Source organism: Opitutaceae bacterium TAV5, assembly GCA_000242935.3.
In the GTDB taxonomy this organism is placed as follows: domain Bacteria; phylum Verrucomicrobiota; class Verrucomicrobiia; order Opitutales; family Opitutaceae; genus Geminisphaera.
In genome coordinates this window covers 7,048,620-7,106,290 of sequence record CP007053.1, presented here as the reverse complement: position 1 = coordinate 7,106,290, position 57,671 = coordinate 7,048,620, and the positions used below count along the sequence as shown (strand labels likewise).

Below are 57,671 nucleotides of genomic sequence, written 5' to 3'. Positions count from 1 at the left end.
TCTTTCTCCGGATCGTACTCATTCTCGTACTCCTTCTCTTTCTCGTACTCGTGCTGCGGCGCGCCGTGCGAGTGGCCGGAGCAGGAGAACGATCAGGAGAAAGAGAAGGAGAACGAACCCGGACCGGAGAAAGAGAACGGGAAAGAGTACGAGAACGATTCCGGCTGCTGGCGAAGCCAGCCTTGGAGTGCGGCAGTCCTCTGCCGCTTTGGAGCGAGCGGAAAGCGGCAGAGGACTGCCGCACTCCAGGGCGGCTTCGCCGCAGAAAGGCGGAATGCAGGGGGGCCCGGTCCGTATTCACTCCACTCCGGGCACCACGCCTTCGGCGGCCATTTCGTGCAGCACGGTGGTGAGGTAGGGGATGAGTTGCTTCTTGCGGCTGACGATGCCGGGCATGTCGAAAATCTCTCCGTGTTCCACCGCCGGATAACTGATGCGGCGGATGAAATCGGCGTCGCCTTTCACGATCAGCAGGGAATTCTGCGTGTTGATGTCGGTGATGAGCAGGCCCGCGAAAGCGAGTTTTTCGGACGTGCACATTTCCTCCAGCGCCTCGGCGAGTTTTTTCGAGTTCTTCCAGAAGTTGCCGAAACCGAGCTCCTCGACCTGCGAGACGGCGAAGCGGACGCCGTCCTCGTCGTAAACCTTGAAATCGGAGCGGATGACCTTGTCGGGCGGGCTGGCGAGAATGACCGAGCCGGAACTGAAAATCTCGTCGGCCAGCGCGCGCGAATCCACGCCCGCGATTTGCGAGAGCCAGGCGAGGACGACCGAATCCTTTTCCGTGGAGGTGGGGCTGTTGAGGTGGAGCGTGTCGGCGATGATGCCGCTCATGAGGATGCCCGCGATTTGCGGCGTGGGCCGGAGCTCGTCGCGCCGGAAGAGGTCGCCCACGATGGTGCAGGTGGAGCCGACGGGCTCGTTGAGGAAGAGGATGGGCTGCTGCGTGGAGAGGGAGCCGAGCCGGTGGTGGTCGATGATCTCGGTGATGGTGACCTGGTCGGCGCCGGTGACGGCCTGCGTGAGTTCGTTGTGATCGACGAGCACGAGGCGCGTGCGCGCGGGTTTGAGCATGTCGGTCTTGGTGAGGATGCCGCGGAGTTTGCCGTCGTCGCAGAGGACGACGTGCGCGGCGGCGGAGGAGGCGGCGAGTTTTTTTCGCACGTCGGCCAGGCGCGTGTCGGCGCTGAGCGAGGAAAACTGCCGGTCGATGAGGTCGTGGATGCGCGTGGCGGTGCGGATGATCCAGGCGGTGGTGGCCGAGTCGTAGGCGCTGACGATCAGCGACACGCCTTTTTGCTGGGCGGCATGGATGATTTCTTCCTCGACGGGGAGATCGCCGGTGAGGACGAGGAGGCGCACGCCGACCTGGATGGAGCGTTGCTGGATATCCCAGCGGTCGCCGACGATGATGATGGCCTGCTCGGCGGGGATGCCGTCGTCCTGGGCGACTTTCCAGAAGGAGCGCACGTCCATGGCGCCGATGCGCACGTAGAGCTCCTCGATGACGTCGGGGCGCGCGGTGTGGAGGACGCGGGCCTTGAGGGCGTGGACGATGCAGTCGATGCTGGTGTGGACCTTCCGGAGTTCGCGCACGGCGCGGATGCGGGGCACGAAGAAGCCGCCGAGCTGGAAAATGGAGAGGGTGCCGAGGACGCGCCGGTCATCGGCGACGACGGGGAGGATGCGCACGTCGTGCTCGTCGATCAGTTCGAGGGCTTCGGCGCAGGTGGCGGATTCGTTGATGGTGACGACATCGGACACCATGATGTCGCGGACGCGCGGGGTGACGTCGCTGACGAGGAGGGGCAGCGGGTGCTGGAAGCGGTGAAGGATGGTGTCGATGCGGGCGTTGGAGTTGCCGGCGCGGGCGGCAATGTGGCCGCCGATGCCGCGGGCTTCCTTGTAGGCGGCGTAGCCGATGGCGGAGCAGACGGAGTCGGCGTCGGGGTTTTTGTGTCCGATAACGTAGGTGGGAGTGGTGGACGAGGTCGGTGCGGCGGACATGCTGGAGGGGCCGTTGGTCAGGTGTGTGGTGTTGGTGTGGCAGTGTGGATGCGCGGAATGTGACAAGGTCGCGACCGGGCGCAAGCAGAGCAAGCGGGAGATCGTTATGAACGCGGCTCAGCCGGCGAGGGTGGCGGCGGTTGCCGGCTGGCGGCGCGGGTTTTCGGCGGCGAGGTGTTCGATGTCGGCGAGGACGGCTTCGACGGGGCGAAGGGCGCCGGGGGGCATGAAGCTGTTGATGCGGGTGATGACTTGCTGGATGAGGCCGTCGGGGCAGGAGGCGCCGCCGGTGACGAGCACGCGCAGGGGGTGTCCGGGCGAGGGATGCGGCGGAGCGCCGGCGGGAAGGAGGGGGCGGATTTCGGTGCCTCCGGCGGGGTTGGCCCCCTGGTGCGTCGCAAAGACGGTGTGCTCCACTTCGGCGAGGGAGCGGATGTCGCGTTCGCTCTGGATGAAGAAGGCGCGGGGGCCGAGTTGCTGTTCGCAGAGGCGGTAGAGTTGCCAGGTGTTGGAGGAGTTTTTGCCGCCGATGACGATGGCGGCGTCGAGCGGCTTTTGTAAGGCGCGGCCGAGGGCGTCCTGGTTGACCTGGGTGGCGTAGCAGAGGGTGTCGGTGCGGCCGCCGCGGCCGACGCGCGGGAGGGCGCCGGGGATGTCGGGCCCGAAGGTGGCGGCGTAGAGGTCGCGCAGCCAGGCGATGATCTCGCGGGTTTCGTTGACGAGGAGCGTGGTCTGGTTGACGACGGCAACGCGGTCGAGGTGGCGGGCGACATCGAAGTCCTCGGTGTGTTTGCCGGCGAACTTTTCGTAGAAGGTGGCGCGGAAGGCGGGGTCGCGGCTGGCGATGATCTCGCCGAGGAGGCGCGTCTCGGCGAGATCGCGCACGATGACGGCGGGAGCGTGGCGGCGGGTGTTGGCGAAGGTGGCCTTGGTCTCCTCGTGCTCGTGTTTGCCGTGGATGATGATCGTGTATCCGTCGCGCCCGTACGAGCGGGCGGCTTTCCAGACTTTTTCGACGAGCATGCAGGTGGCGTCGGATTCGCCGAGGGCGATGCCCTTGCGGATGAGGCGGCGCTTGTCGTCGTCGGTCGCACCGAAGGCGGGGATGATGACGATGTCGTCGGGCGTGAGCGTATCCCACAGCAGCGGGGCGGCGGGGGCGGCGGAGTCGGAGGCGGAAGGGCGAGAGAGAGGGGGGGAGGGGGGGGGGCTGCGGAGGCTTTGCGGCCGTCGGTGGTGAAGGGGGTGCCCTTGTCGGTTTGCAGGTAGCGGAGGCCGCGGCGGAGGAGGTCTTCGTTGACGAACGGATTGTGGATCAGTTCGGAGAGCATGAACACGCGCCGGCCGGGGTTGGCGGCGAGGGTTTCGTAGGCGCGTTCGATGGCATTTTTCACGCCGAGGCAGAAGCCGAAGTGGCTGGGCACCAGGTAGCTCACGGCGCCGAAATCGAGCGGCACGGGGTCGGCGGCGGTGCGTTCGAGGCGGCGGGCGAGCGCCTTGAGGGCGGAGCAAAGTTGCGACTGGTAGAGGGCGGACGAGATGCCGTCCTGCGCGTAGATGGCGGTGTTGCGCTCTTTTTCGGGGCGGAACTTGTAGATGAAATCGCTCTCGCCGAGGTGAAGGTAGGGGATGGCGATCAGGTGCGGTTCGAGCGCCGGGAGGAGAGCGGCGAGAAGGGGCGAGAGCGCCGCGGGCCCGGCCTCCAGTTGCTCGATGGAGCGGAAGAGGAGCGGGGAGGGCAGCGGGGAGGGCAGAGGGGAGGGGGCGAGGGAAGGGGAGAGTGGGGGAGCGATTTGCGCGAAGGAGACGCGGAGTGTGCGGCGGTTATCGGCGGGATCGGGCAGGGTGAAGAATTCGGCGGGTTGCGTGCGCAGCGGGAGGTCGGCCGCGGGCGCGGGCGAGAGGCGCCGGGCCGGGTCGGCGGGATCGGGCCGGACGGCGAGGCGGTTGTTGGTATCGAAACAGAGCGTGATGGAGTCGGACATCGGATGTCGGAGGAAAGAAGCCCACGAAACACACAAAAAGACACGAAAAGAAAATCGTCCCGCGGCAGGGTGACGCGGTCTTTTGCGTGTCCCGGGTGTGTTTCGCGGACTGTTTCCGGAAAAATTCAGGCCTTGCCGCCGAAGCTGGTGTAGTCGTCGAGATCGAGCCGGTCGAAGGTGGTGCGAATGTCATCGCGGCCCGGGGCGAGGGTGCGGATGGCGTCGGCAAATTGCCCGTGTCGATCGGCGTCGCCGGGGGCGAGGTTTTCGAGCCAGGCGGACCAGGCGAGGATTTCGTGCGGCGCGCGGGCGGGACGGGTATTGGCGGTGACCCAGGCGAGCATTTCGGTGTCGTTGCGACCGGTTTTGACGGCTTCGAGAAACGCGTCGGGATCGATGCCGGTGAAGGCGAAGAGGCGTTTGTCGAGCGGGCACGGGTAGATGTACTCGCCCTGTTTGCCGGCGGCGAAGGCACGCGACTTGTCGAGCAGGCGCGGCAGGTGAACGAAGCCGCCGAGGCGGAGGCGCGGGCTGCGGGGCGGGTGAACGGTGAGATCGGGGGCGGACCAGGAGATCATTCGTCACCTCCGGCCTCTTCGTCGGTGGTGCCGCCGTCGCTGCTCCCGGTGTCGAAGGCGTAGCGGGAATCAAAAAAACCTTCGTCCTCGAGAATGGCCATGACGCCATCGGTGACTTTTTTGCGGTCGCCGGCGGCGAGCTGGTTGTAGTCGACCGTGATGAGTTCGGCGATGCCGGCGCGTGCCTGATCGCGACTGGTGGAGCCTTCCAGAAAATCGTCCGCCTGGCTGGCGATTTCGTCGATGATGGTAGTGAGGTTCATGATGACGCGGATATTCACCGGAAAAGACGCAAGCGGCAAGCCGGGGATGGCATTGCAGATGGTAATGGGAAGAACAGGGGAACGCTGGCGCGGGCGAGGGGAGGGCGAGTGTGATCAGGCCAGGCCGGGCTGGCGGCGGGTGTTGCCGGGGGATTCCGGGGAATTTTTGCTTGCTATGGTTCCGGCGGGCTACGTAGTCACATCCCCTCATTTCCCGCCAGAGTAGCTCAGTGGTAGAGCAGGGGACTCATAAGCCCTTGGTCGGCAGTTCAATCCTGCCCTCTGGCACCACTTGATACAGAGAGAGTTAGGAGATTTTTCTGATGTCAAAAAACACTGAAATTGAAAATCCCCTGTCAATCCCCTGCCAATTTTTTAGGTCGACTCAATGCACTTCTCTAATGGAAGAGGGTATTGTTTCGAGGCAAAGGTGGCAGTGACGAATTCGCGTGGTGTGCAGTGAAACGTCGAGAATGCCGATGTGGTTGAAGCCGTGGCGCGTGACATCATCGGCAGGACAGTGCGGCGGTACCCATGTTGACGAGGATTCGAAAAAGGCGGCGATTGCGCTGCTGCCGGATGTGACGGCGGAAGGCGGAGTAGGGCGATGGCTGGATGGAAAAACAGGGCGGTATATGGCGCTCGTGTGCCTCACTTCCGGGTTGACTGCACAGAATTTTGAATATCTGCCTATAGTTTGAATAAAAATATGCAAATAAGATGATGTTTGGGAAATAGTTATGATTAAATAGCCATATTAGTGGACATATTGCTTGACAAACAGCCCAATTTCTCCGCTTTTGCCCGTCCAATTTTCAGAATTTTTGTTCTTTGAGTCTAAATTTAGATCGTTTAAGATGATTTTCGAATCCTTCATTCATCAGGCATTTTTCCAACGATTGATCCTGTCGAAGAGGGAGGCCGTATCAATTTTCCGCAGCCTTTCGGCTTGCGGAATTTTAACAGCGTTTGTGATCCTGCGGTTATACCAAGGAATTGGTATAATTGTGACACCAAGATCACGGGCGCTGATGCAAGCGAATCGTCATTCATTGATGACGTTAACCTCACAGGAGAATGCATAAACCGATCAGTTGATCAAAAATAATAAAATCATAAAAGACAGATTTATTTGATACATCACATTATGGGTGATAATGAAGCTGAACTAAAAAAAGCCGAATGATCTCCCATAGTTCCAGATGGCAGTTTGGAAAAGTAGTCATAACCGAGAAGAATGTGAAAACTTGACAATACTGGAGTTCTTCTTGCACACTGACTTACAGCGAATAATGAATTAATTGAGTGACACTACAATACCCCACATGTTTTTTCGCTGAAAAATGAATTTTCAAATTGTCTAAATTTTAACCATTTTATAATCATATTCCTTAATGGGAGTCCTTTGGCGGGGAATTCATATATCAGAACATAATAAAAAATAATAATTATTGACCGAACTGAAATTCTTTTGCTTTGCCGTACTAACGGTTAAGTCGGATGTAGTTTATACGTTCGGCCAAAGATTAATAATCTATTGGTGTGCCCAAAAATGGGCAGCGCAGGTTCTGCTGTATCCAAATTGGCAACACTAGCCTGCATACATACAATAGTGTTCTATAGCTCTGCCCGGATTCGGGCATCCAAGGGCCTGTCATGCCCAAATGGGACTATCGGCAGGCTACTGGATAATTAAAGGCACTAAGTGCCAGTTTTACCATGAACATTTCTATTCAAGACAATATCAATCCAAACAATCTAGCCGGGCTGCATCCGTATCCGATCGGATTCTGGGATAAGCCGCTAGAAATTGCGCAGAATCGATTCAAGCACAAAAGCCTGAGTGATTTTGCAGCCAACATTGCAGTCGGTTGCGCCCACAAATGCCGATTCTGTTACGTTCCGGAGGTCTCGGCCTCAAAGATGGCCAAGAAGCTGGAACCGCTCGGGGTTTCCGATCCTGACAGCGAATGGGGTAGCTATGTCTTCCTGCGTCCGTATGATGCGGCGACCTTCCTGAGGTCACTCAGGCGGGCCGACCGGTTGCCTGCCGAAAAGCTGACACCGGACGGACATCGAGCCGTGATGTTTTCGAGCACGACTGATCCGTATCAGGTCATTTATCACCCGGACGCAGAAACGCGAATCGCCCTCAATACATCAAGGTCCGGCTTGATGGTCCAAGCCTTGGAGGCGATCCGGGACCAGTCCTCGCTGAATGTGCGCATCCTGACCCGGAGCCCTCTTGTGAAAAAGGATTTTGACCTGCTAAAGAGTTTCGGGAACCGGCTGCTGCTGGGGATGAGCCTGCCAACCCTGCGGGCCGACCTCAGCGCACTTTACGAACCTGGAGCACCGGCTCCCGCACGCAGGCTGGAAACCCTGAAGGCCGCTGCGGAGGCAGGTATCCCCGTGTTCGTCGCAATCGCTCCGGTTTTCCCGGAGTCGGATTGTGACGACCTGCTGCAAACCATGTCTGCGGTGAAGGAACTGAATCCGTTCACCGTCTTCCACGAACCGATCAACATCCGGGGCGAAAACGTGAGCCGCATAGCAGCCTACGCCCGTTCCAAGAACATCCTGTTCAAGGAAGAGTGCTTTGCGCCGGACGAGTGGCCCAAGTATGCCCTCCGTGCCTTTGCCGAGGCGGAACACGCCGCCAAGGCCACAGGGCTCTACGACCGCCTGCACCTGTGGGTGGACGGGGCTCTCGGCACGAAGGAATTCCGGAGGCAGCAGGCCAACCCTGAGAACTACTCCCGGTGGGTCGATTACTGGTGGTCCAGAATTTCCGAATGGCCCGGGCATGAAGTCCGGATGCTCAATTCGGTATCCGCGCCGCCAAATCCGTTCGAAAGACCGGAGGACATCCAGGAGGAAGCCGCCTGAACCCGAACCTGTCCGCGCAGCCTGCCTGAGATGCATGATCCGCAGGTGACGGCCATACCTCATGGCCTTCGCCTGTCGGCCTGCTGCCCCCTGCTGCGCGGACGGGATTCCTTTGCCCACACATAAAACGACTATAGGCTTCGCTCTGTATTCATAATTTGGATGCATTTCGTTCCTTCGGGGCGGAGCCTTGTCAAATCTCATATACAATGAGCATTTTAGACCAAAATACAGCAGTCACCACGACACAAACGGCCAGCGAAGTTGCCAACGTTGCAACTTCATCCGCACCAGACCCAGACACCGAAACGCAGGTGTTTCAGTTCGACGAGGCACCAAACCACGAATGTCCCGAATTTGTTTATCAGGTTTTGGGTGATGTCCGAAAAGACGCCTCTTCCGGGGCATGGTTCTGTACCTGTCCCGGACAGGCCAACCATACCGGGAAGAATGGTCCCAAAGATTGCCGCTTGTATCTCGAACCGACGCCACACATCCACTGCTTCCACCAGAATTGCAGTGCAGAGGTAAAGACCGCTAATGCCCGGTTGACAGGTTTTGCCCGGAGCAGCGATACCCATGCGGACAAGAAAGCTCGCTCTGCGCTGGAGAAAATAATGAGACTGCGCAGCGAGGAGCTGGCGCGAATCAGTCGCCGGGCACGTTACGTCCGGGATTACTTGCTGAGGGAATTTCAGTGGCCGTACAATGCGATCAAAGGGGCGTCACCGGTTGCAATTCCTCCCGATGATCACGCCGCTCAGTGCCGGATGCTGATCGAGTGCTTTGAATCCGGCGACACGATTTGGGTCGGAGAACTCACCGCCTCCGGCCAGCTACGTCACGGCGCGTACTTCAGGACACGGGAGGAATGGATAGCGAACTGCACTCCTCCTCCGGCCCCCTTTATTTGCCCCGCCACGTTTCGCAGTGGTTCGCATTCCCGTAGTAATGCCTCATTGGATACACGGCGCTTCCTTGTGGTGGAGTCGGACACGCTTGACCGCGACAGGGTAGGAGGAATTTTCCGATTCCTTCGTGACAACGTGGGCCTGCCTCTGATTGCAGTCGTCAACACAGGAGGTAAAAGCCTACATGGGTGGTTCCGGTATCCGGACGAGAAAACCTTGCAGGAGCTGAAGGCGATTTTGCCTCAACTGGGCTGTGACCCGAAAATGTTCACCGCCAGTCAGCCTGCCAGATTGCCGGGCTTTCCTCGCGGACGCGGTTACCAGGAGCTAGTCTATTGCGATCCTGCTGCTGCCACAACCGGAGATATCCGGTCACTGGAGATCGCACTTCCGCTTCCCGAACTCTACTACACCGGGTCAAGAGGGCTGTTCTACACCCAGACGGAAACAGGGTGGACTGAAGTGTCCCAAGCGCTGGCCGAAAACATTCTGGTCGATGCCGGAGTCAGCAAAAATCCTCTTAACGGAGAACCCTTGCCTGAAACCAAACGTGCGATCATCCAGCTTGTTAAAGACAAAGCCTTGGATTATGCCGCACCTGTTGCCGGGTATCCGGTCGGGCTGCATGCCGTGCTGGGTCGCAAGATTCTCGTTACACGGGAATCTAGGCCGGTTGAAGCCAAAGCCGGTGATTTCCCGCTCATTCGAGACATTTTTCAGCAGTTGTTTGGCGAATGCCAACAAGCCTATGTCTATGGATGGCTGAAAATCAGGTATGAATCCCTGCTGAACCGGCGTTGGCATTATGGTCAGGTACTGGCTCTATGTGGGCCGAGGAATTCGGGGAAGTCGCTTTTTCAGGCACTGCTGACAGAGTTTTTTGGTGGGACATCTGCCAATCCGTATCCGTTCATGACCGGAGTAACCGCGTTCAATAGCGACTGGTTTGCTGCGACTCACCTCATGGTAGAAGATGCAGCAGAATCGACAAATTACGCGATACGCAGGCGTCTTGCCAGCTACATCAAGCAGATAGCTGTGAACAAGAAACAGAATTGTTCCCAGAAGTACCGTGATTCGGTCACGCTCATGCCAATCTGGGCGGCGACAATATCCCTGAATGACGAACCGACCTGTCTTCAGGTGCTACCGCCTATCGACGAGGATGTCCGGGACAAGATCATGCTCTTGAAGGTGAGTCATTGCAACATGCCGATGCCAACCGAAACTGCCGATCAGAAAGCCGCATTCTGGAATGCCTTGGTAGCGGAACTTCCCTCGCTGGCCGACTACCTGCTGAAATACCAGATTCCGGACGAGATCAGGTGTGAGCGGTTCAACGTTACCCACTACCATCACCCGGACCTGTTACAAGGGTTGGGCGAAATCGCACCAGCAACAACATTGATTGAAATTATTGATGCAGTCCTGTTCGCCGAGCATTCGAACGGGTTTAGTGCTCTGGACGGACCGGCGCGCCCGCTGTCAACATGGGAAGGAACAGCTCCCGAGTTACAGGCAAGACTTACTGAAAACACGAGTTATGGCAGTGTCGCCAGACAGTTGCTTCCACATCCGAACGCATGCGGGCAGCTACTAGGCCAGCTTGAAAGAGAGGAATGCCGCCGGGTGAAACGAAAGCGCACAGCACAGAAGCGCTTGTGGATAATTGAACCGCCCGCTGAGTTGTGACCAGTGGAGTACTCTAATGCCAAATTAGTCAGGTTTTTAGTCTAAAGCAAGCAGTGTCACTCTCGGTGATATATCTCATATCATCGGGAGTGATGATTCATGAAATTACATAATTTTTTAGAGTAAATACGTTACATAGGCATTACTGATGCCTTGATTGATCAGTGACACGGTGACACCTCTTTTTCCGTAATTTTCCGTTATATTTATATTATAAAAATACCCCGATTGAAAATCTAGAAAAAAAACGATGACACAGTGTCACTACTCGCCCTGCCTACATCTTTTCTGTCCGGCATCAACTGCCAAACAAGAAGCCTGAGCGTTGTTATCTTTCTGGCAAAATACGGCAGATATACTATATTGATGCAATGATTGTCCCGCTCACATCCCCCTATCCTGTTTGGTCTTATATCATTACTTGTCTGAAATGGGAGACAGTGATCCCGGAAATTTTCTCAATCCATTATTATGTTGACGTTTGCAAAAGCAATGCTTGATTGGGCATGGAGGGAAGCACCCCCTATGTGCATTTCTTCACCATTAGAGTGAACCCGTGTCATATCCAGATACAAATAAAATTATGTAATGAATGCAATGCTATGGTCATCCCGAGCGCCAGCCAGAACGAGCGCTGGCGGAAATACAGGTAGGTCCAGGCAAGATAAAATCCGCCGACCAGTCCTGCGCAAAGTCCGTGCGCCAGTCCGCCCCCCGCATAGTGCATGATGGCGAAAACCGCCATGCTCAGGATGTGCTGGGCTCCGACAGGGAGTTTCAGAAGACGTCCCAATTCAATCAGGAGCAACTGGTATTCGAATGTTTCTGTCACCGGCACTTGAATGCAGGAACGCCAGAGATAATCCGTCAGCAAAATCGCGCCAGGGGAAGATCTCGGCGGGTTCAGTATCTTGTACACGATAAAATGAACTCCTCGGAGAACAATCTGGTTTTCAAAAGCAAGGCAGAGCAGGAACAGCCACCACGATTTCCCCGAATAGAAATAATTGCGGATTTCTGCCAGAAGCCGGAGCCAGTGAATCGAGCGGCGGTTTCGATATACCGTCAGGCATGAAAGCGGGAGCGCATATGATGCACGGGGCCGCATTGAATTAAACGATTATGGCACAGGTTGGCTGGGCAGATACATTGGAAGCATATCGGAACATTTCCGGCAGGAGGTATCGCAAATGTTTTCTGCTGAGGACTCGTGCTATTATCACAGAAGCGACAAGCAGGAGCCAGAGAAGCAGTCTGGTAATGACGGATTTGTTCCAGGGTGAGAGGGTGGCTGCGGATTTCATCATATGTTGGTTGTGGAGTAGGAAAATCTTCGGGCAGGTAGCCGATTATCGGTTGACCGGAGGGCCGGAGGGAAATCGGTCTGTTTTGGCGAGCAGGGTTAATATCATGGTCAACAGAACCGAAGCGGCAAAAGCATACAGGCCTGCGTGAACCTTGACCTCAACCAGATCGCCGAGTTTCAGGGTTACGACCAGCAGGCCAACCACAAATATGTCGAGCATGGACCATTTGCCGACAGCGGAGAGCCAACCAAGGTGTTTCTTTTTTTTCAAATCAGTTTTGGAATCAAAGCCTATTTTGTAGAGGAAAAACAGTTTCAGAGCCGGAAATACCATCGAAAAGAAAAAGATAATAAGGAACAGGAATAATTGCCTATTCGTCAAGAGTGCCCATGTGCCAGACAGGAGTGAAACTGTATTCATTTCATCCACCCACTTGATCCCAAAAATCACGACTTCCTTTTTTATCGTGATCAACGGAAGAACAATGCCGAGCAGAAAGGTAATGCAGGCTGCCCCATACAGCAACGCTACGATGATAAACAAATCAGAATCCTGGACCGCAGTAACAGTTTTTTCATGTGAGTCGGTCTGTGACGTGGATATATCCTTCGTCGTTGGAATGGTACTGGGTAATGCTGAAATTATGGATTTGCACTTTGGGCAAGCATCTTCAGATACAGTACAGCCGCAACGAAGGCAGATCGATCCAAGTCTATAATCAGGTGGTTTCATCTATTTTTTGTGATATATGAAAACAGAAAAAACAATACGGGAGCCGAAATGCAAATGAGTGCAATGATGGAGACGACCTTCCCCGCAGTATCTAATTTCTTTGTGGTTTGGTAACCTTCTTGAAAGGCAAGGCAACGAATCAGAATTAGGATATTGGCAATCGGAACGAACATAAGCAAACAAAGCCATGGAGTCATGCCTATGTTTTTTAGACGGGACCAAACACTCCCCAAAAACAGCACCATAGATATAGTGAAAACCCCCCATGATTCTCCCGTGGAACCCTGAGGAACAATGGATATTAATTGCAATGCGATGCAGATTCCAAAAAACGGGAGCCGACGAATACCGGTTGGCCTTTGCGACTTATCACCCAAAAAGGCAGTTAGCGCGTTTTTCGGTCCGACATAGTTGTCTTCAATCTGCTTGCCCACCGTGACTGTTTCAGGAGGTGGTGCAATTTTTGTATGTAATGCCGAGCCTTGTACTAAAAGTGGTTGCAGAATGCTTTCCAAGCTTACCCATTCGGGCATCCCTTCCTGCCAAGCCCAATCAGTGGCTAGCAAGATTCCCTTGCCATAGTAAGATTTCAACTCATCCAGAGTATATTTCCCGACGTTCCTGCCGTTTCTTGAAATGTTATATTTCATGGCTCTGGTACTTCCCTGCCGTAAGGGTTACTCTCTGCCGGTTTACTTCCTGCCTTGGACGGAAGGGATGTGTTGTAATTTACCCCTATTGTGATTACAAGATTTCCTTCGGTATCAGTCTTCTGGCCTTTAATAGTGACACGTGGAACTTCTTTGCCGGAATTGCTATTTTTCACGAAAAAGTAGCCGATGCCCAAACCGCAAATGAATCCGATAATGGTGAGTATCAAGAGTGTCTTGAGTGAAAATTGCATTTTTATTGATGAATAGGGATTGTTGCCCGAAAGAATCTTGTCCGGGTTGTGCGGCAGCGTGGTAGAATGAGGTGGTATTGGTGTTGGCGGGTACGTTTTTTCGGTTTTTGACGCCTTTTTGATGTCTTTAATCCACGCCCGATATTGCGTTCCCTGTTTCTCGACGACCAGGAGGGAATTGTTTTCCGGACCGGACGTCATCACTAATGAATATTTGCTGATTTGTTGCCGTGAGTCGTCTCCTGTCAGCGAAAGCTGATCGGGAAGCGCACCTGATTTTTGCGGATGCAAGGGCCATTTGGGAATTGCAGATGGCATCGGCACTGGCGAGGGAACGGCAGTTTTGGCATATTGTTGAAAAACGGGAGATTCCAGCGCTTCCAGAATATCTGTCGCTTGCCATTCGCCCGCTTCGGTTTCCGCGACAAAAAGCACCCAACGGTGAGGGCGACCCCGACGATCACGCCCGCCATTAAGCACACGGAAAACACAGGTTCGTGCTCCCATCGTCCTGAGTCCGCCGATATAATCGGAATCAGACCAGTTGTTACAGGTGATGATTCCGAATCGTGCGGTCAATTCGGTAGCAATTCCCTTGATATAGGAGAGGGGTGGCGCGCCGTTTTGAGCGGTCCAGTAAGCATAGGCAGAAGAAGGGTCAAAAAAATCGTATGTAAACCAGTTCATGGGTGTTATGCGGAACAAAATGGTTATTGTCGAGGTAACGGGATGGATCGTGGCAGCGGTGGCGGGATTTTTTGATTCTTTTTGATATGCTTGTTCCAGCAATCGAATACGATGGCCGCACCGACAGCCGCGATAACAAGAGATATTAACGTCGCAATGGTTTGGTTAGTTGCCTGAAGCCGGAATTTTTCGTCCGAGGTTAACGGTTGTGACTCCGTTTCTGCATAATCCATGATACAATAAGCATTGATGCGTGCATCCTTCTCTCCCCAACTGAAATTGTATGTTTTTTCCCAAGTGACATAATACCCGGCTGACAAGGTGCCTCCATATTCTCTTCTGAACTGTTTCCCTCGAAAAGACACATCGATGTATGGTTTTTCAAAATGATATTGGCTCGTATTGAAAAATACGATGTCATCGGCAACACCAACATCGCCTTGCTTGATCTCACATTTCCAATATTCTTGCGGGATAGGTCGATATCCTCGTTTATTTACAGAAACATTTTTGTGTGTCGGGGTATTGGCATCAACGATTCCTGTTCCGATGAACAAGGAAGTCAGAAAAAGTCCTAGCAGAGCGAAGCCAGTCCACCAGTTTCGTTTTTTTTTAGCCGCGTTCAGCTTTTCTGCCTGAGCGGACTGTTCTTTGGCGTTTTTTTCTCTTTCTGCATTGATTTCGTCATTCCGGATATCCTGCAATGACATGGTCAGCCATATCATCAGTTCGGCCAGTCCTTCGGATTCAAACTGTGCCTTGGGACGGGAGCGGGCATTGCCTTGATTATCGACAAACGGGACCGTTTCCGCAATGGAGGCCACATAGAATGCCTTGAGGCGATCACCCGCATTGCGAATGATCCCATAAACAGTCGGAAGGCACGCCCGGATGGCTTCCAGCGGATCGCTTCGCGGAACCCCGATGCTGTCAAAATAAGGCAATAACTGGTCGTGCAGGGAGAGAAGAATCGCCGCACGGGTATTGCGCTCCAGGACGTTTCGGAGTGCCATGGCGATGGGGATCTCGACATCGGCCCGTTCGATGGCGGTTGCAGCGCGGATTGCCTCTCCCGGATTTATGAGAAACAGAAGGATGTCGGATTCGCGGATGGTGCGTAGCAGTTCGGTCTGTTTTTCGTTCAGGTCTTCAGGAGGTGAATCGAAGATAGCGCGGATGTCCTGGCCGGGAGCATCCTGTACTTTCATCGTATGTTCAACTCCATCGGGAGTGTGCAACTCCCATTCTAGCGAGGGGAGGGTGCCGGCGGGGGTGGATGGAGGCCAGTCTTGCTGGTCGGCGAGGATACTCCAGTTTTGGGCGACATAGCGCGCTGTTTCCCTGTTTTTGTACGCCATCCACGGGAAGCCCGGAGTCATTTCCTGATGACGCGTGGCGAAGACCGATATAAAAACGGTTTTGCCCGCGCCTTCGGTTCCTATGATGCAGATTTGAGCCATGATGTATCAGTTGTTCCCGGATTTCGACAGTGCCCGCATCCACGAAAGCATCGCAGGTTCATCAGCGTATTTGCGGAGCAAGCGGGCGTTTGCCAGCGGGCAGAACACGCGCCCGGGGATTCCGGTTCCCTGAAGATTGCGGCAGAGGATTTCACCGAGGAGGGCAAGGTTGCGGTTTACGCCGTCGAGACGGCCATCCGCGTGTTTGAGCAAACCGATCCGCCTGCATACGTCGGCGGCACCGGATTCCTCCCACCCTTCGATGTCCTGCCTTTCGCGGGCGAGCCGGGCCTGCTTTCCCTTGACAAAATGAATCTGCACCGCCGACCGGAGTTGTGGCGCAAAACGCTGTTCCCAGCGCTTCCTGTCCTCAGGCTCCCAGTCTTCGGCGTTGGTCACCACCAGATCATCACAGCGATCCACGAGGTATTGATGATAGAAGGCGAGTTCCTGACGGCCAATGCCCTGATCGGCCATCACCACCCAGAATATTTGCGCCACGTCATTTTTGAGAAAACCGGCAATGACTTCGTTGTCGTGCTGGCCGACCTCGCCAGCCACTCCGAAGCCCGGCGTATCGGCGAGAATCAGCCCCCCGGAAAGGATGTCGGCGGGCAGGGTGACTTCGAGACGGTTCCACTCGCGCTCCGTGCCGCCATCGTGCGCCACCATTTTGGAGAGTTGTTCATGGAGAGAGGCGGGCTGCGGAAATGTCCAGTGTTGCGGCATCAGGCGTCCCTGTGCCTCGGCCATGAGACGGAAATCCGGTCCATAGTTGAATTCGACAATGTTGGCGGTGCACGGGGCATTGCTGACCGGCGCGATTTTCATGCCGAGGAGGGCATTGAGCAGGGTGGATTTTCCTACATTGCCCAACCCGACCACGGCGACCTTGTAGGCTCCGGGCGGGCGCAGGCACCGTTGACGCATCAACATCAGTTCCCGCCTGAGGCCGGACAGCAGGACGCGGATTTTCCCCTGCGCATCGGGGTGAAGGTTTTCCGACTGTGCAACGAGGAGCAGCAGATCATCGATGATCTCTTTTGTCGTGACCGGGCTCATCGGATGAGGAGAGACGATTCTGCAAGGAGGCTGTCGAACTGCCTGTAACGTTCTTCGCTCGCTTTCGCGGCCTGGGCGTCTCCCGGCTGGAGAGCAGCTTTTTCCAAGGCCAGATCAATGGCGACCAAGCGATGGTCCAGATTGATGCGGAATTCCTCGATGATCTTGCCCGCCATCCGGCGAATGGCAGGCAGGCGTTCGTTTTTAAGTCCGGAGAAGGCGTCGGCGACGTGCTCTTCGATCTGTTCCTGCAAATTGCGCCTGCGCTTGCTGCGTGCCATGCTCCACGCAACCGGAACCGCCAGGGCACCGACACCGGCCAAAGCCCACCCCACCGGGCCAGCGGCAAGCAAGAGGGGGGATGCGGTGGAAACTGTGGCTGTGGGCCAGAGTGCAGAAATTACTCCACCTGCGACAGGGGCAAGCCCCGTCAGTCCAAAGTAGGACAACGCGCCACCTGCAAGAGTCGTGGCAGCCCCCAGCCCGGCTAAAGGAACCGTGGTTACTGCTGCCGCAATTGCTGCGGAAGCGGCAGTTGCCACCCCTACACCTCCTGCAATCATGGCCCCACCGGCAACGGCACCTTTGAGCAGGGTGTTGTCCGCGCTTGCCTCGATGTGTGCCGAACCTTCGGCATCGATGCTTACGCGAGGATAGGTGGCATCGAATTCCCGAGTAATGTCCCGGAGCGTATTTTCCATCGCAGAAAATATCGGGGATAGCGTGGATTCCACACATCTGGCGAAGATGCCGGGCAGGCGCTTTTCCAGCGCCTTTACCTGACCCAGCCCGGTTTTTTTGATTTCCTCCGTCAACTGGTGACGAATCTCCTTTTCCGCCTGAGGCAACTGTTCTGCCGTCTCGTCAACGGCGTTGTCCCATTTGATCTTGAATTCACGTTCCCGAAGCTGACGGGTGCTTTCGATGCTTTTCTTTTCCGTGGTCAATCGTGCGCGTTCCGCAGCCAATTCCCCGAAGGACTTTCCGACAGCGGCAGCAAGAGTAGCCAGAGACTGCAAAACAGGGGACGCCGCCTGCATGACTGCGGACACAAGCCGCCTGGTCATGACGACACCTCGCTCTTTCTGGAGGAAGGTTTCGATGTCAGCCCATAACGCGGAAACACCGCTTGCCTCCCATTCACCCAGGAACGCTTGCCGGGCGCTGATCTTGTGGATGACGGGGACAGATGCGCCTAACAGTCCGAGTTGTTTGCGATTGTGCGCTTCGCATTCAAGCAGTTCGCCCGGTTCGGTCTTGTCCATCTGGTTGATGGCAACAAACAGCTTGTCGATATCGGCCTTCCGGGCGTCGCGTAACAGGTCGAGTTCCTGTTCGTTAATGGGCATGCGGGCCGTTGTCAGGAGAAGCACGGCATCACTCTGTGGCAAAAACTGGTGCAGTATCTGGTCGTGATGTTCATGGACGGAGCCAAGGCCGGGCAGGTCAACCAGCGTGAGACCGCGCAGGCGCTCCGGAAACGGTCCGGTGATCCTGATCAACTGCACCTCCTTGATGTTGCCGGGGTTTCCTTCTTCCGTGGCGTATGCGCGAATATCCTCCGGTTTCAGGGATACACTCGTGCCGTTGCGGAGGATCGCTTCGACCAGAAGTGTCTGCCCCCAACTGAATGTGGTGGTGACGCTGGTAGCAGGGAGCTTGTCAACGGGAGCCAGCAGATCATCGGCGCGACCCAAAAGAGCGTTGATGAGGGTGGACTTTCCGCGTTTGGCGAGGCCCATGACGGAGAGCACGAAGCGATCATCCCTGTATCTGGAAACGGCTTCCTGGATCATGGAGACCGCTTTTGTATCGCCTTCGTCCTGACAGACGGAAAGGCAGCGTTCAGCCCACTGTACCAAGCGGGTTCGTGTTTTTTCGACGGTTTCTTGCATGGTTGGGTCGGGGGGGGAGACTTCGGGCGGGATCGCGAGGGGAAGAAGCGCGGGAAAAATCAAAGGAGGGAGACGTATGGCGCGAAAATGGGGCGGGGTTATTCCTGCCTGAGGAAAGAAAGGACGACGCAGGACGGACAAGGCCGGGCAGGGTGATGAGGGGCACTCCGGGCAACGACATGCCAGAGAACCGCAACTGCCGGGCGCGGCTCCGCAACCGGAGAGAACATGTGTGGCTGAAGGGTAATTACACCCCGCAGCCGCATCGCCTAGCGAAATCCTTTCCCTTGGCAAACTTGACAGGTGAACGGCGTGTTGGGCTGGAATCCCGTGCCCTTGCAAAAGGTACACTTGATCTTGACCGCAGCGTAGGTCGCCGAGGAGAGCACCACGAGAGCGGCGGCAGCAATAATGATGATTTTCTTTTTCATGGTTTGGATCGTTCGGATTGTTTTGTATTTTGATTATAGATACAAAAAAGGGCGTGTTTTTTCGAGTCCCCGATGTTGGAAGCAGGGGTTACCAGTTCTCTCTTATGTTCCATAAAACGAGGGCGACTATCTGGCGAGCAATGTAGAGGCGGGTATACTGCGTCTGGTTGGATCCCTGGAACTCCGAATCGAGAACCACGACGGAATCGGACTGCTCTGCGGTTTTCCAGCCAACTCGCGTATTGTGGCCGGCGCGTGTGGCATAATTGAGCATGTCGTGAAGCGTAAATCGACTGTAGGTGTACGTGGTATTGTTGAAGCCTCTGCGTCCGTTGCGGGAAAGCTGGACGGCGACAATCCTCCGGGCGGTGTCGGTGAGTATCAGCATGGTCTGGTACCCGTCGATTTCCAGCGTTGCCCGATAGACATAGAAGGAGTGTTGCGGGAAACCGGGAAGGTTGAACGGCCTGCTCCCGAATGTGGCAACCCCCAGTTTCTTTTTGGCCGACTCTATGTCTTCAAGAAATTCGATGTCGCGGTAGATCGGGAACGGTCGTGTAACCCGGATATCATCCGATGGAGCCGCGAGACCGTTGAAAATACGGCGCAAGTCCTCGATAATGTTTTCCTCCTCACCCTTGCGGCGCGCAGACTTCCAGCCGCTCATCAGCCTGATTTCCTCATCGAATTTTTCTTCAGCAACCGGGTCGGTATTTTGGGCGGCAGCAGTATCTGCGACAGGATCAGGATTCGTCGGCGATACCGGTTCCGTTTCTGCCAGGAGTGCGGAATCGGCCGTATCGGGAGTGGCGGTGACGCTGCTGTTCTGTGCCCTGAAACGCGCCATGTACTCTTCCACTGTTTCGGGCGGGGTTGCCTTGTGATATCGGGGAGCCCTTGGTGCAGCGGAAGCGGCGGTATCCGGAAGGGAGCCTTGGCGATCAAAGAGCAGGGACGAGTATTTTCTCTCTGCGGCAGCAAGCTCGTCACCTAGGCGTGCCTGCCCATCCCGAGCCTTGTCGAGTTCGTTGCGTACCCTGAAAAGCTCCGAACTGAGCAGGGATATTTCACTGCGCAGTCCCTGCGATTCGGCACGCAGACGGGCAACCTCGGCCACTTCCTGAGCCAAGCGTATTTCGGCCTGGCGTCGTGCCTCGTCAGCCTGTTCGGCCTGTTTTTGTCCGCAACCTGACAGCAACACTGCCAAGGATGTCACAAGGAAGACGGGGATTTTCATCGGGGAACGGCTCTGATGATCCGGAGGGAAAGCGGATTGATTGTCAGGGGGAAGAGCGGGGCGTTTTTGCACGGACCCTGTCGGAGGGACGGGACGGAACGGGGCAGGAATGTCTTGCGAGCCAACGGGGCAGCTTTTCCTCCAGCGCAGTCCGGATGAAATCGGCAACTTTTCCCCCGGTTTGCGTTGCTGCTGCCCGCAAGCGGGTCTCGGTCTGGTTGTCCAGGCGAATGCAGATCGAGGAAGTTGAACGGGAGGACTTCATATGGGTCGCAAAGTAGCCTGTTGTAGCGCAAATGAACAAGCCGAAAGTTGCTTGCCGGAGTAAAACAATGCGCTACGAATGGAGGGATGGCATTGAACAACGGCATCAACGTAAGGCTGTCCCCTGAGCTTCGTGAGAAGCTGGAGGCTCTGGCTGTGCGTCATGGGGTGAAGGCGTCGGTGCTGATTCGCCAGGCGATCATCGAAAAACTCGACGAGGTGGAACGTGAAAAAGCCATCGTGATCCCGGCCAGAGAGTCAAAACGCGCTTCCGGTACAAAAAAGCAGCCCTGAAGGTGCCCTGGCAGACCCCTCCCCCCTCCCTGAAACGGTCATTTTTTGTGGTATAACGTTTTGAGGGAAGTTTTAGCCACGAAGGCCGAAGCCTGACCCTCGAAAACCACGCATGAAGAACCCGCTCACTCACCGGAGCGGGCTTTTTTGTGCCCGTACGAAAGGAAACTCCTGTTATGGCCGTCATCATTGAAGCCAACTATTCGAAGAAGGTGGGGCTGCCTCACTATTCCTCGCACCAGTACTCGGTCACGCTCCGCACCGAACTGGCCGATCTCTCCCAACTGGAGAGAACCAACGCGGAGCTTTATTCCCGGCTGCAAACCTCGGTTGACGGCCAGATCGTCAATACCGGTCTGGTCCCCTCGGACCAGTCGGGACGGTTTGCGGCACCGGGGAGCGGTTCCGGACAGCCCGAAACCTTCCGTTCCCGATCCTCAACCGGCCCGGACTCCACTGTAACCAGCGGCAACGATCCGGGCGAGGCAGGCTGGCGCTGTTCGGACAAGCAGCGCGACCTGATACTGAAGATCGTCGCCGATCACTCGCTGCAAAAACAGGACATCGAAGACCTGTCGGTGCAGCGGTTCGGCGTCGGCGTCCGGCAACTCAACAAGATGCAGGCTTCCGGCCTCATCGATGAATTGCTGGAAACCTGCACGGACAGGAGGCAGGGACGGGGCAACGGAGGCGGACGGGGTTCGTATCGCCGCACGTCGGGTTATCCGGCGGCAGGGAGGGCGGGCCGATGATTGCCATCCCTCCGCTTCCGGAAGGCAACGCGGGCAACAGCACCACGGTTCCGCCTCCCGCCGCTTCGGCTGACGGTGGCGATCCGCTGGAATACGTCAGCGTGTCGCGCCTGAAGTCGTTCCTGTCCTGCCGCCTGAAGTTTTATTACGAAAAAGTGCTCGCATTGCCTGCGCCCGTCTCGCCGGGGCTGCACTTCGGCAAGGCGGTCCACGAGGGCTTGCAGCACTTCAACAAGGCTCGCTGGCGCGACGGGGATTTTTCCGAAACCGCCGTGCTCGCCGCCTTCAGCCGTGCGTTTGCCGACCCTGACGACGGGAAACCGGTCGAATGGGAAAGCAACGACGAGAAGGCAGAGCTTCAGGCCAAGGGCGAAGTGCTCCTGCGGGCGTTTCTCGCCAGCGGCGTGCACCCGGCAACCGAACAAAAACCGCTCGGCGTCGAGGTGAGGCTGTCGGCGGAACTGCCCGGACTGGCCTTGCCCCTGCTGGGTGTGATCGACCTCGTGAAGGCGGATCACACTCCGGTGGACTACAAGACCATCGCGCAGACTCCGAACCTCGAAAACGAGACGTGGCAACACGAGCTTCAGCTTACCGCCTACACGCTGCTGATCGAGGACGCCACCGGGGAAACCTGTCCGGGCAACGAACTGGTGTTTCTGGTGAAAACCAAGATACCGAAAATTGTCCGGCAGGCGTTCCCCTCTCCGACGCAGGCTCAGCGGGACCGGTTTTACCGGCTGGTGGACATCTACGCCAACGGGGTGGAACTCGGGCACTACTACCCGTCGCCGGGACAGCAGTGTGCGTGGTGTCCGTTCCGGAAAGCGTGTGCGCAATGGACCGGAGGTGTGTCGTGAGAAACAGACTACACATTTTCCCGGTTCCTGCGCTGCTTGCCGGTCTGCTGCTCCTGGCAGCCTGCAACGGGGCAAACGGAAAACCCGTCGAGGTGGACGCGCCGAAACTGGCAAGTTCGCTCAAATGGGTCGGGACGTGCGCGGTGCTCTGCTCCACTGTGGGCGGGGTCTGCCTCGTTCTCGCCAGCCGCAACAACCGGAGGAAATAGCCATGCCTGTGATCCTCCGTCTGGTTGTCATGCTGGCGCTGGCGTTCATTGCGGGCAGCACGATCACTCCGCTCGCGTGGAGTCATGCGCTGGCCCGTGACGCCCGGCAAATCCTCAGTCCCTTCATGGTGTTTTCGGTGGCGATCCTGATCTTCGCCGTCGCCTTTGCCGTGAGGGAATGGAGGGCACGCCGATGAAGATTCCGCCAGTCCGTTCGTGGCAGTTTCGCCCTGTCTCCGGCTCCGTGCCGGTCATCGTCCTGGCGGCGTTTGTCGCCGGGGTCTTCGTGGGCGCGGGATTGTGGTTTCCGCTGCTTGCCATCGGGGCCGCATGGCTCTGGTGGCATTGCTGTCGTACAAAACCGCCGTCCCCGCCTGATCTTCCGTCTCTTCGTGACGGGTGAATGCGGCCTGTCCGCGTTCACTCGCATCAACCGTCAACCTCAACCCGTGCCTGCGCCGTCCATCCGTCGCGGGCTTTTTGTCAAACCATCAATAATGTATTTTGGAAAAACTACAATGATCTCGTTTTCAAAAGAAACACTCCGCGAGGCCCTTTCCGGCCTGCGCGTTCTCAAACCCGGCAGACAGGGACTCGCGGCCTTGCGCTGTGTCCGTGTCACCGGAACCGACGGCGTTGTCCGGTTCGAAGCCACCAGCCTGGACGAATACCTTTTGTACGAAGTCCCCGGAAAATCCGGCGAGCCTCGCACGGAAGAAAAGGTACTCGTCCCCTGGAGCGTGCTGAACGGTGTCGTCAAAACCGCCGATGCCGGTTCAACCGTCTCGATCTGCACGCAGCCCGATCCCGTGATCCGTTGCGAGAGCAAGGGCGGGCCGGTGGTTTTGCCGTTCGCTACCCAGCCGCTGGCCGACTGGCCGGACGCGCCGGACGCAGGCAGATGCACTCCGGTCGGCATTCCGTCATGTGTGCTGGCCGCGATGGTCGAGGCGGCAGGCTGCGCGAGCACCGACGCCAACCGTTACCTGCTCAACAGCGTGCTGCTCGAAAAGCACGCCGTTGTCGGCTGCGACGGACGGCAGATGTACGTGCGCAACCACCTCAACCTGCCTCTGGCCGACGAGTGCCTTGTATTTCCTCTCTCCGGAGCGCCCGCCGTCCTCGGCAAGAATGCCGGCGACACGCTGCTTTTCCGGACGTGGAAACAGGGTTGCCGGTCACTGGCAAGAATCGCGGCGGGACCGTGGTTGTGGACCACCCGGCTGATCGAGGGGAAATATCCGAACTGGCACCGGGTGATTCCCGATATCGACGGCTACAAGGCCCGTCTGCGTATCTCGGAAGAGGATGCGGAACGTCTCACGACGGTGTTGCCACAACTTCCCGGATACAGGGACGGGCACAGCCCGGTTTGCCTGACGATCCGGGAGGAAGGCGCGTTCCTGAATCCGCCGCCGCACCTGCCGCAGGTCCGCGTGGATCTGGACAAAAGCCGGGTTCTGGCCGTTCCGGACGATGGCGACGGTCTTCAGGATGTGCAGTTCGACGCGAACTACCTGCTGGGAGCACTCCGGCGAGGGTTTCGGGAACTGCGCATCCTCGACGACGTGACACCTGTTGTCATGCGCGACGAACACAGGCTCAACCTGTGGATTCCCAACCGTCCGCGTGTCGGTCCCGCTCCGGCCAGAACGTCAACCACTCCGTCCGCCGCCCCGGCCATCACGCCGAAAGCTGCGGATCACCCGGATGCGGAGCCTGCCTCATCGCAGGCCGCATCCACCAACGAAAACAAAACCACGACCGGCAACAGCCCGGTCACAATCACAACCCGCAACGAAAGCACAACCATGGTAGCCATCGCACATCAACGCATCGGCAACAACACCGGCACTCCCGGCATTGTCGCCAGCACGTCACAAAAGCCGCACGTCATTGCCGCGCCGGAGGCCCAGGCTTCCGGCGTCGATGCCGCGCAGCAGTCGATCCAGCGAGCCCGTGATCTCCTCCGGGAGTTGAACGGCGCGCTGGGCAACCTTCAGGTTCTTGTCCGTGAATCGGTCCGCCAGCACAAGGCGCTCGAACGCGACCATGAAACCCTGAAGAAAAACATCCGCGCCCTCCGCACCGTCGAAGTGTAGCGCGTGTTTATCAGATAACTACACAACACAGAAAGCAGACAAAGCAGAGAGCAGGCGAAGGCCACGTATTCCCCGAGGGAGCGTGGCCTTCGTCGTTTTCCGCACACGCAAAACCGATCCGTCACATCCACATCGCACAAAACAGCCAACCATCAACCACACCATCAATCATCATGAAATGTAACCTCCTCCTCCACTGCGGAGCCGCTGCCGTCGAACGCAGCGCACTCCGCGAAGTTCGCACACCGCTGGCAACGCCCACCTGGACGCCGATCCCGCATTTGCGGCTCGTCGAACAGATCGAGCGTGCGCTGGTTTCCGCCCGCCTCTCCATCGTCAATCAGGCCCATGCCCTGTCGCACGGCGGCGACCGTTATTTCGGCCTCATTCAGGTCCGTAACGGCTCGCAGCATTCCGACTATGCCTGGGTTCTCGGCCTGCGAAACTCGCACGACAAACGCTTTCCTGCCGGTCTCGTCGCCGGTTCCCAGGTCTTCGTTTGCGACAATCTGTCGTTTCACGGCGAAATCAGTATCGCCAGAAAACATACGCGTTTCCTCAACCGTGATCTGCCCATGCTCACCGAGAGGGCCATCGGCCAGCTTGTGGACCGGTGGCATTCGCAGGACGAGCGCATTGCCCGCTATCGGGATGTTCATATCGGAGACACCGAAGCGCACGATCTGATGATCCGGGCGGTGGACAGCGGCGTCTGCCCGGTCACGACGCTGCCCAAGGTTCTCGGCGAATGGCGTAAACCCGGCTACGAAGAGTTCCGACCGCGCAACATCTGGAGCCTGTTCAACGGCTTCACCGAGGCGCTTAAAGGCAACCTCCCGATGCTTCCCGCCCGCACCCAAGCTTTGCATGGCCTGATGGACGGGTACGTGGGGCTGGCCGGGAGGAACTGACTGGCTGGCAACCCCGGCCATCGACAAAGGTTCTCCTATGGAGGGCCTTTTTTTAGCTGGGAGGGGAGACCTGGAGAAAAAGGGGAGCAGATGATGACACCGTGACACCGAAAAGGCAGAACCTCTCCCTGTTCATTTCTTCATTTATTTTTTCTATTCTGAAATTCAGGTAAAAAGAGTGTCATGGTGTCATTGTACCCCATACTTGCAGTTCTCTTGCTTTCAGAAGCCCACAACTAACACAGGCTTGCCTTCACGCCATGAATCTCCCAACTTCCGTTTCCTATTCAGCGTCGAGCCTCCGGTTGCCAGTCTCCTATCGGTTTTCTTCCCCTTGGCTTTCACCCTTTCAACCACCCATTCCTCTCACTGGTTACTTTTCCGCTCCGGGAACGTGACGGGGCGAAGCTCACGTAAGTTCTCCTCGGCCGATCGGATCCTGCCTGAAACGTCACCTGGCAAGGCTTCATCAGGTGATGCAAATTCATTGCCCCTTTCAGCGCATCGAAATTTCAGATCCGAAACCCGTTATCCACCCGGCCCTATCCGTCCAGCGGACTCCGCATCCCCGGCCCATCCTGCGAAAAAATCGGCCCCTCTCATGCCTTCGGTTCCGCTTTTTGGCTTCCGCTTTGCGAAGTTACCATACTCCCCAAAAGCCGAACTGGATCCAGGGACCAAGTTTCATTTGGTTTACAAGAATCGATTCATAAACAACTTACTGATGATCAAACCCAACATCACTATTTCCCGACTTCCCCCAAAAAACCGAACCCCGAGTTCCGCTCAATAACACTGTTAGGCAGAAATCAAAAAACAAAATCATGACTAAAGTAAAAAATGTAGAGAAACGCATCTGGGACATCGAAGGATTCGATGTCGTTATCAAACAAAACGGGAAGAATAAGCGAAGCGACGCATCAGGATTACCTCACTACATCAAATACGAGAAGATGGCGAAAAATGATATGACCGTAAGTGAGTGGAAGAAGGCCAGATTTTCGCCTACGTTTCCTGGCTATACGGTTGATGTGATAGACGGAAACGGAAAGAAAGTTACAGGGAATACTAAGCTGGGCACTGTGCGCGACACTTACTCAGAAGAATAAAAGAAGAAGCCTAACAAAGCGATGCAGCCAACTCCGGTGCTTGTCACAGATCGTGCTGACGCACGCTCTGCGCCAAGCACCTCCGTGGCTGATCTTGGACGTTAGGCAAAAGAAACACCAATATGAAAAGCAGAACGTTGCCATGGTGGATCGCTCCGGTGATCATGCTCGTCGGTATTCCATCCACTTATGCCGCCATATTCTACAGCCGAATTGGCATCAATCTGGCGTATGGACAGCGTGAGATACTCGAAGAAAAGTCCCTCGGTGCCACCGTTCTGATATGGATGGCGATATTTGCAGGAGTCGTAACCGTCCGATTACTTACCAAGCGAATCGAAAAGAATGAAAACTGAGCCTAACAAGGCGCTGGAGCCAATGCGATTGGAGCTACGCAAGTATTCGCAAGGTTTCTTTGGTTCTCGTCACCTTCCATCTCGCATGGCTCATCTTTCACGTTCGGCAATATCAATAAAATCACCATGAAGCTCAGCATCCTATCAATTCACAATCACGGCGACCAAACAAAAGAATACGTTTGGCTAAAAGCCGAATCCGACATTAGGGCATGGAGTCACATTATTACCGATACAACTTACACAAAAGAGGGCAAGGTGTCCTCGCTATTACGTCACATGTATTGGATTCCCGCAGCGGCCAAAAAAGGCGACTCAATAATTATTTACACAAGGTCAGGCACCGACAGCTCCACCAAAAATTCAGATAATACGATGACGCATCATTGTTACTGGGGACTCAAAGGCCCAATTTGGAATGACGATGGAGATTGCGCTGTGTTAATCGAAATCGCGGAGTGGATACATAAAAACAAGAAATAAGCCTAACAAAGCGATGCAGCCAATTCCGGTAGCTGTCACGCCTCATGCTATCGCATGAGCCGCGCCATCTATCTCCATGGCTGATCTTGGACGTTTGGCAGAAAACCAAAACTATGAATCGTAAAGTTACAGGCAGTGACGGTCGAAGCATCCAGATTCCACCCGGCTACAGATCTCTCCAAGGGAGCGATGGACACATGATCAAGGTCGGACCTGACGAGCGTGCGGTCCAAGGAAGCGATGGTCGCATGATTGCCGTCCCGCCCGGTTATCGTTCCGTTCAAGGAAGTGACGGCCGAATGATTGCGGTAGCACCGGGAGCCCGCTCCGTTCAGGGGAGTGATGGACGAATGATCGAAGTGCCCGCCGGCTATCGTTCCGTGCAAGGGTCAGATGGCAGAATGATCGCGGTTCCGCCCGGCTACAGAGCGCTTCAAGGATCCGACGGAAGAATGGTAGCGATCCCGCCGGGAAAGTCGGCCGTGCAGAATTCAAAAGGCAGAATGACAGCAAAATGAAAAATGAGCCTAACAAAGCGATGGAGACAATTCCGGTAGCTGTCACGCCTCGTGCTGAACGCACGAGTCGCGCCATCTACCTCCGTGGCTGATCTTCGACGTTAGGCAAAGCAAGTAAAACATGAAAACTACAAATGATATTATCCGTATCGTCGCCAATGGTGGTGGCGTTATTGTCGACGCTAGCAAAACGACCAATGACTTGATCCGAATTGCAGCGAACGCAGCGAGTAGCGGGGCTACAGTAATAATTCGAGGAGCGGGCAGTAAAACGACCGATGATCTAATTCGAATCGCCGCTAACGGGAAAGGAAAGGTCATCCTGGAATTATGATGCAGAATGAAAACCGAGCCTAACAAAGCGATGCAGCCAACTCCGGTAGCTGTCACGACTCATGCTATCGCATGAGTCGCGCCATCTACCCCCATGGATGATCTTGGACGTTAGGCTAAAATATATGATTACAGAGAATAGGATCATTGACGCGCTTTGTCGCCATTTAGAAAATACGGGATATGAAATTGAGGGAAAATGCTACACCAATCAACGCGGAATTGATATCATAGCATCCCACCCCCAAGAGGGTTTACTGTTCATAGAGGCAAAAGGAGAAGGCTCTAGCCGACCCACAAATGTCGGACAAGAATGTTTTAGCCGAGATCAAGTAAATGATCATGTAGGCAGAGGGCTGCTCCGTATATTGAAGATTTGTGCCGCTGGCTGGAATACGGCGCTTGTATTTCCAGATAATGACGACCACACTGCGGAAATTCAAGCGATCATCGATATCCTGCTGCATTTGAATATTAAGATCTTCTTTGTTAACTCGACATCAAATGTTAGAGAAGAAAACGGAGCCTAACAAGGCGCTGCAGGCAACTCTGTTAGCTGTCACGCCAGCTACCTGCGTGGCTCAGCTTCGACGTTAGGCAGAGAAACCATGAGCGAACATCTAACTGAAGCCGAGCAGAAGCTCGACAGCGCCTTTCAAGCGATTTTCCAAATCGCCACTGGAGCACTGGCGCTATCGATTACCTTTCGAGGCGAAATTGCGCCGGAAGGTGCCAAAGCGAAATGGATATTATCTCTCGCGTGGATCCTTCTGGCACTGGTTCCGATTTCGTACGTCTTTCTCCGACTTATGGAGGCTTCGAACGCTGTATTCTGGAACAATCGGCATAGGGAGCTTAACGAAAAGATTAAGAAAGTTAAGCCGGTAGAGCCGATGGCGGGAATCCCTCCTGAGTTGCAGCGGTCGCTCAAAAGTGCGGAACTCTGCTGGCGGGTCATGTTAGGATCGTTTGTGTTTGGGATCGTTGCACTTCTCGTGTTCGGAATAATTAATAATTAAAATGAGCCCAACAAAGCGATGCAGACAATTCCAATGGCTATCATGCCTCGTGCTTTCGCATGCTACCTCCATAGCTGGATTATTGACGTTAGATAAAAGAAGGATACAATGACACCTCAAACATCAGATAACCTAGCCGTTCTTATAGATGCTGATAATGCACAAGCAAGCGTTGCTGCTGAACTTTTGGCAGAAGTTTCCCAGTATGGAACAGCGACAGTTAAAAGGGCTTATGGCGATTGGACAACATCCAATCTAACTGGATGGAAGGAAACCCTGCACAATCATGCGATTCAACCAATACAACAATTCAGATTTACAGTTGGAAAAAATGCAACGGATTCGGCCCTAATCATTGATGCTATGGATCTTCTGCATGGAAGAAGTGTGGATGGATTTTGTTTGGTCTCATCTGACAGTGACTTTACTCGGTTAGCAACGCGAATAAGGGAGGCAGGTTTAACAGTATATGGCTTTGGCGAAAAGAAGACGCCTCGTCCTTTCGTTGCAGCCTGCGATAAGTTTGTATTCACAGAGATTCTTCGACCACATGCAAAAGACACTGCACCTGCTTCAGCTCCAGCTTCTGAAGAACCGCTGCAACCAGTGCTTATAGCTGCTATTAGTGCTGCGGCTCGTGATGACAGGTGGGCCGCCTTATCCGCAGTTGGATCATTTATTATGAAGGCGAATCCATCATTCGACCCTAGAAATTATGGTTATCAAAAGCTGGGGGAATTGGTTCGTTCTCAGCCATACTTAGAGATTAAGTCTGTCCCGATGGGAGACGGATCACCAAATATGCACATTTTTATTCGTTTAAGAAATTGAAAAGAAATATGCGAAAAAGGAGTGTCCTTAACGTTGATCTAGCAAAATCAGATGATAAATAGACAAATAGAGAAAGCTAAATATTTCATTCCTGATGAGGAAACCGAACGAGCTTGGCGAAAACAAATCGACAAATGGATTCGGAAGCCAAAGGTCCAAGTGCCTCAGTGCTATATTGAAATTGAAAATGAAATTAAAAAACTCACCAATATTTCTTTATCACAAGAGGAAATTGACCGTTTCCTTACTGGCACTAGCTTGTTTGGTATTTTATCATTGCGCTCTCATCTATTTTCAGACATTACCCATCGTTACGGGATTAGCGCGATGCATTACGTTAAAATATGGGAAAAAATTCAGAAATGGAATATTGAAGCCGAGATGTTCCAAAGAGAGACCAAGGATAATCAGGTCTACATTAGAGATTATGAGGGCGAGTTTTGCGGAATATTATCTACAACGAACCTAAGCGAGGTTATCCATAAAAAATATTCTCCATCAGCTGTATTTTGGGATACGGTAACAGGGAAATATTTACCAATAGAAAACTTGATTAACAGAATAGAGGATCTGATCCGTAAGAATAAGCTCCCTTTCTCTACTTCAGAACGCAACACGGGCTGGATATATATATTAGGCAACTCCCATATGCCAGGCTTACTCAAAATCGGCAGGACTGATCGAACATCTTATGAGAGGATTGAGGAGCTTTCATCCGCGACAGGAATTCCAACACCTTTTGTTTTGGTATGGCAAGAAGAAGTCTCTAATTCTGTTTGTGCAGAAAAGGAGATCCACGAGTATCTGCATGAGTATAGAGTATCAGAAGGACGTGAATTCTTTAAGGTTGATACGTGCATTGCAGTTGATATAGTGAAATCCATAGCAACTCGCTATCCAGTTGAAGAAGAATATAGGGCAACCGACCTGAATGTGCTTCAAAATTGGGAAGAAGAGGATGCGCTGCTAGTCCGAGCACTACAGATAGTACAAATCAGTGGATCAATAGATCCGCGAACAATAAGGATGCAGCTTGGCGTTGATTTTGAACGAAGTCGGCTCATTTTCGAAAAACTTCAGGCACTTGGTTCAATTGATAAATGTGGGTTTTCTGGAAAAAATTAAAGTAAAGAAGAAAGATCCCCAGTTGTCCGGCTATAAATACCAGATAGACAATTGATTAAGGATGCATTTATCATGTTTTAATAATGATTACATGCAAGTATATAATGGAGCAGGTTTTCAAAATAATGAACGCTCAAAACCTGTATATTTCTGTAAAGAGAGCCGGGGAGGTTGAGTTGCTTGTGAAGGATAGCGATGATGAGGTAAACGCACAGGGCGATCCAGATTTGGGTTTTCACGGCATTGGGGCTGGTGCCGTAGTAGTGCGTGATGCCATGTGTCCGGCTCATCCCGGAATATGTTTGCTTGTGACCTAAATAACATTTGTAGAAGGAACTTTTACTTATGCTCGTCCAAAAAATTCAAGAACTCACCGAACTCCGTCTTCGCATTGCCAAACTTGCAGCCGGTATCGAACAGGAACGCACCGCTGAGCTTGCTGCCATTCCTAGCCAGTATGGCTATTCCGATGTCAATGACTTCATCAAGGTTTTGAAGCAGGTTGTCGGTGTTCGTGGCAAGCGAGGGAATAGAGCCGCCAAGGCACCCTCTGACAAACCCGCTGGCAAGAAGACCCGCGCCAAGATTACACCTGAACTCAAGGAGCAGGTGAAGGCCGCTGTCCTTGAAGGCAAGACCGGCTCTGCGATTGCCGCTCAGTTCGGCATCTCCGTTCCCAGCGTGCAGAACATCAAAAAGGAATTTGGGCTGGTGACTGCTCGTGGCGATACCGCTCCTGTTTCGGCTCCCGCCAGTGAAGGGTCCACGCCGATTGCTTCCTGATCTGAAATCAAATCAGCCTCATTCGTTGCGAAGCCCTGATGCATACCGTCAGGGCTTTTTTGTGCCTTCATATTTCTCGTGAGGCGACGAGAACAGGCATTTTACGTTGATACTGGTGCATTGGGTTCAGCGCTTTCACTTGGCGCGGTGACTGCACTCAACGAAGCTGGCCCAAACGTGGCTCTGCGATCTTTCGACAGGTAGTAGTCCCTTGTGAGGCGAATATCACCATGTCTCAATGCTTCAGAGGCGGCAAAAATCCCGAACTTTTTGGCGATGAAGGAGCCAAACTCCTTGCGCAACATGTGGAGCGGTTTGTCATCCGTGATCCCTGTGCTTTCGCGCAGCCATTCAATGAGGCGCGTTTGCAGGCGATTGCAGCGGTAGTGATAATAGCTGACGCCGGGCTTGGGTTCCACGGGTGACTCGATAACGAATTGAGAGCGACGCGCCTTGAAGCGTTCTTTGAGGTGAACGACAACTTCTGGCGCAAGCATGACGAAGTCCTCGCTGTGTTCGCTCTTGGCGGTGGTGTGTTCGTTCGTTTCCACAAAAACCCGGCCGTTATCGAAGTCGATCTGCTGCCATGTGAGTGTATCGATTTCGTCACGACGAAGGCCGGCGAACAGGGCCAAAAGGTAAATAGTGAACATTTGCTGGCGGTCGTCGGCGTCGTCTCCGGTCGCACCTTTCAGTTCGGCTTCGGCCTTTGCGTGGAGGATTTCTACCGAGACACGAGAAACGTAACGCTTGCGGGTGGCAGGTGGCCGCTCTACGTCTGCGAGGGGCAGTGGAGCGGGCAGGGAGAGGTGTTTCAGATGCTTCAGGATGCGAGGCGTGAAAAGGCTGCCTGCCGCCCTGAGCTGGCTATTGAGGGTGATCTTGGTTGATGCCAGTTTGGCAGGGTTGTCGGAGACATCCTGGAGACGAGAGGCGATCCACTGCTGCACTTTCTCGGACGTGATCTTGTCGAGGCGAACGGCATCAATGGAGGCTCGCCATTTCTTGGCTCCTCCGTGGACGTAGTCGTAGCGAAGATCGACCACGCGGAATTTCAGCTTACCCGTCTTGCGGTTCCTCATTTGTTGTCCGGTTACCGGATTGATTTCAGGGCGTTTTTCCTTGGGAGCCTCAATGCCCATGACGCTCGCTACGACATGACGGAATTTCCGGGAATAAGTGGCAAAGCAGGTGGCCGAGACGCTGGTGATGGCTTTGACGGCGTCCAGAAATTCGCCAACCGTGGGGTAGATGATCTTCTTCGTGGCTTCAGGATGATACTTGGCCTGCGTGACATCCCATCCGTTGGCGACGAGCGATGCATAGATGTCTCGGGCTTTGGTCGATGCCTTGGCTTTGTTGGCCTCACGGAGCGGAAAATAGCCTCGTTTGCCATTAAAGAGGATGCGCACGCAAAATTCGGGTAACTCGACGCGATTGCCGTTCCCGTCGGAGTAAGTGTCCCGGTAGATGCGACTCACCCAATAGTCGGGATGGGCTTTGGAAAGGCGGGCTTTTGGGCGAGCACTCAAATTGGCAGGGGACATATTTTCAGGCAATTCCCCTGCCAATTCCCTGCCAATTTCTGAGATTGGTAGCGTCTTTTTTACCGTTTTCATCGATTTCGATTTTCTTCGATTTACCTCTGAAAATGCCTCTGAAAACGGCAAAAAAAGATCAAGACCGAAAAGAGTAGCTCAGTGGTAGAGCAGGGGACTCATAAGCCCTTGGTCGGCAGTTCAATCCTGCCCTCTGGCACCACTTCACCAAAAAAGGGTTACGGAATTCCGGAGAGAGGGTCAGGACTCGGGAAAATCTGGCTGCGCTGAAAAACAGCAAATGCGGGCTGACCAGGAGGAGGAACGATTTTTTCGAGGACGCAGGTTCCTGCTGCGGATCAAAGCGAGAGGGCACAAAAAAGCCCTGAAGGTTACATCAGGGCTTCGTAACGGACGGGACGGACTGTTCTAGGTCAGGAAGCTTCCAGTTGGGCCTGAAACATGTCGCTGCGCTCTCTGTTCTTTATCTTTGGGCGTGAGCCTGGGGGGCGTGTCCAGGATGAGCCACGGCTTTAGTCTGACGTTATAAATGCGTTATGCAGTGGACGCGCCTAGGGTATGCGTAAGCATGACACGTGACAGTTCATCGCATGGGTTCCAGCACCTCATGTCAGGCTGGTTTGGATGTTTCTTCGTCAAGAAGTCGTTCTTTCTGACAGCTCCAGCATTCCAGAAAATCAGGTGGGTTCGATTCATTACAGAATGGGCATTTCCACGATCTGGATTCAGCCAGTATTCTGGCAATCGTTGCAGATTCAAGTTCTTCCAGATCTTCGATAGGTGCGACCTCGGCGACTTCGTCGGCTTTCAGTCCCTTACTTATCTCCGACGCCTGAAACAGTCTATGCCTTTCTTCATTATCGGACGTCCTGACCTCGAAATGGCACGAATCACACGAAACACCGGTTATCATATATTCGGATGAGAGGCCGAGTTGGAGTTCGAGCAGGCGAAATTTCGTGCGCTTGTCACACATCGGACATTTGGCCTCAAAACAAACCGAAGTCGGCCGGCCCCCATATGAGTTTACCTCGCTCACTGAATTACCCTTGGGATGAGATGCATCGCCCTCGTTTCTGGCTGGCGTCGAAGATCAGCTACCGGGGTCGGCCGCATCGCTTTGTCGGGCTTCCTGGTTTTCATGTTTCTGCTTCCATTCGCTTACGGAGCAGCGAAACAACATCTTCTGCTTTGTCTTCCGGGACAGCAGGTATAAGATGACTGACCAGCCTTCCGCCAGCCTGATCGTTACATCCTATCTGAATATTGCATATTTTATATTTTCTTAGGTAGGGACCTTGCGTAATGGTGATATGCCCGATTTTTTTGAATGGTATGTAAGTAATCGTCCTGGAGAACGAGTGCCGCCTGATGATTAGTTCTGACCGGGTCAGGGTGGCATTCGTTTCGTAACACCAGCGTCGCATTCTTCCCCGATTCAGATATGCCCATAGGAGAAAGAACAGACCTGCACCAAGGTAGATACACCCGACAAGCGACCACGTAAGAGTTGTGGCCCACAAGTGCTTGTAGGCGGCGTCCTTGTCGATTGGGAGCTCCAGGCTAGCGTCTGTCATGATTTTTACCGAATGTTAAAGGTGAGCGGAGGCCATAGCTGGCTCGCGGCCTGCGACAGCAGGATGCGTGACAGATACGGACGTCGGCTCCAGCGCCTTGTCAGGCGGCTTGTCTCTTTTTGCTTCGATTCCGGGTGATGAAGAGAATCTGAAAAAGGATAAATGCTACGATAATCGAAGTGGCGGATATAACACCAAGCAATATAGCTGCCCACGGATCGACAAGCCACCGATAGGCTGCCGTCCATAAAATAAATGGGGCTATCAATGTGGCACAAGCAATATACAATAAAGTCTTTCTCAGCTTTTTTTCGTGGATATCATCTTTTGGATTCGTTGCTGGGGCGGTCGGCTCAGGAGCTGACTTAAGTAATTCCCTTTGTGCCGGATCAAGGATTTCTGGCAGTATTTCTATAATGTCATGCCATTGATTTTCGCCAACCGCACAACAGGGTGTTTTAGAAGTGACTTCATTACCATAAAATCTCACGATATCTTCTTTGCTCAGTGGGCCAAAAGTACGTAGGCCAAATTCACAATTATCGATTCGAATCCAGTATTTCATGATATTTGCCTAACGTTCAAGGTCAGACGCGACCCGCATAGAATACTGAGATGAATCGCATCGAGAAAAGATAGGCGGAGTCGGGGGAGCTGCGGGTCGTTGTCTGTAGCGCCTTGTTAGGCTCATTTTATTCTTTTGATGGCCAAGCGACGTCTTCCAGTTCGACAGGAAGCTGAGTAGGCTCGACCGGATAAAACTGCCTTAAGTCAACCTTGCCGGACTCAAATTCTTTGTCGGGAGCCCCGACGATAAGCCACAAAACCTCCGATTCCGTATCATTGAATACCTGACGCAGAAAGGACGGTCCAACCAGAACGCCACCGTAACGTGGGGTCGTCAATGTCTTACCAGGTCTTACCCCGCGTAAAGAGGACGCGCCTTGCATATCAACGTTTGGCCCAGGTCCTGCCACATCCGCCAGCCCCGCTGCTTGTTGGCGTCTGCCAGCGTCGATCTGGCCACAAGGGCAAGATCGCGATTGGACAATACAAGTCAAAGAAAGACTACTCGTTTGTTAGTGTGCGGATTATTTTGCAGGGATTGCCAACAGCCAAACTATTTGGCGGAATGTCTTTTGTAACGACACTGCCTGCACCGATTACACTGTTCTCACTGATAGTTACCCCCGGCAATATAATCGCTCCTGCACAAATCCACACATTGTCACCGATATTTACTGGGTGGGTATACTCCAATCCTGCCAAGCGTTGTCTGACATCCATTGCATGTTCTTCTGTTATAATGCAGACATTTGGTGCAATGAATACGTTATTTCCAATTGTGATTTTCCCGCTGTCCATAAGCTTGCAATTGACGTTGAGGAAAAAATTATCGCCCACCTCCGTATTATACCCATAAGTGCAAAAAAGCGGTTGCTCCACAACGCAGTTATCTCCAGCCTTGCCTAACAACTCGCGTATAGCAATTTGTCGTGCATCACGGTCGAGTGGATTCAATTTATTGTAATTATACAGCTTTTTGATGGTAATGTCACGATCTGATACAAGCTCAGGGTCACCGGGCTGATATAACATTCCAGCATGCGATTTTTCTTTTTCCGTCATAATGAAATCTCCTTATTTTTCATCTTTTATGAAGATATAACAAAGTATAATGCAGGCATCAAAGTGACGATTGTCCCCGCAATAATCGGTAATATAACAAATGACTGTGGATTCATTGGATCATGATCTTGCCTAGACATTATAGCTGAGGGCAAGAGCGATCTGTAAAAGGAAGCGCTTGTCCCCTAAGCGTGGGTTGCCCCGGGAAGCGGGGCCTATCCACAAGGCTGAGAGTATAACCCAAACAACCTGAAAACGAGGACAAGCGCATGAGAAAGACAGAGCACTATGTTGGACTGGATGTCCACAAAGATACAGTGATGGTGGCGGTGGCCGATGGCGGCCGCGAGGGCGAGGTTCGCCTTTACGGGCAGATCAGCAATGATTTGCACGCCATAGAGAAGGCGTTAAGGAAGATCGGATCGGACGGCGGGGCATTGCACGTGGCCTACGAGGCGGGGCCGACCGGCTACGTGATTTATCGCCGGTTGATGCAATTACAGATTGAGTGCGTGGTGGTGGCTGCATCGAAGACGCCGGTGGACAAGGCGGCACGGCGCAAGACGGACCGCCGGGATGCACAGATGCTGGCGCGGTTGCACCGGGCCGGGGAGTTGACCGCCGTGCACGTGCCGGACGCGGCGGACGAAGCCATGCGCGATTTGACCCGGGCCAGGGCGGACGCGGTGCACGACCTGACGCGGGCCCGGCAGCGCCTCAAGTCGTTTTTGTTGCGTCATGGTTATCGTTACTCGGGCAAGGCGAACTGGAGTGAGGCGCACCGTCGGTATCTGCGAGAGCTGGTGTTGCCGTTGCCGGGGCTCAAGGCGGTGCTCGAGGAATACCTTTTGGCCATCAGTCAGTGCGAGGACCGGGTGAACCGGCTGGAGCAATTGCTGGAATTGCAGGCGCCCTTGTGGCGCTTGTATCCGGCGGTCGAGGCTCTGATGACGCTGCGTGGCGTTCAATTGGTCGCCGCAGCCGTGCTGGTCGCAGAGTTGGGCGATATACGCAGGTTTACTCATCCGCGTGACCTGATGGCGTTTCTTGGGCTAGTGCCCAAGGAGGAAAGCTCGGGGCAAACCCGCAAACTCGGTTCGATCACCAAGGCCGGCAACGCCCATGCGCGCTGGATACTGGTCGAAATGGTCCAGCACGCCTGGTTACCGCCCAAGGTCTCCGCGCACTTGTCCAAACGGCAGGAAGGCCAGCCCGTGCACAGAAAAGAATTGGCTTGGAAGGTCCAGTTGCGGCTGCACAGCCGCGCATGGCACCTGAGCCGGCGCGGCGTGATGAAGCCCAAAATCACCGTGGCCCTCGCTCGCGAAATGGCCGGCTTTGTCTGGGCCATGCTCAAAACCGTCGACTGGGATCATATGACTCGCTGCGCATAAGCCAACCACGTCTGCGAAGAGGGGGAGGATGTTCTTTCAAAGGCCGAATGGCGGCACAAGTCAGGGACCGGGCGGCCGGCCCATGCATGTTGACGTTAGGGGCAGCGGTATCGGAGCCTATCCGTCCGCCACGCACGAGCCTAGGGCATGCGGGCAAGACGCACCAATGAACTGTCGGTAACCAACCCGCGTAGATCAGCACGATCACGGTTTACAGCCAGGATCACGCCAACCAACCCACGCACGCGTTTATCCTATAATCGACCGGTCCCTGTCCTGTGCCTCCATCGGCAAAATAGTTTATATAAACAGATACCTGATAAATCATTGGGCTGCCACTGCTTTTTCCCTCTTGCAGAATCGCAGCTAGATCAACGTCCAAGATCAGCCATGGAAATAGATGGCGCGTCGCATGCGACAGCATGGGACGTGATAGCTACCGGAATTGGCTGCATTGCTTTGCTTTGTTAGGCTCCTTTCTTCTTTTTGGGTCTTAAAATAAATGAAATGATCGCAAAACTGGCGAGCCATACGAAGTAACCAATTCTTAGGTCGCTCCAGTCCGAGGATACGAGGAGCAAAGTGGGCCAAGAGATCACATAGAGCGTGGCTAAGATGCTGGTGATAAAATAACCGTGTGAATAATTCCCTCGAAGGGCGCGAATAAAGAGCGGAAAGAATCCGAGATTAACAGCGGTAAATCCAAAGTAATAAATACGTGAGAGCCCCTGAAAATCGTCACCTGTGAGGGCGTTTGCGCACACCCATAGGCATTGCCACCCTGAAAAGTCCGAAAAGGCGGGCAGTCCGAAAGAGATTACAAATGCTCCCAATGCTATATATTCCAAGAATTTCATGGATTTCTGCCTAACGTTCGAGATGAGCCATGCGAGCGGGAGACTCATAAATGCCGAAAATGCTTTCCGGGCACCTGCGTAGCAACAATCGCATTGGCTCTAGCGACTTGTTAGGCGGGCTTGCTTTTTTATGATAGGGATTCAGGTGGGTTATTAAACCATTCGATTCGGCTGCATTTCTTACATATGAGGGCAGTCGCATTTCGATTCAGCCAATCCATGTTCACGAAAGTAGCGCCACGCGTATTCATGAGAATATCCTGCTGATCGAACTTCGTATGCCCACAATGCGGACAGCGAATCTGCTTTCCTGAAATCGTAAATTCTACCGGAACTGTAACAAATGTCTTCGCCGCTGCTTTCAGGCCGCGTCCGATTTTCTGTATCTTGGATGTGCTCATATTCTGATTTTACCGAACGTCAAAGATCAGCCATGGCTGTGACAGGCAGCAAAGGCATTGGCTCTGGCGCCTTGTCAGGCTCCTTCTTCTTTTCTTTTGATTTCAAGATTCCTGACAAACTCCTCCGGAGACTCAGGAGAGATAATGATGGGGCGCTTTTTGTAGTAAAGAATCACTGATTTTTGGGGATCGGTTGCAAATGCGCGAAACATGCCAAACCGACTATTGTAGAAAAATCCAGTGATGGAGAAAAGGCCACCGTTACCGCAAAGACGCATACAATGATCCATGGCCTTGGGATCAACCTCAACTGAGCGCAATCCCTGAAATGGCAACTTGGTATTCCAGAATAAACGGTGCACAAGGATAGCGTCGGTGGCGATGGTGTAACCTCTGATGAGAAACGGAACGGTTAGCAGGATAATTGCGACTGGAAGAATGACGGGAAGCGAAACCGGTGGGTGTCCATTCCTGATGGAAAACCATGCTAATCCGATGAGGAAAAGACTCACTACAGATGTAATGACAACAAGAGATTTGCACCAATTCGCTTTGTATCTTTGAGGAGTGCTCATGATATTTGCCTAACGTCGAAGATCAGCCATGGAGGTAAGTGGCGCGGCCTGTGCGTAAGCACAGGGTATGACTCTTACCGGAGTAGGCTGCATCACCTTGTTCGGCCAATTCCTAATTGGCTTCAGGATAGTGCTCAATCTTCGCGCCTCCTGAGACAATCGGTAAATTCAGGTGGCCACAAATTTGGCGTGCCGATTCATTCGGCTGCATCGTACTAGTGTCAATTGAGAGTCCTGACGATGGCAATGGCGGAAACTGCCCTGGCTTGTTTTGCCTGATTTTTCTAAAAGTTTCCACAGAGCGGAGCTTCATGAACTGTGCTCTTGAAGGATTTTCAATTCTTCTCTCCAGCTCATCAATCGGGCAAGTCAACTCAACGAAATGGACTTCTCCTCCTGCGGCTTTGATGGTGTCTATTGTCCTCCCAATGAACTCTGGCCGAACAGTCGTCTCTGGAGCAAACGTGAAGATTAGCGAAACGCCTTGCTTGGCGGCCTCACTAAATACCGAAAGCCACATTTCCTCTCGCAGGCGAATGAATGATTCCGAACCAAACTGGAACACCGATAGCAGTGTATCGACCACGAGGTGATTATGAAAGAGGCGAAAACCGGTGAGATCCTGCAACGCGCGACCAATCGTGAGTTTTCCGGCAGCGGCCGGACCGTGGAGGAATACGAGTTTCATATTGCCGAATGTTGTTTAGCTGTAAGAAAGTTGGTCTTTGTCGGCTTTAACCCGGCAAATCCGGGGAAAAGCGGATTTTTTGTATTCATATGCTGTACGAATGAAAAGTCCGGGTTTCCCTCCATGCTTGTTGCCAAAAGAGAAATTTTCCGAGCTTCGCCCCGTCACGTCCCCGGAACAGGGAGGTAACCATCGGGAAAAATCGGATGAGGATGAAAGTGAAAGCCATGGGGAAGAAAACCGAGAGGAGGCTGCCAACCGGAGGCTCGAAGCTGAATCCGGTGCACAAGTTGGCGGATTCATGGAATGAAGACAAGCCTGGGCTGCTTGCAACGATCTGAAAGCAGGAGAACTGCAAGTATGGAGTGCAATGACACCATGACCCGAATGGCGCTTAGTTAAGGCGGTTTTCCGTCGTTTTGAGAGGTAATTTCCAATGCATGAATCGATCTCAATGTTGGCCCGGATTCCAGAGGGGTTTCCCTCTCAAAAGGTTGGACGGGTTTCACGTTTTTTCATGGCTTTGGGAAGTCACTGGTTTTCAACGGAGAGACGGCTTAACTAAGCGCCATTCCACCATGACCCTCTCTTTACCTGAATTTCGGACCGGAAATGAAAATGGGTGAGGGAATGATGAGGGAGAGTCTCTGCTTGGTGGGCGGGGCGCCTCGCCCCAAACCGGTGATGCTACGCATCGTTACCACAGGCACTTTTCCGTCAGGAAAAGTCGAGGTCTGTGGCTACGACTACAGTTCTGTCAAGATGCTCCAGGAAAAGCTCTCCGGTGGCAGAGCCGCGATCAGAAGCCCTTCTGGCGCAGCGCTGCGTCGAGCTGTTGCATGAAGCTCTGCGCGTCTTCCTTGGTGGGCCGGTAGCCTTCCTTGCTGACTTCCGTGAAACCGGGCCGGCCGTAGTTGTCGACGATCCACTTTCCGGTGACGCCGTCGCTGAAGGTCACCGTGCCGCTGGCGAGGGCGCCCGGAATGAGGGTGACGTTGTCCACATTGACCACGACGTTGCCGCCGGGGACGGCCTCTCCGTCGGGAGTGGCGGGCAGGGCGTCGTCCTCGATCTCGTCATCGTCGCCAGCTGCCGGGGCCGCGTCGCCCCCGGCCGGAGCCGTTCCGGGTTTGCTGACGTCGGAGGCGTCGGCCCTGGGCCTGACGGGATCCTTGAGCGTGAGATCAAGGTCATCGACGAGGAAGCGCACGTCCATGTAGGTCATGGAAAGATTGAACTCCTCCAGGAGTCGTTTCTGGACGGTGGAAAGATTGTCGCCGGCGGCAATCCAGCTGGCGACAGCGGCTTTTTGTTCGGGCGTAAGCGTCATGGTCAGATCGTGAAGGTGGTTATGGATGGCGATGGTTGCGGGTAACGCAAGGAGTGACATGCAGCTTTGTTGTGAACGGAGCGGAGACGCCGCCGCCGGCAGGGCGAAGGGAGGGCGCCAGGGGAAGTGCCAGGCACGAAAGTGCGGCGGATTCATGGCTCGCATCCGGCGCGTGATCCGCCCAGGGTCGGAGTCGCCAATTCCCTTTCGCTCATGAAAAACCTGTTGTCATTCCTCCCGTTCGTTCTGGTCGCATCCCTGCCCGCACAGACCGTTGAAGTGCAGCCTCCCGCCCCGGTGGCCCCGGCCGCTCCGGACACCCCGGCGGCGCCGGCCGAGGGAGTGGCTCCGGTTGTGGCCCCGGCCGTTGCGGCTGTGCCCGAAATCGACGGGGCCTTCGGTCTGAAGCTCGGTGACACCTTTGATGTGGCGAAGGGCAAACCGGTGGCCGGCGAGAGCTCGGCCAACACGTACAGCGTGGTGCCTCCGGTGGCGAGCGGACTGTTCCAGCTTTATCTGGTGAGCGTGACGCCGGTGACAAAGACGATCTACCAGATCCGGGGCGTGGCGGATGTGGGCAACCCGGCGGAGGACAAGGAAACGTTCGAGTTTCTCTACCGTTTCCTGATCGGCAAGTACGGCAGCAGCGGCAGCCTGGCCGTGGTGCGGTCGGACAACAGTTTTTCGCTCAAGCGCGGCACCCGGAAAATCTCGGTCAGCAACATCGGCACGCTCTGGGTTGTGTATTCGGATTCCGCGCTGGAGGAAAAAGACCAGCAGGAACGCGACAAGCTCACGGCGCGGAAGATGGACATGTCGGGCTTGTGAGCGCGGGAGGAGCCCGGTCGCATTGCGGCTTGCACGGGGGCGGGCGGGACGGTTTCGGTTGACGGCTCGTTCCCGGATTTTTCCGTCCGGGTTTCTCACGTCATCCACGCCGAAACCGCTCCATGCCGACACCCGCCGCACTGCCGATCTACGAACTCGAAAACACGCTCGTCGCCGCGTTGCGCGGACAGGGGCGCGTGGTGGTGCAGGCGCCGACTGGCTCGGGCAAATCGACGCAGATCCCGCAGATGCTGTGGCGGCACGGGTTTCTCGATGACGGCGAGGTCGTCGTGCTCCAGCCGCGTCGGCTGGCGGCGCGCATGCTGGCGAAACGCGTGGCCGAAGAAATGAGCGTCCAGCTCGGCGCGGAAGTCGGCTACCAGATCCGGCTCGAATCGCGCGTGTCGGAACGGACAAAAATCCGGTTTGTCACGGAAGGAATCCTGCTGCGGCAAATGTCATTCGATCCCGGGCTGAAAGGCGTGGCGGCTCTCGTGTTCGACGAGTTTCACGAGAGGCATCTTTACGGCGACATTTCGCTGGCGCGGGCCTTGCAAATCCAGCGCGCGGCGCGTCCCGATCTGCGGATCGTGGTCATGTCGGCCACGCTCGACGCGGCGGCGCTCGGCGACTACCTCGCGCCGTGCGACATCCTCACCTCGCAGGGCCGGAGTTTTCCGGTGACGGTGCGCTACCTGCCGAAGCGCGTGGATTTCGAGCGTGAACCGGTGTGGGAGGTGGCCGCGCGCGAGGCGGCGCGCGTGGCGGGCGAAACACCCGGCGACCTGCTGGTTTTCATGCCGGGCGCGTACGAAATCGGCCGCACCGTCCAGGCGCTGCAAGGCGAGCGGTCGCTGCGCGATTGTATCGTATTTCCATTACACGGCGAGCTGCCGCCCGAGGCGCAGGACCGGGCGGTGGCGCGTTATGAGGCGCGCAAGATCATCGTCTCGACCAATGTCGCGGAGACGTCGCTCACCATCGACGGCGTCACGGCGGTCATCGACTGCGGACTGGCGCGCGTGGCGCGGTTCGACCCGAACCGCGGCATCAACACGCTGCTGGTCGAAAAAATCTCGCGCGCCTCGGCCGACCAGCGCGCCGGACGCGCGGGGCGCACCGCGCCGGGTGTGTGCGTGCGGCTCTGGACCGAACGCGAGCACGCGGACCGGCCGGCGCAGGAACTGCCCGAAGTGCGGCGGCTCGATCTGGCGGAGGTCGTGCTGACGCTCAAGGCGAGCGGCATCGACGACGTGGCGGGTTTCCCGTGGCTGGAGAAACCGGACGCGAAGGCGCTGGAGCGGGCGGAGCTGCTGCTGGCGGATCTGGGGGCGCTGGAGGGACGTGGCACGGGCTTCCAGCCCGTGATGGCCGCCGGGGCGGGATGCTCCGGTGACGCAGGCGTCACCTCCCCGGAACACGGGCTGGAAGCCCGTGCCACACGAATCACCGAAACGGGCCGGCGCATGCTGCGTTTCCCGGTGCATCCGCGCTACGCGCGCATGCTGCTGGAGGCGGACCGGCGCGGGTGCGTGCGCAGCGTGGCGCTGATGGCGGCGCTCGTGCAGGGGCGGAATTTTCTCCTGCGCGGCGTGTCGCGCGATATCGAGGACGCCCGCGAGGATACGCTTGGCGAGGAGGCGGAAAGCGACTTTTTCCTGCTGATGCGCGCCTGGCGTTATGCCGACCGGGAGCGTTATGCGCCGGATGCGTGCCGCCGGCTCGGCCTGCACGCCCAGGGCGCGCGGCAGGTGGGGCCGTTGTTCGAACAGTTTCTGAAGATTGCGGAGAAGGAAGGGCTCGATGCGGGCGCGGCGGGCAGCGGGAAAGACGCCGGAGGAGAGGCGGGGGAGGAGATTTGCAAATGTGTGCTCGCGGGATTCTCCGACCACCTCGCGAAGCGGCTCGACGCGGGCACGCTGCGCTGCGAACTCGTCCACCGGCGACGGGGGCTTCTCGCCCGCGAGAGCGCGATCCAGCGGGCGCCGTTGCTCGTGGCCGCCGAAGTGAGCGAGATCGGAGGCCGGGGCGGCGAGGTCAACGTGCTGCTCTCGCTTGCCACGGCCGTGCGGGAAGAATGGCTGCGCGAACTGTTCCCGGCGGATTATCGCGACGAGACGGGCGTGGTCTTCGACGCGCAGGCCCGGCGGGTGATCGCCCGGCGCGAACGAAAATTCCGCGATCTCGTGCTGGAGGCGAAGCAGACCGCCGACGAGCCGCCGGCAAGCGCGGCGGCGGCCTTGCTGGCGGAGGAGGTGCTGGCGGGTCGCATCCAGCTCGGCGAGTGGAACGGGAACGTGGAGCAGTGGATCGTCCGCGTGAACCGGCTGGCCGAGTGGTTCCCCGAACTGGAGGTGACGCCGATCACCGACGCCGACCGCGCGACGCTGATCGAGCAGATCTGCTACGGGAGCTATGGCGCGCGCGAACTGAAGGACAAACCGGTGATGCCGGTGCTGCGCGAATGGCTGCGTCCGGAGCAGCTTGCGGTGCTCGACGACTATTTGCCCGAGCGGCTGGTGATGGGCAACGGCCGGCGCTCGAGGGTCGAGTATGCAAAGGAAGGTCCGCCGGTATTGTCGGCCCGGATACAGGAGCTTTACGGGGTGCAAGGGAAATTCACGCTCGGCCACGGGCGCGTGCCGGTGAAGATCGCGGTGCTCGCTCCCAACCATCGCCCGATCCAGGTGACGGACGACCTGACGAGTTTCTGGCGCGACATGTACCCGAAGGTGAAGGCCGAGCTGTCGCGCCGTTATCCTCGCCATGAGTGGCGGTGAAGGGCGGGGGGACCAGAAAGCAGGGGCGCACGTGAAGTGCGCCCCTTGGCTTCGGTAGCCGACTTCGCCTGTTACCGGATCGCGGCGTGGTACTCCTGCAATGAGCGCAAGGCGCTTTCGGCGCCTTTGCACAGGACGGCGATGCCCCTCGCGCTGGCGGCGGCGGCGGCGAGCGTTGTCATGTAGGGCACCTTGTACTTGATCGCGGCCTTGCGGATATAGGAATCGTCGACCTGGCTGGCGCGCTTGCTGATCGGGGTGTTGACCACGAACTGCACGAGGCCGTTCCTGATGTCGTCGGCGATATCGGGCCGGCCTTCGTTGATCTTGATCGCGAGGTCGGCGGCGATGCCGTTTTCCGCGAGGAAACCGCGTGTGCCCGTCGTGGCGCGGAGCCTGAAACCGCAGTGCGCAAAGGTGCGCGCGATTTCGAGAACCTGCGGCGTGCGTTCCCACACGCTGATGAGCACGGTGCCGGCAGTCGGCAGCGGGTTTTGCACGGCTTCCTGCGACTTGCAGAAGGCGAGGCCGAAGTCGGACGACATGCCGAGCACCTCGCCCGTCGAGCGCATCTCGGGCCCGAGCACGGGGTCGACTTCGGGAAACTTGTCGAAGGGAAACACCGACTCCTTCACGCCGTAGTGCGGGATGGTCTTGTGCGAAAGCTTCATCTCCGGGATCGTCGCGCCGAGCATGAGCTGCGTGGCGATGCGCGCCATCTGCACGTTGCAGACTTTGGAAACGAGCGGCACGGTGCGGCTGGCGCGCGGGTTGGCCTCGAGGACGTACACCTTGTCGTTCTCGATCGCGTATTGCATGTTCATCAGGCCGACGACCTTCAGCTCCTGCGCGATCTTGCGGGTGTACGTGTTGATGGTGGCGAGGTGTTTTTGGGGAATCGACACGGGCGGGATGACGCACGCGCTGTCGCCGGAATGCACGCCGGCGAGTTCGATGTGCTCCATGACGGCGGGGATGAACACATCCTTGCCGTCGGCGAGGGCATCGGCCTCGCATTCGAGCGCGGACTGGAGGAAACGGTCGAGGAGGAGCGGACGCTCGGGCGAGACGTCGATGGCGCGGGCGACGTATTCGCGGAGCATGTCCTCGTCGTAGATGATCTCCATGCCGCGTCCGCCGAGGATGAAGGAGGGGCGGATCATGATCGGGTAACCGATGCGGCCGGCGATGGCGACGGCTTCGTCGATGGTGGAAGCCATGCCGGATTCGGGCATGGGGATTTCGAGGCGCTCCATCATCTGGCGGAAAAGGTCGCGGTCTTCGGCCGTATCGATGGTGTCGATACTGGTGCCGAGGATGCGCACGCCGTTGTCGGAAAGCTCGCGGGCGATGTTGAGCGGAGTCTGTCCGCCGAACTGCACGATGACACCGGCGGGTTTTTCTTTTGCGTGAATTTGCAGGACGTCCTCGACGGTGAGCGGTTCGAAATAGAGCTTGTCGGAGGTGTCGTAATCGGTGGAGACGGTCTCGGGATTGCAGTTGACCATGATCGTCTCGTAGCCGGCGGCGCGCAGGGCCATGGCGGCGTGACAGCAACAGTAATCGAACTCGATGCCCTGGCCGATGCGGTTGGGGCCGCCGCCGAGGATCATGACTTTTTTCGGGTTGGCGCTGGCGGTGCCGGAGTCTTTGGCGTGGTAGGTGGAATAATAATACGCGGCATCCTTCACGCCGGACACGGGCACGGCTTCCCAGCCTTCGGTGATGCCGAGCGCGGTGCGTTTTTGCCGGATGCCGGCTTCGGGGACGGCGAGGATTTTCGCGAGGTACTTGTCGGCGAAGCCGTCGAGCTTGGCCTGGCGGAGGAGATCATCGGGCAGGCCGGCGGCGGGGCGTCCGCGGAAGGCGAGGAGTTTTTCCTCCAGTTGCACGAGTTCCTGCATCTGTTCGATGAACCAGGCTTTCACATGCGTGAGCGCGTGGAGTTCGACGACGGTGGCGCCCTTGCGCAGCGCCTCGTACATGAGGTAGTGGCGTTCGCTGGTGGCGAAGCGGAGCCGGGCGAGGAGTTCGTCTTTCGCGAGGGTGTTGAAGTCTCTCGCGAAGCCGAGGCCGGAGCGGCCGTTTTCGAGCGAGCGGATGGCTTTCTGGAACGCTTCCTTGTACGTCTTGCCGATGCTCATGACCTCGCCGACGGCCTTCATCTGCGTGCCGAGTCTGTCTTCGGCTCCCTTGAATTTCTCGAACGCCCAGCGGGCGAACTTGACGACGACATAATCGCCGGAAGGGGTGTAGCGATCGAGTGTGCCATCGCGCCAGTACGGGATATCGGCGAGGTGGAGGCCGGAGGCGAGCTGCGCGGAGATGAGCGCGATGGGGAAGCCGGTGGCCTTGGAGGCGAGGGCGGAGGAGCGCGACGTGCGGGGGTTGATTTCGATGATGACGATGCGGCCGCTTTCGGGGTCGCGGGCGAGCTGGACGTTGGTGCCGCCGATGACGCCGATGGATTCGACGACCCTGAAGGCGATGTCCTGTAGTTGTTTTTGCACTTCGGGCGAAATCGTGAGCATCGGCGCGGTGCAGAACGAATCGCCGGTATGCACGCCGACGGCGTCCACGTTTTCGATGAAGCAGACAGTGACCATCTTGCCGGCGGCGTCGCGCACGACCTCGACCTCGAGTTCCTCCCAGCCGAGGATGGATTGCTCGATGAGGCATTGCGTGGTGAGCGAAAGCGCGAGGCCGCGGGCCACGATGGTGCGGAGTTCGTCGATGTTGTAAACGAGGCCGCCGCCCGCGCCGCCCATGGTGTAGGCGGGGCGGACCACGACGGGATAGCCGAGTTCGGCGGCGGCGTCCTTGGCCTCCTCGACGGTGTGGATGATGCGGCTGTCGGGCAGGCCGATGCCGAGGCTGCGCATGGTTTCCTTGAAAATTTCCCGGTCCTCGCCGCGTTCGATGGCTTCGAGGTTCACGCCGATGACCTCGACACCGTATTTTTCCAGAATGCCTTTTTTGGCGAGTTCGAGGGAGAGGTTGAGGCCGGTCTGGCCGCCGAGGTTGGGGAGGAGGGCATCGGGCCGCTCCTTGGCGATGATCTGCTCGAGACGGGCGACGTTGAGCGGCTCGATGTAGGTGGCGTCGGCCATGACGGGATCGGTCATGATCGTGGCCGGGTTGGAATTGACCAGGACGATCTGGTACCCGCAGGCGCGCAGGGCCTTGCAGGCCTGGGTGCCGGAGTAGTCAAACTCGCAAGCCTGGCCGATCACGATGGGACCGGAACCGATGATGAGGACTTTATGGATGTCGTCGCGTTTCGCCATAGGAGGGAGGGTTTGGCGCGGGAGTGTGCAACCGGGCAGGCGGGCGACAAATTTAATATAACCGGTTGCAAAAGAAAATCAGTGGCAGGACGGAAAACGGCCGGAGGCCCGGCCACCGGGCCGTTTCCCCGGTTGCCGGTTTGTCGGAAAGAGGCGATTAACCGGTTGCCAGCAAGAAGAATGCAAGGGGTGTTGCGGTTAGGGTGGCCATCTCTTTCCCGCCCCGTAAAAGAACCACCATGACACCGCGCCCCTCCCATACCGACGCCGGACAGCCGCTCGCTCCTCCGTCCGCCGTGCTGGAAACATGCCTGTATGTCGCCGATCTGGCCCGGGCCCGGGAGTTTTACACCGGCCTGTTCGGCTACGAGGTCATGACCTCCGACGAACGTTTCTGCGCCTTCAACATCGGCGGGAAACAGGTGCTCCTGCTCTTCGCGCACGACGGGACGGCGCTCGGCTCGACATTGCCGTTTGGCGACATCCCGCCGCACGGGACGCAGGGGCCGACCCATATCGGGTTCAGTGTGCCGGCGGAAACGCTCGACGGCTGGCGGGAGCGTCTCGCGGCACGCCGGATTGCGATCGAAAGCACGCTTTCCTGGCCTGCCGGTGGCACCAGCATTTTTTTCCGCGATCCGGACGGCCACCTCCTGGAGCTGCTGACGCCGGGAGTATGGCCGATTTACTGACTGATGTTACGCGGAAGGAGGATTGGCAGGAGGGGCGACGTCCTCGTCGCCCGACGCGCGTCAGCGCGCCCGGATTGTACAAGGGCTTCATTCTGGCGGACCTGCCGGTCCGTCCGGCGGCGGGGACGCCGCCCCTCCATTGCGTGCTCCGGGTAACATCAGTTACTGCCCCGGGAGCAGGGCAGGGAGAAGGCTCCGCGCGGACCCTGTCCCGGCGGCTACAGCGCGGCGTGGACCATGAGGACGAATGCGGCGAGCAGGGCCAGCGCGAAGGCCAGCCCGCAGACAAACCGGAAGGTGTCGCCCGTCGTGCCCATGAGGTCGGGATTGGCCGGTGCTGCGAAAGCTGCGCCGGCGGCGTGCTCAGGCGGAGGTCGCCGAGGCGTCCTGGCGGACTTCAGCGAGGGTGGCGAAAACGCGGTTTTCCCATTCCGTATAAGTGTCTTCGAAGTCGAGGTCGGCCTCGACGCGGTCGAGCAGCGTCTTCGAACCGAGAGCGACGAGGCGTTCGTCGAGATTGCGGGCGAAGGCGTTGTAAAACTGGTAATCGCGGTCGCCGAGGCCAAGGACGGCATGGCGCAGCGCGGAGAGATCGACGGACGACCCGGTGAGGTCGCCGTAAAAACTCTCGGCATCGGACGGCGGTTCGCCGTCGCCCCAGGTGCTGACGATGAAGAGCGCGAGAGGCGCATTGGCCGCGAGATCGTCGGGTTTCGCATCGGCCAGATTGACGAGATTGACCGTCCAGCCGTCGGCGGTGGCCCGCTCTTCGGCCCGGCGGGCAAGCATCTCGGCATTGCCGGTCATGGTGGCGTAGTAGATGGTGAGACTGTTGCTCATGTCTGATATCGGTGGGTTGGTTTGTTACGGGAAAAAGGGTGCAAGGGCGGGGGAGTTGATCAGCGAAGCCCGGCGAAGGCTGACCGGAGAACCGTCCGCCAGCGGGTGGCGGCGGGGGGTCCGGAGGCGGGTCCGACCGAGAGCAGCGAACTGCCGTCGGCATTGACGAGATGGAGAACGCCCCCTCTGCGGCCGGCGGGCGCGGCGTCGTCGGCATCATCGAGAGCGAGTCCTGCGATGACAGGCAGGATCACCTGGGCCACGACACCGTCACCGGAAAGTATAAGAAGGCCGTTTTCGAGCGCAAGGTGACGCGGGACAAACTCGCGGTACTGGCGAGCGCCGGCGGTTTCGAGCGCGCAGCCGATGGCGAGTTTCTGGTCGATAACGGCTTGCAGGAGCGCAAGAAGCGTGGCGGCCTCGCCACCGAGGGGGCGAGCCGAAGCGGGCAAGGCAACCGGCAGGGCGCTGAAGGCGGCCGCAGGCGGTCGCGATGCAGGGGGGAGGGGGGGGCCGGATCGCCACTCGTCGAGCAGGTGTGCCCAGCGCGTGGCCGAAGCGCGGGCCGGGGGGCAGATCTGGAGAAAACCGGCGTCGCCGTGATCGTGGATAAAGATGCCGCCGGGCGAACAGCAGCGCGCACAGGTCCGGACCCGGCCGCAGGCATGCGCCCAGCGGGCGGTGTGCAGGTCGAGAGCATGACCGTCGCCGCCGCCACGGGCGTTTTGCCCGGTGGCATCCCAGGATAACGCAGGCAGTTGCCCGCAGCCGATGAGCCGCCCGTAACGATGGCGCACCTGCAACACGACCTCGCCTGCGTCGCGGATCGCGTCGAGCAACCGCGGCCAGTCGGCCAGGAGGGGGATGCGCTCGCCTTCTGGACGCGCCCGCACCTGAACCGAGCGGATCGGACCGGTGTGACGCCATGTGGACGGGATGCGAGCAAGCATGATAAAATCTGAAAACAAGACTCAGTCTCAGATCAAGAGGGAATTTGGGTGAGTGAGAAAAGAGGGGGATTGTGCAGCCGGCAGGCCGGGTGGTCCTCGCGTCGCCGCCCGGGTGAGACTGATCTCCCGAAATTCGGGAAACACCGGCTTTTCCTTCCGCGAGGCGAGCATCAGGATGGTGGTTTCAGCTTTCGATTCCATTAACGAACCTCTGAAAAACGCCAAAACCGGCCAATCCCTTTCACAGAAGATAAGAAGATAACGAAGATGTTTTCCGGATTCTGTCATCCGTCCCGCATCCGGACCCTTTTCAGGAAAGGAAAAGGTTGCCCATGCCCAACCCTCCACCCGCTATCAGCGAGCCTTCGTTTCCTTCGTTATCTTCTGTTCAAAAACTTTTTCAGAGCTTCCTTTAATCCGTTTACCATCGATCCACACCCATGACTCCGGAGCAAAAACTTGCCGAACTCGGACTGAAACTTCCCGCCGGGCCTGCCGCCGGCGGCAATTACCTGCCTGTCGTGCGCACGGGCAACCTGCTTTATTGCGCGGGCACGCTCCCGATCCGGGACGGCCAGGTCACGCATGCCGGCAAGGTCGGCAGCGAGCAGACGGTGCAGACCGGTTACGAATCCGCCCGTATTGCCGTCCTGAATACGCTGGCCAACATCAAGGCCGCCACCGGTTCGCTGGAAAAAGTCAGGCGCATCGTCATGGTCAACGGTTTCGTCAACGGCGTGGCGGGTTTTGCGGACAGCCCGGCGGTGATCAACGGCGCGAGCGATCTGCTCGTGGCGGTTTTCGGCGACGCCGGCAAGCACGCGCGCGCCGCCGTGGCGGTGGCCGGCCTGCCGTTTGGCGCGACCACCGAGGTGCAGCTTGTGGTCGAGGTCGCGGAGTGAGGGGCGTTCCTCCGGACCGATGCACGCCGTTCTCGCGACCCTTTTGCCGATCTTCCTGATCATCGCGCTGGGCGCGGCGTTGCAGCGGGGCGGCTTTTTTCGTGAAGGCGTCGTGCCGGCGCTCAACCGGCTGGCGTTTTTCGTGGGCTTGCCTGCGCTGATTTTTTCGGGGCTGGCTTCGGCGGAGCATTCAGACCACGAACCGGTGCGGCTGCTCGGCGCGCTGGTGCTGGCGACTCTCGTCATGCTGCTGGCCGGCTGGGCGGGCGCGCGGGCGTTGCGGTTGCCGATGGCGGCGCGCGGCACGTTTGTGCAGGGGGTGTTTCGCGGCAACGGCGCCTTTGTCGGGCTGCCGGTGCTGGTGGCGCTGCCGCAGGTGTCGTCGACCGTGGCGATGCTGGTGATCGCGCCGCTCATGGTCGTTTACAACGTGCTGGCGGTGTCCGTGCTGCTCGCGAGCCATCACGGTTTCGGGCCGGGCGTGGTCAAGGCGCTGGTGCTGGCGATCGTCAAAAACCCGATCATCCTGGCGAGCGTGGCGGGCGGGCTGTTTTACATGACGGGGCTGACGTGTCCGCTGCCGGTGATGCAGACGCTGACGCTGGTGGCCGGCATGGTGGTGCCGGTGTCGCTCCTGTGTATCGGCTCGGCGCTGGTGACCTTGCCGCTCCGGGGCAACCTCCGGGCGGCCACGGTCGGCGCGGTGGGCAAGGCGTGGGTGTGTCCGCTGGTCGGGTACGCGGTGGCGCGATGGCTGGGCGTCACGGGAGACGACCTTACGGTGATGCTGGTCTACATGGCGGCGCCGACGGCCATCATGTCGTACACGATGGTGCAGCAACTCGGCGGCGACGAGGCGCTGGCGGCGGGAGGCATCGTGCTGAGCACGCTGGCTTCGGCGGTGTCGCTCGGGGTGATCGTGGCGCTGGCCTGAGCGGGCTGACCGGATGGAGCTGCGGCTGTTGACGGATTCATCCGGTCCGGGAAGGCGCTGTCCGTCCATCGACCCACGAGCACTCGACGAACACCGTTTTCGGCTTTGCGGGCAGGCCGAGCTGGTTGGCGTTGATTTGTTCGACAACGAGATCGAGCGCCGCTGCGCCGATGTCGGGTCGCTGCTCATCCACGCCGGCGAACAGCGGGTCCTCGATGTGCAGCAACGCAAATCCACAATCCTCCGGCACGCGCACGCTGCCCGCTTGCAACCAGTCGCATACCTGGCGAAATGACAGCACCACGTCGGGACAGTGTTTGCCCATCCACGCCAGCACCGTTTCCGGACGCCAGTCGTCCGTCACGAGCGGCGGCACCACCTGTTTCACCGGAAGTCCGCGTTGTTCCAGCAATGCGCTTGCCAGCCAGAAGCCGGCCACGCGTCTGTGGTTGTCTGTCGGGAGTGCCAGGCCGATCCGCCTGTAACCGAGCCGCGTCAGTTCCCGCCACGCAACATGGACCGCGTTGGCGTAGTGCGCGCACGCCCGGTGCAGCCCTACGCCCGGCAAAGCCAGCGCCGCGCACGAGGCCGCCGCAAAACTGGACCATTCCAGATCAATGACCAATCCCGTGTTGATGACCGGCGCCACCAATACGCCGCGAATGCCGCGCGCTCGCAGAACTTCGCTGAGGCGGTGGCCGTTCATGCCGGGTGCGGTGAACCAGAACTCCTCGATCCGGTATCCCAGTTCGCGGGCCCGTGCGGTGATACCGGCGTGGAAAGCGACGCTTGCCGGATTGTCGCGCCATCCCGTCGCCGTCGGGTGAGTGGTGATCCACGCCACGGTTTCCGAAGCCGAATCCGACACCCGGCTTTGCCGCAACCGTGCCATCAGTTGCGATACGGCCGGATCGGGACGATAACCGAGTTGCGCGGCGATGCGTTTGATGCGCTGGCGTGTGGTGAGGGGAATCGTCGGATCGTCGCGCAATGAACGCGACACCGTCATCTGGCTCACCCCGGCTTTGTCAGCCACTGTGGCCATGGTAACGCGCATGTCCCGGGCGGTGCGTTTTATGGAGGGGGAACGGGGAGATTTCACGTTAGGCTAACGTAACGAGCTGCTTTTCCGAAATCAAGACTGCTGCCAGTGCTGTTGGCGTTATCCAAACCCGCCAACCCATCAAACCCGGTCTGCCTGCCATGAATATGCACAATATGATCCGCAATTTCCCTGTTTTCATCTCTTGCGCCGCTTTCGCCGGTCTCTTCGCTGCCGTGATTCCGCATGCCGCCGCTGCAGATCGCCCGCCACTTTTTAGCGACGATTTCACCGGTGTGAGCACCAATGGTTCCGATACCACTCAATCCCTCAACGATTATGGATGGTATTTCCGGAACAGTAATGCCGCTGGCACGACCTGGACGGTAGTGGACAAGCCTGCCGCATCCACTACACAGTCCGGAAAGGTTCTCCGTAATCCCGCCAGCGGCGCAGCCAACACTTCCGCGATGAAACAATTCGACGCGGTCACATTGTCCAGTGTGGGCGACTTCATCAGCGTGTCCTTCGATGTCTTTTCCGGTGTCACGGATGGCACCAAGCAACTCCAGGTCGGGTTCTTTGACCTGGGAACCAAACTCGACGCAAACCTGCTGCCGGGAGACGATCCTGTCGCCGGAAAAACCGGATACGCCTACGGCCAGGGTTTTACGACCGACAGGGGAACCTACGCCCTGAAAAGCGGGGCCAGCAACGTTACAGGCAGCACGGGCGGTACCGGCACTATCGAGGGTGCCTTGTTCACTGCCAGTGCCGATCACAAGCTTACGTTTACTCTCACAATGACCGCCGCTGGCCTGGAACTCGCCACCATTTTCGATGACCGTTCGATGTCCAGCTACACGCTCGAGAGCCTTGCCGGCGGCAGTATCACGGTGGATACGCTCTGGCTTCTTACCGGAGGCGTCGCCAGCACGGTCAATTTCGACAACATCACCGTCACGACCAATACCTCTCCGGTTCCCGAACCGGCCACTGTGGCCATGTTTCTTGGTGCCGCCGTCCTCGCTACCGCTTTTATCGCATCGCGTCGCCGCCGTTCCCATGGTCAAGCCGGAGTCGTCGCGTGAAGCCTGCTCCATCCGTTTGGTTGCACAAACCTGGCGGCATCGATATCTGATGCCGCTGCAAATACCAACACTCCCCCTCCCCATATGAACACAGTACGTTCCGATATCCGCTCCCTTGCCAGCGGCCCCTGCATCCGCTTCCGGCACGGTTTCACCCTGATCGAACTCCTCACTGTCATCGCCATCATCGGCATCCTGGCGGGCATTCTCATCCCTGTCGTGGGGAGTGTCAGACGAAAGGCCAAGGTCTCCACCTGTCTGAGCAATCACCGGCAGATCACCATCGGCTATCTTCAATATCTCAACGACAACCGCGGGAAACTCTATTACCGGCCGAGCGGTACAAACGGTTCCGGTACTATTCAGGGAGACCAATCCTCCATCAATACCACCGGCTACCTTACAAAGCTTCTTGAACCCTACGGGGTCCGACGGGCCAAGTGGGTTGCCTGGAGCACGCCAATCCCCGATCGCTATCAGACGCCCTGGTATTGTCCGGTGACGACCGACGTCACGCTTACCATCAGTGGCCATGGCGCCACCTGCTACTATTTTTATATGGGTCAGTACATGAATCCTGCGGTGACGACCTCCGGTCTCGCTCTGGACAGCGTTTATGAACTCATCAGCACCAAACCCTGGCTTCGTGACTATTACGGCAATCACGAGGATTCGAAGGAAAACTACGCGGTGCCCACGGGCAAGAAATACAAAACCGTCTACGCGTATCTCGACGGTCATGTGAAATACGAACAACGCTGACCACTACCGGCTCTTGGCCCCTCAGCATAAAACTTCGCCCCGGCTCCTGCTGTATTGTCATGTTAAAAAGAATACGGATTTCATTCGCCGCCATCCTTGTCTCCTCGACCTTCGCCCTCGTGAGCAGCACCCTGTTTGCCGCGGATGCAGTCGTTTTCGAACCCTCGTTCACCGGCAACAAAGTCGGCTATCCCGACTGGCTGACGGCTTACACCCATATGAAAGACCGGATGGCGATCACCGCCGGTCCTGCCGAAAATGCCGCCGGCGCCCCTCCCGGCAATGTCGCAGCCTTCGTCCTGGGCGAGACCGCCACGTCCGCTGACCGTGGCAAGGCCTCCTACATTCGCAGTCGGGCAATCCGCGTCGGCGAGGGGCGTTTTTCGGTGGCATGGAGTGCCGATATCCAGGCTGGCGTCTACAACCCGAGCATGGAGCTTTGGGGTCGCGTTGGCTCAAGGGCCAACGACTACAAGGCGCTTCTTCTCCGCCTCGAGTTTCCCTCCAGCGGTGAAGTCCGTCACGGGAAAACCGTCCTCGGAAAAGCCGCACCCGGGTGGCGTCACTTCAAAATCGAAGTCAACACCGCCACCCGCACCTTCGATTACTATTGTGACGACATTGACACCCCGGTTGCGCGCGACCAGCCCCTCCGTTCTTCCACATCCGAAAACGTGGATGATATGCCCGACTGGAACCGCACCGGCATCGGTTTTTTCCTCGCGGTTTCCCCCGGCACCTCTCCCGCCCGCTGGCAGATCGGAGGTATCAGGGTGGCAACAGCATCCCCTTCCGTTCCTGCCCCACCGGCAGGGGCACGGGTATCCGCTCTCTGGCGCCCCGAAAGGCCTCAGGCTCGCCTCATCGTTCTCGAAAGCGCCACTACGGCTGACACCGCAGCCTTCTACGACCTGCTGGCCTCTGCAGCCACCACACCTGCTGCGAGTCGCACGTCACTCGAGATTGTTCCCTACACCCTCCCTTCGCCTTCCGCGGACAGGCGTCCCGCCAGCCGCCAGCCGCCAACGGCCGCCGAAACGCTCATTGCCGAGCGTTCTTCATCGGACATTGCCCGGGAACTCGGCATCCCCGAAGCTAAGCTTCCCGCTCTCGTTCTCACTTCCTCCCGGCAGGAAATCCTCGCTCTGTGGACGTCTCCTTTCGATACCGCCACCGCCAAAACCATTCTCGTGGCGCTCAACGATCCGGCGCCCCAGGGCGCCAACGTCCTGCCCCTTGCTCCCTTTGTCATCCCCTCCACTGCATCCGTTCCTGCCGCATCGTCTGCGGCTCCTCCCGGTGAGCCTCTCGGCGGACCCGCCCGCGATACGCCGGCGCACTGGCTGACACTGGGAACCTGGGCCGGCCCTGCCGGCCTTTCTCTTTGGGGTCTGGATTATGAAGCCCAGGTTCGCCCGGTTCCTGGCGCTCCGCAAATCGTTACCTACTGGGACAGTGCCTGGTATGCCCGCTGGACGCCTCACCAGCCGGGTGCCGCCGATGACCATCGTATTCTCATCGAAACCCTCTCCCGCGATTACGCCTGGGCCAAAGGCGCTGCGTA

General features: G+C 56.9%; 47 protein-coding genes, 2 tRNA genes and 1 pseudogene (1 of these 50 only partly in view). 25 read left to right on the top strand and 25 right to left on the bottom strand.

Going from position 1 to position 57,671, the window contains the following annotated elements; genetic code table 11:
* Positions 1-297 precede the first annotated feature (297 nt).
* From OPIT5_30015 to OPIT5_30000, 4 genes and pseudogenes are all read right to left on the bottom strand, one after another.
* Positions 298-2,007, bottom strand: coding sequence for a pyrophosphatase (locus tag OPIT5_30015; GenBank protein ID AHF93771.1), 1,710 nt, complete (start codon positions 2,005-2,007; stop codon positions 298-300).
* Between the two features lie 117 nt (positions 2,008-2,124).
* Positions 2,125-3,992, bottom strand: a pseudogene (locus OPIT5_30010) (4-hydroxy-3-methylbut-2-enyl diphosphate reductase).
* A 125-nt stretch (positions 3,993-4,117) separates the two neighbouring features.
* Complete coding sequence (locus OPIT5_30005; GenBank protein AHF93770.1) at positions 4,118-4,570, bottom strand: hypothetical protein; 453 nt, start codon at positions 4,568-4,570, stop codon at positions 4,118-4,120.
* A complete protein-coding gene (locus OPIT5_30000; protein ID AHF94932.1) occupies positions 4,567-4,833 on the bottom strand; it encodes a hypothetical protein in 267 nt (88 codons plus the stop codon). Before OPIT5_30000 ends, OPIT5_30005 begins: the two co-directional genes overlap by 4 nt.
* Here OPIT5_30000 and OPIT5_29995 point away from each other — a divergent pair.
* The 4 genes from OPIT5_29995 to OPIT5_29980 all read left to right on the top strand — a co-directional run bounded on the left by OPIT5_29995 (position 4,832) and on the right by OPIT5_29980 (position 10,325).
* Positions 4,832-5,059: a hypothetical protein gene (locus OPIT5_29995; protein AHF94931.1), complete on the top strand. Its 228-nt coding sequence runs from the start codon at positions 4,832-4,834 to the stop codon at positions 5,057-5,059. The two genes, OPIT5_30000 and OPIT5_29995, sit on opposite strands and share 2 nt — an antisense overlap.
* Positions 5,050-5,124: transfer RNA gene (locus OPIT5_29990), tRNA-Met, on the top strand. The genes OPIT5_29995 and OPIT5_29990 overlap by 10 nt, the downstream gene beginning before the upstream one ends.
* Before the next feature lie 1,632 nt (positions 5,125-6,756).
* Complete coding sequence (locus tag OPIT5_29985) at positions 6,757-7,722, top strand: hypothetical protein (protein ID AHF94930.1); 966 nt, start codon at positions 6,757-6,759, stop codon at positions 7,720-7,722.
* 548 nt (positions 7,723-8,270) lie between these two features.
* Positions 8,271-10,325 (top strand): hypothetical protein, encoded by a 2,055-nt coding sequence (locus tag OPIT5_29980; protein AHF94929.1) that lies wholly within the window; start codon positions 8,271-8,273, stop codon positions 10,323-10,325.
* Positions 10,326-10,884: 559 nt separating this feature from the next.
* On the opposite strand, the gene OPIT5_29975 is transcribed toward OPIT5_29980, so the two are convergent.
* The 7 genes from OPIT5_29975 to OPIT5_29945 all read right to left on the bottom strand — a co-directional run bounded on the left by OPIT5_29975 (position 10,885) and on the right by OPIT5_29945 (position 20,040).
* Positions 10,885-11,163 (bottom strand): hypothetical protein, encoded by a 279-nt coding sequence (locus tag OPIT5_29975; protein AHF94928.1) that lies wholly within the window; start codon positions 11,161-11,163, stop codon positions 10,885-10,887.
* Positions 11,164-11,674: 511 nt separating this feature from the next.
* A complete protein-coding gene (locus tag OPIT5_29970) occupies positions 11,675-12,175 on the bottom strand; it encodes a hypothetical protein (protein ID AHF94927.1) in 501 nt (166 codons plus the stop codon).
* A gap of 1,803 nt (positions 12,176-13,978) precedes the next feature.
* Complete coding sequence (locus OPIT5_29965) at positions 13,979-15,415, bottom strand: hypothetical protein (protein AHF94926.1); 1,437 nt, start codon at positions 15,413-15,415, stop codon at positions 13,979-13,981.
* Positions 15,416-15,421: 6 nt separating this feature from the next.
* Positions 15,422-16,477, bottom strand: a complete 1,056-nt coding sequence (locus OPIT5_29960) for a hypothetical protein (protein AHF94925.1) — start codon at positions 16,475-16,477, stop codon at positions 15,422-15,424.
* A complete protein-coding gene (locus OPIT5_29955) occupies positions 16,474-18,435 on the bottom strand; it encodes a hypothetical protein (protein ID AHF94924.1) in 1,962 nt (653 codons plus the stop codon). The genes OPIT5_29960 and OPIT5_29955 overlap by 4 nt, the downstream gene beginning before the upstream one ends.
* A 206-nt stretch (positions 18,436-18,641) precedes the next feature.
* Positions 18,642-18,803 (bottom strand): hypothetical protein, encoded by a 162-nt coding sequence (locus OPIT5_29950; GenBank protein ID AHF93769.1) that lies wholly within the window; start codon positions 18,801-18,803, stop codon positions 18,642-18,644.
* Positions 18,804-18,891: 88 nt separating this feature from the next.
* Positions 18,892-20,040 carry a hypothetical protein gene (locus OPIT5_29945; protein ID AHF94923.1) on the bottom strand — a complete coding sequence of 383 codons (1,149 nt, stop codon included), beginning with the start codon at positions 20,038-20,040 and terminating at the stop codon, positions 18,892-18,894.
* 351 nt (positions 20,041-20,391) lie between these two features.
* Between OPIT5_29945 and OPIT5_29940 the strand changes: the two genes are divergently transcribed.
* From OPIT5_29940 to OPIT5_29905, 8 genes are all read left to right on the top strand, one after another.
* Positions 20,392-20,598, top strand: coding sequence for a hypothetical protein (locus OPIT5_29940; GenBank protein AHF94922.1), 207 nt, complete (start codon positions 20,392-20,394; stop codon positions 20,596-20,598).
* A 176-nt stretch (positions 20,599-20,774) separates the two neighbouring features.
* Positions 20,775-21,350 carry a hypothetical protein gene (locus tag OPIT5_29935; GenBank protein AHF93768.1) on the top strand — a complete coding sequence of 192 codons (576 nt, stop codon included), beginning with the start codon at positions 20,775-20,777 and terminating at the stop codon, positions 21,348-21,350.
* Positions 21,347-22,210, top strand: a complete 864-nt coding sequence (locus OPIT5_29930; GenBank protein AHF93767.1) for a hypothetical protein — start codon at positions 21,347-21,349, stop codon at positions 22,208-22,210. Before OPIT5_29935 ends, OPIT5_29930 begins: the two co-directional genes overlap by 4 nt.
* Before the next feature lie 211 nt (positions 22,211-22,421).
* Positions 22,422-22,616, top strand: a complete 195-nt coding sequence (locus tag OPIT5_29925) for a hypothetical protein (GenBank protein ID AHF93766.1) — start codon at positions 22,422-22,424, stop codon at positions 22,614-22,616.
* Positions 22,617-22,937: 321 nt separating this feature from the next.
* Entirely contained in the window at positions 22,938-24,521 is a 1,584-nt protein-coding gene (locus tag OPIT5_29920; GenBank protein AHF93765.1) for a DNA polymerase sliding clamp subunit, read from the top strand.
* Between the two features lie 173 nt (positions 24,522-24,694).
* A complete protein-coding gene (locus OPIT5_29915) occupies positions 24,695-25,432 on the top strand; it encodes a hypothetical protein (protein ID AHF93764.1) in 738 nt (245 codons plus the stop codon).
* Between the two features lie 824 nt (positions 25,433-26,256).
* Positions 26,257-26,541 (top strand): hypothetical protein, encoded by a 285-nt coding sequence (locus tag OPIT5_29910; GenBank protein AHF94921.1) that lies wholly within the window; start codon positions 26,257-26,259, stop codon positions 26,539-26,541.
* Positions 26,542-26,663: 122 nt separating this feature from the next.
* Positions 26,664-26,897 (top strand): hypothetical protein, encoded by a 234-nt coding sequence (locus OPIT5_29905; protein AHF94920.1) that lies wholly within the window; start codon positions 26,664-26,666, stop codon positions 26,895-26,897.
* Positions 26,898-28,485: 1,588 nt separating this feature from the next.
* On the opposite strand, the gene OPIT5_29900 is transcribed toward OPIT5_29905, so the two are convergent.
* A complete protein-coding gene (locus OPIT5_29900) occupies positions 28,486-28,698 on the bottom strand; it encodes a hypothetical protein (GenBank protein ID AHF94919.1) in 213 nt (70 codons plus the stop codon).
* A gap of 141 nt (positions 28,699-28,839) precedes the next feature.
* Here OPIT5_29900 and OPIT5_29895 point away from each other — a divergent pair, with 141 nt between their 5' ends.
* Together OPIT5_29895 and OPIT5_29890 are read left to right on the top strand one after the other, a co-directional pair.
* Complete coding sequence (locus tag OPIT5_29895; GenBank protein AHF94918.1) at positions 28,840-29,250, top strand: hypothetical protein; 411 nt, start codon at positions 28,840-28,842, stop codon at positions 29,248-29,250.
* Between the two features lie 148 nt (positions 29,251-29,398).
* Positions 29,399-29,509 carry a hypothetical protein gene (locus tag OPIT5_29890; GenBank protein ID AHF94917.1) on the top strand — a complete coding sequence of 37 codons (111 nt, stop codon included), beginning with the start codon at positions 29,399-29,401 and terminating at the stop codon, positions 29,507-29,509.
* A gap of 1,774 nt (positions 29,510-31,283) precedes the next feature.
* Here OPIT5_29890 and OPIT5_29885 read toward each other — a convergent pair.
* Entirely contained in the window at positions 31,284-31,496 is a 213-nt protein-coding gene (locus OPIT5_29885; GenBank protein ID AHF94916.1) for a hypothetical protein, read from the bottom strand.
* A 55-nt stretch (positions 31,497-31,551) separates the two neighbouring features.
* Between OPIT5_29885 and OPIT5_29880 the strand changes: the two genes are divergently transcribed.
* The gene (locus tag OPIT5_29880) at positions 31,552-31,989 is read left to right on the top strand and encodes a mucin (GenBank protein AHF93763.1); all 438 of its coding nucleotides are present in this window, start codon (positions 31,552-31,554) and stop codon (positions 31,987-31,989) included.
* Positions 31,990-32,090: 101 nt separating this feature from the next.
* Here the strand turns inward: OPIT5_29880 and OPIT5_29875 are convergent, their stop codons facing one another.
* Entirely contained in the window at positions 32,091-33,536 is a 1,446-nt protein-coding gene (locus tag OPIT5_29875) for a hypothetical protein (GenBank protein ID AHF94915.1), read from the bottom strand.
* A 139-nt stretch (positions 33,537-33,675) separates the two neighbouring features.
* Here OPIT5_29875 and OPIT5_29870 point away from each other — a divergent pair.
* A tRNA-Met gene (locus tag OPIT5_29870) sits at positions 33,676-33,750 on the top strand.
* A 3,273-nt stretch (positions 33,751-37,023) separates the two neighbouring features.
* Positions 37,024-38,148, top strand: coding sequence for a transposase IS116 (locus OPIT5_29865; protein ID AHF93762.1), 1,125 nt, complete (start codon positions 37,024-37,026; stop codon positions 38,146-38,148).
* A 467-nt stretch (positions 38,149-38,615) separates the two neighbouring features.
* Here the strand turns inward: OPIT5_29865 and OPIT5_29860 are convergent, their stop codons facing one another.
* The 5 genes from OPIT5_29860 to OPIT5_29840 all read right to left on the bottom strand — a co-directional run bounded on the left by OPIT5_29860 (position 38,616) and on the right by OPIT5_29840 (position 42,155).
* On the bottom strand, positions 38,616-39,053 hold the full coding sequence (locus OPIT5_29860; protein AHF94914.1) for a hypothetical protein: 438 nt from the start codon (positions 39,051-39,053) through the stop codon (positions 38,616-38,618).
* 427 nt (positions 39,054-39,480) lie between these two features.
* Positions 39,481-39,618 carry a hypothetical protein gene (locus tag OPIT5_29855; protein AHF94913.1) on the bottom strand — a complete coding sequence of 46 codons (138 nt, stop codon included), beginning with the start codon at positions 39,616-39,618 and terminating at the stop codon, positions 39,481-39,483.
* A gap of 475 nt (positions 39,619-40,093) precedes the next feature.
* The gene (locus OPIT5_29850; protein ID AHF93761.1) at positions 40,094-40,669 is read right to left on the bottom strand and encodes a shikimate kinase I; all 576 of its coding nucleotides are present in this window, start codon (positions 40,667-40,669) and stop codon (positions 40,094-40,096) included.
* A gap of 85 nt (positions 40,670-40,754) precedes the next feature.
* Positions 40,755-40,898 (bottom strand): hypothetical protein, encoded by a 144-nt coding sequence (locus OPIT5_29845; protein AHF94912.1) that lies wholly within the window; start codon positions 40,896-40,898, stop codon positions 40,755-40,757.
* A 570-nt stretch (positions 40,899-41,468) separates the two neighbouring features.
* Entirely contained in the window at positions 41,469-42,155 is a 687-nt protein-coding gene (locus OPIT5_29840; protein ID AHF93760.1) for a hypothetical protein, read from the bottom strand.
* A 57-nt stretch (positions 42,156-42,212) separates the two neighbouring features.
* Between OPIT5_29840 and OPIT5_29835 the strand changes: the two genes are divergently transcribed.
* Positions 42,213-42,827, top strand: coding sequence for a hypothetical protein (locus OPIT5_29835; GenBank protein AHF93759.1), 615 nt, complete (start codon positions 42,213-42,215; stop codon positions 42,825-42,827).
* A 1,466-nt stretch (positions 42,828-44,293) separates the two neighbouring features.
* Complete coding sequence (locus OPIT5_29830) at positions 44,294-45,607, top strand: helicase (protein AHF93758.1); 1,314 nt, start codon at positions 44,294-44,296, stop codon at positions 45,605-45,607.
* Between the two features lie 71 nt (positions 45,608-45,678).
* On the opposite strand, the gene carB is transcribed toward OPIT5_29830, so the two are convergent.
* The gene (gene carB, locus OPIT5_29825) at positions 45,679-48,894 is read right to left on the bottom strand and encodes a carbamoyl phosphate synthase large subunit (protein ID AHF93757.1); all 3,216 of its coding nucleotides are present in this window, start codon (positions 48,892-48,894) and stop codon (positions 45,679-45,681) included.
* Positions 48,895-49,190: 296 nt separating this feature from the next.
* Here carB and OPIT5_29820 point away from each other — a divergent pair, with 296 nt between their 5' ends.
* The gene (locus OPIT5_29820) at positions 49,191-49,586 is read left to right on the top strand and encodes a glyoxalase (protein ID AHF93756.1); all 396 of its coding nucleotides are present in this window, start codon (positions 49,191-49,193) and stop codon (positions 49,584-49,586) included.
* A 218-nt stretch (positions 49,587-49,804) separates the two neighbouring features.
* Here the strand turns inward: OPIT5_29820 and OPIT5_29815 are convergent, their stop codons facing one another.
* From OPIT5_29815 to OPIT5_29800, 4 genes are read right to left on the bottom strand one after another with little or no spacing between them, the layout of a single operon-like run.
* Positions 49,805-49,903 (bottom strand): hypothetical protein, encoded by a 99-nt coding sequence (locus OPIT5_29815; GenBank protein ID AHF93755.1) that lies wholly within the window; start codon positions 49,901-49,903, stop codon positions 49,805-49,807.
* Positions 49,904-49,949: 46 nt separating this feature from the next.
* Positions 49,950-50,426, bottom strand: a complete 477-nt coding sequence (locus OPIT5_29810) for a sulfite reductase subunit alpha (protein AHF93754.1) — start codon at positions 50,424-50,426, stop codon at positions 49,950-49,952.
* 59 nt (positions 50,427-50,485) lie between these two features.
* Complete coding sequence (locus OPIT5_29805) at positions 50,486-51,376, bottom strand: hypothetical protein (protein AHF93753.1); 891 nt, start codon at positions 51,374-51,376, stop codon at positions 50,486-50,488.
* A gap of 27 nt (positions 51,377-51,403) precedes the next feature.
* The gene (locus OPIT5_29800; GenBank protein AHF94911.1) at positions 51,404-51,577 is read right to left on the bottom strand and encodes a hypothetical protein; all 174 of its coding nucleotides are present in this window, start codon (positions 51,575-51,577) and stop codon (positions 51,404-51,406) included.
* 239 nt (positions 51,578-51,816) lie between these two features.
* On the opposite strand from OPIT5_29800, the gene OPIT5_29795 reads away from it, so the two are divergent.
* Complete coding sequence (locus OPIT5_29795) at positions 51,817-52,278, top strand: endoribonuclease (GenBank protein ID AHF93752.1); 462 nt, start codon at positions 51,817-51,819, stop codon at positions 52,276-52,278.
* Positions 52,279-52,297: 19 nt separating this feature from the next.
* Positions 52,298-53,212: a transporter gene (locus OPIT5_29790; GenBank protein AHF93751.1), complete on the top strand. Its 915-nt coding sequence runs from the start codon at positions 52,298-52,300 to the stop codon at positions 53,210-53,212.
* A gap of 37 nt (positions 53,213-53,249) precedes the next feature.
* On the opposite strand, the gene OPIT5_29785 is transcribed toward OPIT5_29790, so the two are convergent.
* Positions 53,250-54,314 carry a LacI family transcriptional regulator gene (locus OPIT5_29785; protein AHF93750.1) on the bottom strand — a complete coding sequence of 355 codons (1,065 nt, stop codon included), beginning with the start codon at positions 54,312-54,314 and terminating at the stop codon, positions 53,250-53,252.
* Positions 54,315-54,415: 101 nt separating this feature from the next.
* On the opposite strand from OPIT5_29785, the gene OPIT5_29780 reads away from it, so the two are divergent.
* The 3 genes from OPIT5_29780 to OPIT5_29770 all read left to right on the top strand — a co-directional run.
* Positions 54,416-55,345, top strand: a complete 930-nt coding sequence (locus OPIT5_29780) for an anchor protein (GenBank protein AHF93749.1) — start codon at positions 54,416-54,418, stop codon at positions 55,343-55,345.
* Positions 55,346-55,429: 84 nt separating this feature from the next.
* The gene (locus OPIT5_29775) at positions 55,430-56,107 is read left to right on the top strand and encodes a hypothetical protein (GenBank protein ID AHF94910.1); all 678 of its coding nucleotides are present in this window, start codon (positions 55,430-55,432) and stop codon (positions 56,105-56,107) included.
* A 59-nt stretch (positions 56,108-56,166) separates the two neighbouring features.
* On the top strand, positions 56,167-57,671 hold the beginning of the coding sequence (locus OPIT5_29770) for a hypothetical protein (GenBank protein ID AHF93748.1). Its footprint extends 1,852 nt past the window's final position; only the first 1,505 of its 3,357 coding nucleotides appear in the window; the start codon lies at positions 56,167-56,169; the stop codon falls past the right edge of the window.

Bases quoted from the DNA above. Each gene is read 5' to 3' on its own strand.
- OPIT5_30015 (AHF93771.1), bottom strand. From the start codon at position 2,007: ATGTCCGCCGCACCGACCTCGTCCACCACTCCCACCTACGTTATCGGA.
- OPIT5_30005 (AHF93770.1), bottom strand. From the start codon at position 4,570: ATGATCTCCTGGTCCGCCCCCGATCTCACCGTTCACCCGCCCCGCAGC.
- OPIT5_29995 (AHF94931.1), top strand. From the start codon at position 4,832: ATGATGACGCGGATATTCACCGGAAAAGACGCAAGCGGCAAGCCGGGG.
- OPIT5_30000 (AHF94932.1), bottom strand. From the start codon at position 4,833: ATGAACCTCACTACCATCATCGACGAAATCGCCAGCCAGGCGGACGAT.
- OPIT5_29985 (AHF94930.1), top strand. From the start codon at position 6,757: ATGGCCAAGAAGCTGGAACCGCTCGGGGTTTCCGATCCTGACAGCGAA.
- OPIT5_29965 (AHF94926.1), bottom strand. From the start codon at position 15,415: ATGGCTCAAATCTGCATCATAGGAACCGAAGGCGCGGGCAAAACCGTT.
- OPIT5_29960 (AHF94925.1), bottom strand. From the start codon at position 16,477: ATGAGCCCGGTCACGACAAAAGAGATCATCGATGATCTGCTGCTCCTC.
- OPIT5_29950 (AHF93769.1), bottom strand. From the start codon at position 18,803: ATGAAAAAGAAAATCATCATTATTGCTGCCGCCGCTCTCGTGGTGCTC.
- OPIT5_29945 (AHF94923.1), bottom strand. From the start codon at position 20,040: ATGAAAATCCCCGTCTTCCTTGTGACATCCTTGGCAGTGTTGCTGTCA.
- OPIT5_29940 (AHF94922.1), top strand. From the start codon at position 20,392: ATGGCATTGAACAACGGCATCAACGTAAGGCTGTCCCCTGAGCTTCGT.
- OPIT5_29935 (AHF93768.1), top strand. From the start codon at position 20,775: ATGGCCGTCATCATTGAAGCCAACTATTCGAAGAAGGTGGGGCTGCCT.
- OPIT5_29930 (AHF93767.1), top strand. From the start codon at position 21,347: ATGATTGCCATCCCTCCGCTTCCGGAAGGCAACGCGGGCAACAGCACC.
- OPIT5_29925 (AHF93766.1), top strand. From the start codon at position 22,422: ATGCCTGTGATCCTCCGTCTGGTTGTCATGCTGGCGCTGGCGTTCATT.
- OPIT5_29920 (AHF93765.1), top strand. From the start codon at position 22,938: ATGATCTCGTTTTCAAAAGAAACACTCCGCGAGGCCCTTTCCGGCCTG.
- OPIT5_29915 (AHF93764.1), top strand. From the start codon at position 24,695: ATGAAATGTAACCTCCTCCTCCACTGCGGAGCCGCTGCCGTCGAACGC.
- OPIT5_29910 (AHF94921.1), top strand. From the start codon at position 26,257: ATGACTAAAGTAAAAAATGTAGAGAAACGCATCTGGGACATCGAAGGA.
- OPIT5_29905 (AHF94920.1), top strand. From the start codon at position 26,664: ATGAAAAGCAGAACGTTGCCATGGTGGATCGCTCCGGTGATCATGCTC.
- OPIT5_29900 (AHF94919.1), bottom strand. From the start codon at position 28,698: ATGCAGCAGGATATCGATGATCGCTTGAATTTCCGCAGTGTGGTCGTC.
- OPIT5_29895 (AHF94918.1), top strand. From the start codon at position 28,840: ATGAGCGAACATCTAACTGAAGCCGAGCAGAAGCTCGACAGCGCCTTT.
- OPIT5_29890 (AHF94917.1), top strand. From the start codon at position 29,399: ATGCTGATAATGCACAAGCAAGCGTTGCTGCTGAACTTTTGGCAGAAG.
- OPIT5_29885 (AHF94916.1), bottom strand. From the start codon at position 31,496: ATGAGCCGGACACATGGCATCACGCACTACTACGGCACCAGCCCCAAT.
- OPIT5_29880 (AHF93763.1), top strand. From the start codon at position 31,552: ATGCTCGTCCAAAAAATTCAAGAACTCACCGAACTCCGTCTTCGCATT.
- OPIT5_29875 (AHF94915.1), bottom strand. From the start codon at position 33,536: ATGTCCCCTGCCAATTTGAGTGCTCGCCCAAAAGCCCGCCTTTCCAAA.
- OPIT5_29865 (AHF93762.1), top strand. From the start codon at position 37,024: ATGAGAAAGACAGAGCACTATGTTGGACTGGATGTCCACAAAGATACA.
- OPIT5_29860 (AHF94914.1), bottom strand. From the start codon at position 39,053: ATGAGTCTCCCGCTCGCATGGCTCATCTCGAACGTTAGGCAGAAATCC.
- OPIT5_29855 (AHF94913.1), bottom strand. From the start codon at position 39,618: ATGTTTCGCGCATTTGCAACCGATCCCCAAAAATCAGTGATTCTTTAC.
- OPIT5_29850 (AHF93761.1), bottom strand. From the start codon at position 40,669: ATGAAACTCGTATTCCTCCACGGTCCGGCCGCTGCCGGAAAACTCACG.
- OPIT5_29845 (AHF94912.1), bottom strand. From the start codon at position 40,898: ATGGCTTTCACTTTCATCCTCATCCGATTTTTCCCGATGGTTACCTCC.
- OPIT5_29840 (AHF93760.1), bottom strand. From the start codon at position 42,155: ATGAATCCGCCGCACTTTCGTGCCTGGCACTTCCCCTGGCGCCCTCCC.
- OPIT5_29835 (AHF93759.1), top strand. From the start codon at position 42,213: ATGAAAAACCTGTTGTCATTCCTCCCGTTCGTTCTGGTCGCATCCCTG.
- OPIT5_29830 (AHF93758.1), top strand. From the start codon at position 44,294: ATGCTGCGTTTCCCGGTGCATCCGCGCTACGCGCGCATGCTGCTGGAG.
- carB (AHF93757.1), bottom strand. From the start codon at position 48,894: ATGGCGAAACGCGACGACATCCATAAAGTCCTCATCATCGGTTCCGGT.
- OPIT5_29815 (AHF93755.1), bottom strand. From the start codon at position 49,903: ATGGGCACGACGGGCGACACCTTCCGGTTTGTCTGCGGGCTGGCCTTC.
- OPIT5_29810 (AHF93754.1), bottom strand. From the start codon at position 50,426: ATGAGCAACAGTCTCACCATCTACTACGCCACCATGACCGGCAATGCC.
- OPIT5_29805 (AHF93753.1), bottom strand. From the start codon at position 51,376: ATGCTTGCTCGCATCCCGTCCACATGGCGTCACACCGGTCCGATCCGC.
- OPIT5_29800 (AHF94911.1), bottom strand. From the start codon at position 51,577: ATGGAATCGAAAGCTGAAACCACCATCCTGATGCTCGCCTCGCGGAAG.
- OPIT5_29795 (AHF93752.1), top strand. From the start codon at position 51,817: ATGACTCCGGAGCAAAAACTTGCCGAACTCGGACTGAAACTTCCCGCC.
- OPIT5_29790 (AHF93751.1), top strand. From the start codon at position 52,298: ATGCACGCCGTTCTCGCGACCCTTTTGCCGATCTTCCTGATCATCGCG.
- OPIT5_29780 (AHF93749.1), top strand. From the start codon at position 54,416: ATGAATATGCACAATATGATCCGCAATTTCCCTGTTTTCATCTCTTGC.
- OPIT5_29775 (AHF94910.1), top strand. From the start codon at position 55,430: ATGAACACAGTACGTTCCGATATCCGCTCCCTTGCCAGCGGCCCCTGC.